Origin of the sequence: Arcobacter caeni, assembly GCF_003063245.1 — a bacterium.
In the GTDB taxonomy this organism is placed as follows: Bacteria; Campylobacterota; Campylobacteria; order Campylobacterales; family Arcobacteraceae; genus Aliarcobacter; species Aliarcobacter caeni.
Map to the genome: position 1 here is coordinate 57,672 of NZ_MUXE01000008.1, position 47,475 is coordinate 105,146.

Genomic DNA, 47,475 nt, shown 5'->3' on the forward strand with positions numbered 1-47,475 from the left:
TGCACATTTGGCAAATTTTTTTATCTGCTTCATCTTTTCGTGGATATGCATCCAAATCTTCACCTGGTAAAAATTGAGTTGGATTTACAAAAATAGAAACAATAACTACATCATTTTCATTTCGTGCTTGTTTGATAAGTGAAATATGACCATTATGTAATGCACCCATTGTTGGTACAAATCCAACTGTTCCAGTGATATTTTTTCGTACTTCTTGTAACTCTTTTATAGTTTTTAAAACTTGCAATTTTTTTCCTTCTTAATCGTTTATGAATTAAAGTTATTTTTCTTCGTAGTTTGGATTTAATTTCAATAAAACTAAATCTGCAATCATATTACCAATTAGTGTCAAAAAGGCACCAATTATTAAAATTCCCATAATTACTGGATAATCATGGCTTAAGGCACTTTGATAAAATAATAATCCCATTCCATCTATTGAAAAAATAGTTTCAAGAATCACAGAACCACCAATAATTCCAGGAAGTGAAAGACCAAGTAAAGTGATAACTGGCGGATATAAATTTGGCAAAATATAATATCTCAAGATTTGTTTAGAAGTTAATCCTCGAGCTTTTGCAAAAAAAATATAATCAGACTTTAAAATCTCAATAGTTAAAGACCTAATATATAAAATCAAACTTCCAATCCCACCAAAAACAATTATAAAAATAGGTAAAACTAAATGCCAAGCATAATCTAAATAATAATCTAAACTTCCATCATTTGACATGCTATGAAGTCCAGCAATTGGTAAAATCTCAAAATTTATAGCAAAAATAAGAACCAACAAAAGTGCCAAATAAAATGATGGCATTGCAAAACTAAGAAGTGATAATTGACCTGTGAATTTATCAAAAAATGAGTTTTTATTAAGTGCTGATTTAATTCCAAAATATAAAGAGATTATAAATATTAAAACCATAGAAAGAATATTCAATATTAAAGTAATAGGCATTCTACTTAAAATTTCATCTTTAACCATTTCTCCACTTGCAAAAGAAATCCCAAAATCTAGTTGAATAATAGAGTGAATCCAAGAGAAAAACTGAACATACAAAGGTTTGTCCAATCCATAAATAGCTTTTAGTTGAGCAATTGATTCAGGAGTGATATTTGGATTTAATTCACCTGAAGCAAAAAAAGAGTTAGGCGCTGCATTTATTGCTATAAAAGATATAAGGCTAATTATAAAAAGCATGGTGATAAGGTATAATAGTTTTTTAAAAAATAGTTTCATGTTGGGATTATACAAAAGATAGGTTTAAATGATAGGTATAGACATAACATCAATAGATAGAATAAAAAAAATGTATGAAAAATTTGGAATAAAGGCTTATGAAAAGTTTTTAAATCCAAAGGAAATAGAAGTTGTAAAAAAGCCAGAAACAGCTGCTGGATTTTGGGCTGCGAAAGAGGCTGCTTCAAAAGCTATTGGAACTGGAATTGGTGCATCTTGTGGTTTTCATGATATTAAAATATCAAAAGGGAAACTTGGAAATCCAAAAATTAGATATAAGAAAAAAGTTAGAAAAGCTTTTGGAATAAAAAAATCTCATCTTTCGATAACTCACGATGCTGGTTTTGCAATAGCTGTTGTTGTGAATATTTTTAAGAATTAAGAGAAAATTTATCACTTTATGAATACAATGATAATGATTATTATAGTTACTCATAAGGATTTTTAATGTTGGCAAGTTTTTTAATAACTTTTAGGGAAGGTTTGGAAGCTTTTTTGATTGTTGGAATTATTCTTTCATATCTTGGTAGGCTTCAAGCTTCAAAATACAATAAATACATTTATATAGGTGTTTGTATTGGAGTTGTAGTATCTTTATTCATTGCATATATTTTTCAAGTCGTAATCTATGGAATAGAAAATGAACTTTATCAACACTATTTGATGATATTTATTCTTTTATTTGCAACCGTCGTTTTATCGTACATGGTTGTGTGGATGGCGAACCAATCAAAACAAGTAAGTGAGAAGTTAAAAGAAGATTTAAATGCTCTTGTAACTACTGGAAATATTTTAGGAATGGTTTTTTTATCTTTTTTAGCTGTTTTAAGAGAAGGATTTGAAACGGTTCTATTCTTCTCTTCACTTTCTTTTAGTGAAACTTTTTCTTTAGAAGAAGGATTTATTGGTGCTATGATGGGCTTAGTTTTATCGATAATTTTAGTTTATCTTTTAATGAGAGGAGCTAAAAATATTCCATTAAAAGTATTTTTTAAATACACGGGACTTTTAATTCTTATTATTGCAGGAGGACTTTTTGGAAGTGCTATTTCAATGATGCAAGCAAGTAATATTTTACCAACTTTTGTTCCTATGGTTTATGATATTTCAAATATTTTGGATGATAAAAGTATTTTTGGAACATTTTTACGAGCATTGTTTGGATACAACTCTTCTCCTACTCTTCTTCATTTATTGTCATGGGCTTCATATATGAGTATTGCCATATTACTTTGGAAGAAAGCATATTCTAATGCAAAATAATTATGATGTTTTGATAATTGGTGGAGGTGTTGCTGGTTTAATGGCAGGAATTGAACTATCAAAAAATGGCAAAAAAGTAGTTATTTTAGAAAAAGAGAGCGTAGTTGGAGGACAGTGCCGAACTGAAATTTTAAAAACTAAAGATGAGACATACAGATTTGATTATGGAGGACATAGATTTATTACAAATAATGAAGTTTTATTGTCTTTTGTTGAAGAAATCTTAGGTGATGATTTGTTAATTGCAAATAGAAGTTCAGTGATTTTACATCAAAATAAGATATATGAATATCCATTAAATATTAAAAATCTTTTTAAAGTTGCACCATTTAAACTTCTTTTAGGAGCTTTTATAGATACTCTTAAAATTATATTTAAATTTGTAAAACCTGATAATAGTAGTTTTAAATCATGGATTATTTCAAGATTTGGTAAAACCTTATATGAAAATTTTTTTGGTCCATATACAAAAAAACTTTGGGGAGTTGAACCTGAAAATTTGAGTGCGGATTGGGCAGGACAAAGAATTTCTTTGCTTGATTTAAAAGATGTTGTAAAAAAACTTTTATTTAAAAATAAGAAAACAGCAAGAACCTATGCCAAAAGTTATAGGTATCCTAAATATGGTTTTGGAGGTCTTCCTATTAAAATGGCAAATAAATTTGAAAGCTTAGGTGGGGAAATTTTTACAAATGAAGGCGTAGAAAAATTTTTATATAATCAAGATAAAATTGAGGCTGTTTATACAAAAGATAAAATATTTTATGCAAATGATATTATTTCAACAATGCCATTAAATGAGATGTCAAATATGCTTGGATTTGAGAGTAATCTAAAATTTAGAAGTCTTAGATTTTTATGTATTGGTTTAAATATTGAAGATTTCTCTCCTTATACTTGGCAATATGTAAGTGATTATGATTTATTACCCACAAGAATTCAAGAGCCAAAAAGAAGATCGGTTTCTATGTCTCCAAATGGAAAAAGCTCAATTATGCTTGAAATCCCTTGCAATAAAAATGATGAAATTTGGAATATGAAAGAAGAAAAACTTTTAGAAATAGTTAAAAATGATTTGAAAAAATTAAATTTTGATATTGAGGATAAAATAGTTGATTATTTTTCTTTTATAACAGAACATGCCTATACTTTAATGGATATTGATTATACAAAAAAAAGAGATGATGCATTTGAGTATTTAAATAAATTCAAAAATCTTACGATGGCTGGAAGACAAGGAACATTTAGGTATATTTTCTTAGATACTGCAATGGAAACAGGTCTTATGGCAGCGCATAGAGTACTTGATGAAAAGAGTTATACAAAAGAAAAAATATATAATCATCGTAATGAAAAAACAGTTATAGAAACAAAAAGTGTAGTATAAAAAAGGAGAAAAAAGTGAAAAAATATATAATATTAGTTTTGATTAGTTTAATTGCATCAATTAATTTACAAGCTTATTCGTATGCAGCAGCTGGAAAAGAACCTACTATTGATTCAAGAGAGGGAATTTTAGGCGCAATAAATAGTGATAATTTTGTTTTGGCAAAAGAAATCTTGGAAAAAAACAAAGATAATTATCTTTATTTAACTAAAGAATTTAATGAAAAATTATTTAGCTCATTAGAATCTTCTATTTTAGAAAAAGATAAAGAAAAAATAAATAGATGGCTTAATGTATCAATTGCTACTGAAATTCAAAGAAGATTAGATGGTGGTTTACAAAATATTGATAATTTTAATATAGCAAAAGTAATGCTTGCAAAAGCAGATAAATTTTATAAATTATTGAGCGTTTCTTTAGATAAAGAAGTTGATAAAAAATTAAAAGATGCTCTTTTTCAATGTGCAGATTCTATTGGTAATCCTGGACTTTTTGGTGTTGGAGCAAAACCTGTAAATAAACAAAAATATATAGAAAATGAAAAAATAGCAGACGAAATTTTAAAATCACTTTGATGAATAAATATAAAATTATTGCATATATTTTTACTTTATTTTATGCAATTTTTATATTAAATTATGAACCTTCATTTTACAATGATGATTCTGTTTTCTTAACAAGAGGAATTGATAATTTTAGTGTTATTGATTTCTCACCTCATTTTCCTGGATATGCTGTTATTGTTATTTTAGGTAAATTTATAAATATTTTTATAAATGATTCAAAGTATTCATTCTTTTTATTATCTTCTTTATGTGCAGTTTTTTTACCCTTGCTTATGTTTTTTTATGTAAAAAATTTAACAGATGAAAAAAAAGCATTTGTAGTTTTTTTGATTTCTATTAGTTCAGTTTATTTAATGAACTTATCTTTGAGTATGTTAAGTGATAGTGTTGGATTATTTTTCTTTTTTTTATCCTTACATATGTATGCATTAAAGAAAAATAGACTTACTGGATTTATAGCTTCTCTTGCACTTTTTTCAAGACCATCATATTTGATTTTTTTTGTAATTGGATTTTTATACATTTATTTTACAAATAAAAATAGTCTAAAAGAGATTTTGATTTATTTTTTATTTGGAACATTTTTATTTTTATCTTATACCTTTTTTTATAATGGATATTTATATATTGAAGAGGCAATTAGATTTACCCAAGGACATTTTGAACTTTGGGGAGTAGGTCAAAATAGTGATATAAAATGGATTGATAATATTTTAAGGCTTGAAAATATTCCTTATTTATTACTTGTTTTTTCTATATTTTCTTTAAAAAAAGAACATATTTTTCTTTGGGTTTTATTTTTATCATACTTTATTTGGATGATATTTGCTCAAAATCCAGATAATATAAGACATATGATACCTTTGATTTTTTTAGCAAATATAATTATTGTTTTATCTATAAAAAATAAAATTTTGATTTTAGTGCCTTTTTTAATAATAAATTTTTATGCTCACTCTTTTTATAAAGAAAAAATCTCACCACTAGAAAATATTGCAAAATATATAAATAACAATAATAATGAAGAAATAATAATCACAAATAGAGGTGTTGAGTTTTTAAGAGAAAAACTTAAAAATAAGATTGTTGATGGATATTACAAAAATAGTGCAGATTTTATAGTTAATAATAAAAAAAGTTTGACTATTACAACAAATAAACCAAAACAAAAAAATTACATAGAGTTCAAAGGTAGATTTATTGGAGAACAAAATTTATATTTATTAGAAAGTCAAGATTAATAAAAAATTTAATATTTAATTAAGCTTTTTTATCTACAATTATGATAATCATTTTCAACAAAGGATAAATATGAAAAAAATTATTAAGATGTCACTTATTACATCATTGGTCGTGTCTTCGTTATATGCAGCGAATAATACAAAAACGCAAGTTTTAGATAAAAGATTTGATACAGCAGGTGCAATGTTTGCATACACTGAGTTTGAACTTTCAGGTGAACCAATGGTTGAGGGACTAGGTCTTGATTTAGATACTCTTGATCCTTATGCAATTAATCAACCTACAAAATTTGATTATACAGCAGGAATTGAGGGTTACGAATATTCAGAAGAAGCTATGTATGCACTAAATTATCAATCAAAAATGGGACCACATCTTGTTAATGGACTTCTAAATGAAAAAAGAGGTGGAACAATGGAATCTTTAGCAAAAAGATTTATTGAGCTTGCTAAAGTAACAGGAAATTCACCAGAAATCATACCTTTAAATATGCATCCAACAGCTCTTCCATATATTTCAGGAATGCCAGAATTTGGGCAAGAAATTGATATGACAGTTGTAAATAATGATGAAATAGTTGTTGTTAAAAAAGGAAAAGAAATAAAAGTTAACACAGCTGTTCCTGCTTATTTAAGAGATTATAAAACACTTTCTTGGTCTGAAGATGGTATGGAAAAAATATTTAATCCAGCAGCAATTGGAGCAGCATTATTAAAAGATATAATGTGGGCGCAAGATTTCTTAGGTGGAATGCATGTGATTGAATCAGATGAAGAAGTAAAAGCAACAAGTTCAACAATGGATAGTGATGGAATACACGCTTTAGGAGTTTCAGCAAAAGATGGAATTAATGGTGTTATTTTAACTGAACTTGCTTGGGAAAGTATTTTGAATATGCAAGAAAAATTCGGATTTGATGGTAAAAAATTAGGAGTTTCTTTTGATCCTAATTACAATGCTAGTAATCCAATATGGTTTGCACATAAAGTTAAAGTAAATGAAGGACAAAAAAATGAAACTAAAGCAATTAATTCTTTAGAAGTTACAGAAGGATATTCATCTTTAAGAGATACATGGCAAGTACTTTGGCCAATCTCTGAATTTTATGCTTATTCTGATCAAAGAGTATCTAATGAAAATCAAAATCCATCTTTTTTAAGTGCATTTGATGGTGAGCCTTTTAAAAGTGCACCAAAAGAAAATACTGATGAAGATAGAAAAAACAATATAAAAGCTGATGATGCCTTTTCTGTTGCTTCAAATATTTCAAATTTAATGTTTGAAAATATTTCAAAACTTCATTATGATGAAAAAGCAGGAACTTTAGTTGATAGATTTGATGGCAAAAAAGGAACAACAGTAACAGTTTTTGATGCTGCTTATTCTATTGAAGCTCTAAGAATATTCCAAAGAGCAATTGATGCACTTCCTGTTGGATATGGATCAGCTGATGGTGCAAAATCTTTAGAAACAGAACAAGGTAAAAGAGCTTTAGCTTTAATTAAAACACAAGCTGATTTCTTAATTAAAAATGTAAAAGATAAAAATGGTTTATATTTTACAAGTTATGATTTAAAAACAGGTGAAAAAACAGGATCAGATGTTGGAACACAATTCGCAGTAGTTAGAGGACTTACAGCTGCATTTTTAGCAACACAAGATAAAAAATATAGAGAAGAAGCAAGAAAACTATTTGTATCAATTGAGAAAAATATGTTTGATAAAAAAATCGGAACATATGTAGATGCAAGTAAAGAATATACTCCTTATTCAATTGGTGCAACAAGTGGTGGATTAAGAGATGTAATAACTCATCTAAAAAATGAGGGAAAAGAAAAAGAGCCTTTATTAGAACTTAAAAATCTAACAGAAAGATTTACAAATTGGTTCCAAATAGTTATAAATGGAAATGCATTAAATGAGGGAGCTCAACTTTCTGAGTGGCTTTTAGATTCAGGAGAATATGAAACTGCTGATATGAAAACTTCAAATAATGATGGTGATAATGTTCCTCCAATTAATAAAGCTGGTGGAAAATATGGTACTGCTATGACAATGGCAGCAAAAGTAAAATTATCTAATACAAAATAAAACTTCACAATTTTCTACAATTTATTTTAATATTAAGAATTCTTTTTAAGAATTCTTAATATAATCAACATTCATTATCATTATTATTAGGTTTGCCTCATGAAAACAATATATATAAGTTTATCAGTCGTTGTTATGTTTATAACAGGAATTATTCAATGGGATATTTTCCCACTTTCTTGGGAATATTATAATATTGTCCAAGCATTACATATCATAGGTTCAATTACTATTTTTGTAATACTAATAATTCCTTTTGTGAATATGCATATATATAAATATAGAAAAAATATTATTGGAAGAAAAAAAAATAGTATAAATGGTATGTTTCTAGGAATAAATCTACTTCTAATAACAATAAGTGGTGCTTATTTATTTCTTGTAGGAAATAGAGGAGGAGATATTTGGGGAGTTTACTCTTTTTATATTCATCTTTATGGCTCATTTTTATTATTATTTTTCTTGTGGTATCACAGTAGTAATTCTTCAGCAAATCAAAAAAGAAAGAAACTTGCAAAATTAAATAAAATAAAAAAAGAACATGTTTTTGCAGTTATTACTCTTTCTATGCTATTTTTTCCTACTTTTTCGTACTCAGGTACAAGTACTTCGGCTCTTTATCTTACAAAAGATGCAAAATATATTTATAGTGCAAATTTAGATGGTGGAAGTGTAAGTAAAATAGATGCAAATAGTGGAGAAAAGATTTTTGAAAAAGTTTTAGGAAAAGATATTAGAAGAATTGCATTTAATGAAGATGAGTCAATTTATGCAGTAACTGATTTTTCTAAAAATCAAGTAATCTTTTTAGATGCAAGTAATAATAAGATAATAAAAACAATAAAAACAAAAAATAAACCTCATGGAATTATTTATGATAAAAACAATAAGTATTTTTTTGTAACAATTTATGAAGATAATGAGATTTTAGTTATTGAAGATAAAAATTTTGAAACAATAAAAACAATAAAAACAGAAATAACTCCAAGAGGTATGGCATTAACAAGTGATGGACGACTTTTAGTAACGCATACAATGATTGGAATGATTTCTATTTATGATAGTAGAAGTTTAGCTAAACTAAAAACCATAACTTTGCACTCTACTAGTAATGAAGATGAATTTGTTTCTCAAGGAAAACCTAGACTTTTAGATGATATTGAGATAACTCCTGATGAAGATGAAGCTTGGATTCCCCATGTATTATGGAATTTTGACCATAAATTTCAGTTTCAATCTACTATATTTCCAACAATTTCAATTATTTCTTTAGAAAAAGATAATGAAAAAGAGTTAGAAGATCAAAGAAAAGAGCTTTTTAAATCAATAAATGTATTAAATAATAATAACAAAACAATGATTGTCTCGAATCCTTGGGATCTTAGCTTTTCAAATGATGGTTCAAAAGCCTTTGTAACACTTGCTGGAAGTGAAGATATTATGGTATTTAATATTGGTAGAAGTAGTACAAAAGCAAATAAAGAAAGACATAGAAAAAGAGCAAATAGAAGTGGAAGTGGAGCAAAAGCTACTGAAATCTTTAGAGATTATCCAAATCAAACAAATCCACAAGCAATTTTAGTTAATCCAAAGAATGACAATATTTATGTACAAAATGCAGCTAGACTTGATATGACACTTCTTGATAGTGGAGGAGAACATCCATTTTCAAGAGTAACAGTAAAAGAAGATAGTTTTTCAAAACTTGTTGAAAAGGATCCTTTATCAAAAGAGTTAAGACTTGGTAAAACTTTATTCAATAACGGAAATGCAAATAACTACGAAAAAACACCACTTGTAGGTGATTTTTGGATGAGCTGTAATTCTTGTCACTTTGAGGGATTTAATTTTACAAATGGATTTTTATTTACAGATACAAAACTTGATAAGAAAATGGATGCGAGTATTGGTCATGATAATATTGATAAAGGTTATATTTCAAAAACACCCTTAGCTGATTATGTAAGAATTGCCAGAGACACGCAAGGTGGTATGGGAGAAGATCCAAAATCAAATTTAGAAAAAATCGATCCTGATAAAATGCCAAAAGAGTTAGAAGAATTGATGCAACCACTTCATACTTATATTACAGATAAAGATAATTTAAAATATTTATCTACATGGATGAAATTAGATGATGATGCAAAAGAATATCATCCAAAGGATTGGACAAATTCAGCAAAATGTAAAAGTTGCCATGAAGATATTTTTAATCAATGGGCTGATTCTAATCATAAAAACTTAGTTGGAACAAACCCATATTATATGGTATTAGAAAGTTTAGCTGCAAAAGTTGAGGGTGAAGGATTTAGAATGTGGTGTATGGGATGTCATAATCCTAGTGCAATTACAACAGGAATAACAAAAACAACGCCTACTATGGATAAGCTTTTTGAACATGGTGCTAAAACACTTGTAGATGAATTAGACAAATTTGGAAATGAAAAGCTAGAAGAGGGAGTTTCTTGTATCACTTGTCATAGGATTAGTAAAATTGAAGATGTTGGAGGAAATGCTTCATATACTTTAAATATTACACAAAGAGATAAATATGCTTTTGAAGATAGTCCACATAAAGCAGGGCAATGGTTAAGTGAAAAGTTTATTAACTCTAAACCACAAGTTCATATAGATAGTTATATGAATCCTGTTTATAAAGAAAGTGTTTATTGTGCTTCTTGTCATGATGAATTTACTCCAGGAAGTGGAAGTAAAATAGTTTCAACTTTTAAAGAGTGGCAAGAATCAAGTTTTAATAATCCAAATGATCCAAGTAAAAATAAAAGTTGTATAGATTGCCATATGACATTTTTAGAAAATGACAAGTTATCGCCACTTTTGGGTCAATCAACAAGTGGAGGAAAAGTTAAAAAAGATGTAAAAGTACATTATTTTGCTGGTGCAAATCACTTTTTATCAGGGCTAAAAAGTAAAACACATGAGGATCAAACTTTACAGCTTCTTAAAACTTCAGCCAAATTAGATGTAGATTTTAAAGATAATCAATTAATAGTTGGAGTAACAAATGTAGGTGCTGGACATCATCTTCCAACAGGTGTTTCTGATTTTAGAGAGCTTTGGCTTGATATTACAATAAAAAATAGAAATGGTGAAACCGTTTTTGAATCAGGAAAACTAAATGAAGAGGGAGATTTAGGTAAAGATGCAAGACCTTATATGAAAGTTTTTGGAGATAAAGATGGAAAACCTGTTGGTCTTTTCTTTTGGAAGTATGAAAAACTTTTAAGTGATACTAGAATTGCATCTGGTGAAAGAAGAATTGAAAAATACGATATTGATGAAAGTTTTAAAGATAAACTTCTTTATCCTCTTACTGCAACTGTAAAATTAAATTTTAGAGTTTATCCACAATGGGTTACTAATGCAGTTCAAAAGGAATATCCAAATTTACCAAATCCTCCAATTATCGAACTTCAAAAATCAATTAAGACTTTTGAAGAATAAATATTTAACTAAGAAATTTTCTTAGTTAAATATCGCTCTAGTATAATTTTAGCAGCTAAGGAATCAATTCTTCCATCTCTTTTGTATTTGATTTCACCTTTCATTAAATCCTCAGCTTCAATTGAACTCATATTTTCTTCACAAAATTCATAAGGAATTTTTAGTTCTAACAAAGATACAAAGTGATTAATTCTATTTTGCATATCAATACTAGCACTTGGAAACCCAACAATTAATTTTTCTATTTCCCACTCTTTTAAAAAGATATTTACATCTCGTGCAGCTTGATTTCTATTTTTTCGTAAAATTGCAGCTTGAGGAGTTACTATGTCAGAAGTTAGACAAATAGCAACACCGATTCTTTTAAGTCCTACATCAATTGAGGCTAATTTCAAGAAATAATCTCATCAGCTACATCAAATCTATTTGCAGTCATTAAGTGGATTTTTGGGTGAAGTTTATTTAACTCTTTAAATAAATCAGAGCTCAATTTCATTCCCACTTTGTACTCTTCTTCTTCAGAAATATTATGAGCAGCTTCCAAAGCATCAATCCAAAATTGTGGAACATGAATTCCTGGAACTTGAGCTGATAAAAATAGTGCAGTTCGTAGTTTTGTAACTGGAAATAAACCAAAAATTAATTGAGCTTTTTGTTTATCTCCCTCAACACCTTCTTTTGAAGTATTAAAAGATTCTAAAAGTTTTTTCGCATTATCTATATCAAAAATTGGTTGAGAAATTATTCCTAAAGTTCCATTTTGAATTTTATTATGCATCTTTTTTTCTAAGCTTGAGAAATTTTTTGCATAAGAGTTAATAACTGAAAATGGGAATATTTGTTTAGGTTCAATTTTAAAAGGACGACCTGCAAAATCCATTCCATAATTAAATGATTTTATAATTTTTAAAAGCATAATTGAATTTGATTCAAAAACACCTTTTGCATGTGGTTGATCACTCATTTTTGCAGGATCTCCTGTTAGGGCTAAAATAGCTCTTACATCAAAATCATTTGCTGCCATTAAATCAGATTGTAGTGCAATTTTATTTCTATCTCTCATGCTCATTGTTGCAATTACTGGTTTTTTAAATTCCATTTGAAGTTTTAATGACGCAAAAAGTGCATTATATTTTAGTTTTGCAAGGGGATTATCTGTACAAGAAAAACCATCAACTCTATCTTGTAATTTAAATTTTTTAATTCTTTCTATAATATTATGCATAGAAGGTTCATGTTGAGGTGTTGTTTCAAGTGTTAAAAATTTGTCTTCTTGAAGTTTTTGTATAAGTGTTTCAAACATTATGGAAAATATTCCTTTTAGTATATTTAGTAAAATTTAGTTAATATTATATCTTTAAAAGACTAAAACTAGGGAAAATTAATGAAATTAGCTGTTTTTGATTTCGATTCAACACTTATGGATGGAGAAACAATAGACTTTCTTGCAGATGAATTAGGTATTGGTGAACAAGTTACAAAAATCACAGAGGAAGCTATGAGTGGAAGATTAGATTTTTTTGAATCTTTAACTACAAGAGTTGCTTTATTAAAGGGTTTAGAGTATAAAAGAGTTGTCGATATTTGCTCAAATCTTCCTTTAATGCCAGGTGCAATGGAATTAGTTCCAGCCTTACAAAAAATGGGTTATAAAGTAGTTTGTTTTTCAGGTGGTTTTAGAATTGGGACAACTCCTGCTCGTGAGAAATTAGGACTTGATGCGGATTTTTCAAATGTTTTACATGAAAAAGATGGTCTTTTAACAGGTCTTGTTGGTGGAGATATGATGTTTGGATATTCAAAAGGTGATATGCTTCAAAGAATCCAAGGTTTAATGGGAATTACAAGAGCTGATACTTTAGTTTGTGGTGATGGAGCAAATGATTTAAGTATGTTTGCTCATGCAGATACAAGAGTTGCTTTTTGTGCAAGAGAAGTTTTGAAAAAAGAAGCAAATATTGTTATTGACACAAAAGATTTAACAAAAATTTTAGATTATATAAAGGCTTAACAATGAGTTTAAAAGAAGATATTAATTTCTCTTTATGGTGTGATTTTATTGAAAGAGAATTTTTAGAAACAAGATTTAAAGAAATTATCAAAAAAAAATATATCCAAGGTGCAACTTCAAACCCTGCAATATTTGAGTCATCAATTACAAACTCTTTAGCATACAAACAACAACTTGATATGCTTCAAGCAAATAATGCAAAAACTATTTACGAAGAGTTAGCTCTAACAGATATTAAAAGAGCAGCTTTTTTATTAAGTGATTTACATAAAAATGATGCTGATGATGGATTTATTTCTATTGAAGTTGACCCACTTTTATGTGATAATGCAGCAGGTACTATTGAAGAGGGAGTTAGACTTTATTCAATGATAAATTCTGATAATGTAATGATAAAAGTTCCAGCAACGGAAGCTGGATACATTGCCATGAGAGAATTAACATCAAAAGGAATAAATGTAAATGCTACACTTATTTTTTCTGTTGAACAGGCTATAAAATGTACACAAGCTTTAGATGAGGGAATTAAAGATTCAAACAAAGATATAAAAGCTGTTGTTTCTGTATTCGTTTCAAGATTGGATAGATTAGCTGATAGTGATTTAAAAATAAAAGGTTTAGAAACTTCTAAATTAGGGATCATAAACGCAACAAAATGTTATCATGAAATCAATAAATTTGGAAACCCAAATATTAGAACTCTTTTTGCTTCAACAGGTGTAAAAGGTGATGAATTAAGTCCTAGTTATTATGTGGATAACTTAATTTTTCCAAATTCAATAAATACAGCACCACTTGCTACAATTGAAGATTGGGTTAAAGATGGTTCTAAAAATCCAGCATCAATTATGAGTGAAATTGCATGTGATAAATATTTTGAAACTTTAAAATCAAGAGGTATTAAAATTGATGATATTTGTTCAAAACTATTAATTGATGGAATTGAGGCTTTTAAAGTTTCATTTAAAGATTTACTTTCAAAACTAATTCACTAATCTTCTAAAAATTATAATGTAGTTAATAAATTATTACTACATTATAATTTTATCTCTTCTTTTTATTACAAATCAATAACTTTTCAGGCTTAACTCCTTAAGAATTATTTAGATAAAATCTAAATAATTAAATAAAATATATTAAAAGGCAGATTAAAAATGAATAACTGGAATCCAAGTTCTTGGAGAGATTTTCCAATAAAACAACAACCTACTTATAATGATTTAGAAAAACTAAAAAAAGTAGAAAGCGAACTAGCTTCTTATCCTCCTTTAATTTTTGCAGGGGAAGCCTTAAACTTAAAAAAACAATTAGCTGATGTAGTAAATGGAAAAGCATTTTTACTTCAAGGTGGAGATTGTGCTGAATCTTTTTCATCTTTTAATGCACCAAACATAAAAGATTTATTTAAAGTAATGATGCAAATGGCTGTTGTTTTAACTTTTTCAGGGGGGTGTCCAGTTGTAAAAGTAGGACGAGTTGCTGGACAATTTGCAAAACCTAGAAGTACTGATTTTGAAGAAATAGATGGAGTAACATTACCCTCATATAGAGGAGATATTATAAATGATATTGAATTTACAGAAAAAGCTAGAAATCCAAGAGCTAAAAAGTTACTAAAAGCATACAATCAAAGTGCTGCAACTATGAATCTTCTAAGAGCATTTTCAAGAGGTGGAATGGCTGATTTAAATCAAGTTCATTTATGGAATTTAGACTTTGTAAAAGATAATTATTTAGGTGCAAAATATGAAGAACTTGCAAATAAAATATCTGAAAGTTTGACATTTATGAAAGCTTGTGGAATTACAAGTGAAAATACTCCACAATTAAATCAAACAACTCTGTTTACTTCACATGAAGCGTTGTTATTAAACTATGAACAAGCATTAACAAGAAGAGATTCAATAACAGGAAATTGGTTTAACTGTGCTGCTCATATGTTATGGATTGGAGATAGAACAAGAGATTTAAGAGATGCTCATATTGAATATTTTAGAGGAATAAACAATCCAATAGGATGTAAAGTAGGACCTTCTATGAAAGAAGATGAATTAATTCAATTAATTGATGCACTAAATCCAAATAATGAAGCAGGAAGATTAAACTTGATAGTTAGAATGGGAGCAAATAAAGTAGGAGATTTCTTCCCAAAACTTTTACAAAAAGTAAAAGCTGAGGGTAAAAATGTATTATGGTCATGTGATCCAATGCATGGAAATACTATAAAAGCTGATAATGGATATAAAACAAGAGATTTTGAAGCAATTTTAAGTGAAGTAAAGCAATTTTTCCAAATTCACAATGCTGAGGGAACATATGCAGGTGGAATCCATCTTGAAATGACAGGACAAAATGTAACAGAATGTACAGGAAGTGCATCTTCTGCAATTACTCAAGAAGGACTTAGCAGCAGATACCATACTCAATGTGATCCAAGATTAAATGCTGATCAAGCTTTAGAATTATCATTTATGATAGCAAATACTTTAAAAGAAGCTAGAAAGAATTTAGTTTAAGTTAAATCTAATATTGTAAAGGGGGAAAGTTTTACTTTCTCCTTTTTTTTTGAACAAAAATAAGGAAACAAAAATGAAAAGAATTATTTTAAAAATAGTTTTCTTCTCAATCTTTTTAGCTATTAATATCTCTGCGAAAGATATTAATGACATTACAAATTCAAATTGGGAAACATTACACCTATATCATGGGGAAAACCAAAGAGGTGGACCATTTGCTTTTGATGATACTTATGTAGAGTTTGAATTTGGTGGAAGATATGAGTGGCTTGATTTGTATGGATATGTGGATTTTATTGATGCACTAAATAGTTCAACTAGTGATAAACATGGACAAAATAATTTTTTTGCAGATATAGAACCTAGAATTTCTATTGATTATTTGTTAGATAAAGATTTATCTTATGGAGGATTAAAAGAGTTGTTTTTTGCATTTGATATATATTATGCAGATGAAGCAAATGGAAATGGTTTAAAAGTAATCTGGATGGGATTAGGAAGTGATATTGATATTCCATGGCTTGGTAAAAGTGGTGTGAATTTTTATACTAGATATATTGAAGAAAATTATGGTGCAAGTAATGAAAATAGTTTTGATGGATATGTGGCTCATATAAATTGGTTTAAGCCTATTTATCATTTCACACAAAATAGATTTTTATCTTTTCAAGGTTATATAGATTATGAATTTGGTAGTGATTTAGACAATACAAATTTTGAAAAACAGTATAGAACAAGTGATTCATTGCAATCTTATTTAGGGTTTTGGATTCATGATAAAAAATGGTTAGTCGGATATGGATTAAAAGCCTACAAAAATATGACTCAATGGAAAGATGGTGAAGATTTAAATGGCAAAGAAACAGATACAACTGGCTTTGCAAACTATTTTAATGTAGCGTATAAGTTTTAACCAAAGAGTAGAAAAATTCTACTCTATAAAAAAGTATTTTTATAAATCTCTTCATCCCAAGCAACTATTAGTTTATCATCAAACTCAATAACTGGTCTTTTAAAAAGCATCGGTTCTTTACATAACCACTCATATTTTCCATTTGAATCAAGATTTAATTCTTTTAGATTTAGAGTTTTATATTTTGTACCTTTATTATTAAAAAGTAGATTTATATCAGCTTTTGAAGTCCAAGATTTTACTTTTTCAGCACTTGGAGTCTCTTTTTTGAAATCAAAAAATTCAACTTCGATATTATTATCTTTGAAAAACTTTAAAGCATTTCTCACACTTCCACAAGTTTTTATTCCATAAACTGTAATCATAATTTGTCTTTTATTCAATAATTTTTGGAACTATAAAATAACCATCTTCACTTTTTGGAGCGTGTTTTAAAATATGTTTTGAAAGCTCTAAATCTTGATTTGCAACATCTTCTCTAAGTGGTGTTCCACCTTCAATTGGGCTAAATGTTGCTTCGATGTTTGATACATCAATTTCACTTAAATTTTCAACAAAGTTTATAATATCAGCTAATTCTGTTTTTAGTATTTCTTTTCTTGTATCATCAATTTCTAAACTTGAAAGTTTTGCTAATTTTGCAATTAACTTATCATCAACAGTCATAAAGTATCCTTATTTTTAATATTTTTGATTTTAGCCAAAAAGAGTTTATTTGCTTCTTTTAGCGTAAAAATCTTTTTTAAATTCATCCCAATTATCATTTAAAATAGCAGTTCTGGCTTCTTTCATTAATGATAAATAGTAATGAATATTGTGAATTGAGCCAAGCCTGAAATATGTAATTTCTTTTGCTCTATAAAGATGATTTAAATATGCTTTTGAAAAGTTTTTACAAGTATAACAATCACACGCTTCATCAATTGGCGTCATATCTTCTTTGTAATCAGCTTTTTTGATATTTAATCTTCCAAAAGTTGTAAATAAAGTTCCATTTCGGGCATTTCTTGTAGGCATTACACAATCAAACATATCAACGCCTCTTTCAATATTTTCTATTAAATCCTCAGGAGTTCCAACTCCCATTAAATATCTAGGTTTATCTTGGGGCATAAATTGTGTAGTCCACTCAACCGTTTCATACATATCAGCATTTGGCTCACCAACACTTAATCCACCAATCGCAAAACCGTCAAAATCAGTTAATGCACAAAGTTGCTCAGCACTTTGTTTTCTGAAGTTTTTATCAGTTCCACCTTGAATAATTGCAAAGATATTTTGATGTACACCAATACCATTTGCTTTTTGTTCCATGTGATATTCGATTGCTTCTTTTGCCCATTTTGTAGTTCGTTCAATTGATTTTGCAATTCTTTCTTGAGTATTTGGTAAGGCTACTAAATCATCTAAAATCATCATAATATCAGAGTTTAAATCGTATTGAGTATCAAGTACACTTTTGGGTGTAAAGTAGTGACGACTGCCATCAATATGAGATTTAAACATAATTCCATTTTCATCTGGTTTTGAATTTGAACTTAAAGAAAATGCTTGAAATCCACCTGAGTCTGTTAAAAAAGAATTAGGAAATTTTGAAAAACCATGAAGTCCACCGAATTTTTTAACAATCTTACTTCCTGGTCTTAAGTATAAGTGATAAGTATTTCCAAGTATTATTTTTGCACCTAGTTCTAACATATCATTAGCATCAAGTGCTTTTACAGTTCCTTGTGTTCCAACAGGCATAAAAACGGGAGTTTGTATTGTGCTGTGAGCTGTTTTGATTGTACAAGCACGAGCTTTGTTTGATGTAGCGTCAATTGTAAATTCCATAAATAATAAAACCTTTTTTTTTGATAATCTTATTATAGCAAAAGTAAGATTATAGCTCTTACTTGATGTATCTTTAAAATCTACAATTAATTTTTTTAAGATATAATTGCGCCCATGAAAAAAATATTAATTATCCTTGATGGTATTGTTGCAAAAAAATTAATGCAAAGAATTATTGAAGCAAATACAGTTGACAATAGTTACGATGTAATATATATGAGCGACTTAATTTTACCAGTTCAAAAACCTTCAAATTTTACTTTTTATAAGTTCGACCCAACTTCAAACTCAAAACTTGCTATGGTTTTAGATAAAGATATACATACAGAAGTTTTAATTGCTCTAAATTCAAAAGATGAAATGTTAAATGTTATAAAAAATATTAGAGATCATACAAAAAACCTTCAAATGACAGTTTTAGATTATTGGGGAATGAAAGTAAATGATCCTTTAGTTCGTATTTACAGAGGAATTGAAGTTTTAGCAAATGGAATGGTTGAAAAACTTCCAAATGTTCCTGTTTTAGCCCAAAATATTGGATTAAGACAAGGTGAAATTATGGAAATAAGAATTCCATTTGGAAGTGCTTATGCTTATAGGTATATAGGTTCAATTGAGCAAAAAGAGTGGAAAATATTTGGGCTTTATAGAAATCAAAAAATGATTACAATAAAACCATCTTTAGTTTTAAAACCCAATGATGTGATTTTGGTTATTGGAAAACCTGATGTTTTAATGCATGTTTATAATGTAATTGGAAAAACACAAGGGCAATTTCCAATGCCGTTTGGAAAAAATATTTATTTATATTTAGACCTTTATTTGCAAAATGATGAAAGTGTAAAAAAAGTAATAGATGAAGCTAAATATCTAAATCAAAAACTAAAAAATAGTCTTTTAATTGTTAGAATTACAAGACCAACAACTGTTCCTATTATGGATTTTATAAAAGATGAGTTAAAACATTTTCCCTCAATTATTTTATTAATTGATTATGGAAATAAAGGTTTTGTCAAAATTATAAAAGAAGATTTTCGAAAAAATAATATTGGTATGATCATGTTGACTCCTGAAATGTTCAAAAATAAAGAAAATATTCAAAGCGTATTAGATTTAAAAATTCCAATTTTTAAATTTGGAAAAGAGAATCTAAAAGCGGTAAAAAGAACTGTAATAATTTTAAATGATACAAACTCTTATGAACAAATATCTCCAATAGTATTTGATATTTCAGGTCAATTAAAAATAAAAACTAAAATATTTGATTTAGATCCAGTTGGTGATAAAGAGGGAAAAACAAATCTTTTAGACCATTTTGAGAATCTAGCAAAAATCTTTAATGAAAAAATAGAAGTTGTAACAAGTGGACAAAATCCAATAAGAGAACTTAAAAAACAAAAAGATATGCTTCAGCTTTTACCACTAAAAGAAAAAATGTTCAAAAAGAGATTTTTCTTTAAGTTTTTCTATACAAACAGCGATTTTATAGCATTTGATTTAAATAAATTTAATCAATTATTAATACCAATAGTTGAAGAATAAAAGGAATAAATTATATGAATTTTGAAAAATATCCATTTGAAAAATTAAATGAATTATTAGAGGGAATTGTTCCCAATGAAAAATATGAATTATCAGCTTTGACAATTGGTGAACCAAAATTTGAAACACCTTTATTTATACAAGATAAATTAAAGCAAACAAGTTCAAGTTTACGAAAATATCCCTCAACTATTGGTGAGCCATTTTTAAGAGAATCAATGATAAATTTTGTAAAAACAAGATTTAATGTAAGTTTGTCATTGAATCAAATAGTTCCAACATTTGGAACAAGAGAAGTTTTGTTTAATTTCCCTCAATTTGCTTTATTTGATAAAAAAAATCCAGTTATGGCATTTACAAATCCATTTTACCAAATCTATGAAGGTGCTGCAATTGCTTCAAGAGCTGAGGTTATTCATATTGATTTAACAAAAGAGAATGGATTTAAAGCAACACTTAGCGATGAAGATTTAAAGAGATGTGATTTAGTAATTTTAAATTTTCCAAATAATCCAACATCAGCTTCAATGTGTGTTGAAGAGTTAGGTCAATGGGTTAAAAAAGCTTTAGAGTTTGATTTTATTTTAGTAAATGATGAGTGTTATTCTGAAATATATTTTGACGAAGCTACAAAACCAGCAACACTTCTTGAAGCTTCACTTTTAGTTGGAAATGATAGTTTTAAAAATGTACTTGTTATGAACTCTATTTCAAAAAGAAGTAGTGCTCCTGGATTAAGAAGTGGATTTATTGCAGGTGATGCAGAAATTTTAGAAAAATATTTACAGTATAGAACTTATGTAGGATGCGCAAGTCCGGTTCCTCTTCAAGAAGCAGCAGCAGTTGCATGGAATGACCAAGAACATGTAGTGGAATTTAGAAAGATATATAAGAAAAACTTTGAAATTGCAAATGAACTTTTAGGAACACCAATCCCCAAAGCTACTTTTTATATTTGGTTAGAAGTAGAAAACGAGTTAGAATTTACAAAAAATTTATATAAAGAAAAAAATATCAAAGTACTTCCAGGAAGCTTTTTAGGTAGAAATGGTTTAGGAAAAGGTTATGTTAGAATTGCACTTGTAGAAAATGAAGAAAAAACAAGAGAAGCTCTTAGCAGATTAAAGGATTTTATAGATGGATAAAGAAGCATTATTTCAAGCAAGAACAAACCCTGATTTTTTAAAATATTTAGAAGAAGCAAGAATTAATTCAATGAAAGCCCAAGATATAGGATTGATGTATGAAACATTAGATTCTATGCTAGTTTTAGATTTAGATGAAGAAAACATAAATAAATTATATGAACAAATTTTGAAAACATCATTTGAGAATGTAGAAAAAATATTAAAAAAAGATGAAAAGTTAAGTCTTGAAGATGATAATTTACATTATGTTAGAGCTTTATACGAACATGCGATTGAAAAATGGTCTTATGATAATTTTGATGGAGCAAAAGATTTAATTTTTGTTTTAGCAAATATAATAAAAGATGAAACTTTGGAAAAAGCTTTAAATATATTGCTTGTATTTTTGTCTTCAAAAACTCAATTAGATGATTTTTATGATTCAAAAGTTGATTTAGAAGCTCAGGTTGATGATGAAAAATATGGATATTTTATTATAAATTTTAGTTTTGATAATCAAACTTTTTTAGAAGAAAATAAAAGTATTTTAAAAAAAGAGTATAAAAACTTAAAACATTTATTAGGAAATTAATTGAAAGTACATTTTATAGGAATCGGCGGAATAGGTCTTTCTGCATTAGCAAGATTTTTGAATTTTGATGGTCATGAGATAAGTGGTTCGGATGTAAAAAGCTCTCCTATTACAAAAGAGTTGGAAAAAGAGGGAATAAAAATCTCTTGTCCTCAAGAAGCAAAAAATATCAAAGATGAGTTTGATATAGTTATTTATTCTGCTGCTGTTACAGATGAAAATCCTGAATTAATGGAGTCAAGACTTAAACAAATAAGAACTCTTTCGAGAAAAGAAGCGCTTCCTATAATCTTGGATGATAAAAAGAATTATTGTGTTGCTGGAGCTCATGGTAAATCTACAACTACAGCAATTTTAGCTTCAATTTTACAAAGCTCAGCCTTAATTGGTGCAATTTCAAAGGATTTTGGTTCAAACTTTAGATATGTTAATGATTTGGTTGCTTTTGAAGCTGATGAGTCGGATGCTAGTTTTTTATTATCAAATCCTTATTGTTCAATTGTTACAAATGCTGAACCCGAACATATGGAATATTATAACTATGATTATGAAAAATTCTTTCAAGCTTATGAAACATTTATAAATTTAGGTGAAAAAATAGTTATAAATGCAGAAGATGAATATTTACAAAAATTAAATATAAATGAAAAAGCTGTAAAACTTTATCCAAGTATTGATATAAAAAATATAACTTATATTTTAAAAGATAATCAGCCTTATACAAAATTTGAGTTATTAGATTTAGGATATTTTGAGGTTTGGGGATTTGGTTATCATATCGCAATTGATGCTTCATTAGCAATATTAGCTGCTTTAAATGAATTAGATATTGAATCAATTAGAAAAAATATTAGTTCATATAAGGGAATTAAAAAAAGATTTGATGTTGTTCAGTCAAATGAAGATTTTGTTGTAATTGATGATTATGCTCATCACCCAACAGAGATAAAAGCAACAATGAATGCAGTTTTAGAATATGATAAACTTAAGAAAATGTCAAAAAAAGTTGTGATTTGGCAACCTCATAAATATTCAAGAACAATAGATAATCTTGAGGGATTTAAAAAATGTTTTGATGGTTGTGACGAGTTAGTTATTCTTCCTATTTGGACAGTTGCTGGTGAGAAAAAAGTGGAAATTGACTTTGTAAAAGAGTTTGCAAAATACAACCCAATTTTTGCGCATAGTATTCAAACAACACAAGGAAAAATCCAATTAATTAGTGATAATAAAGTAATAAAAGTATATGAAAATGGATTAGTTGTAGGTGTTGGTGCTGGAGATATTACTTATCAATTAAGACATTAATTCTTAAATAAGTTTCAAATAATCTTTATTTTTCCATTTTCGATTTTTATTTTTCCCTCAAGTTCATATTCAAAAATTTTGTTAGGAAATTTTTGAATAGCGATTTCATAAGTGGGATTATTTTTACAAAAAAGTAAAACTTCATCTTCAATACTTTTGTTTTGTAAGCCACAAGTTTTATAAATGAATTCATCAACATCATAAATAACTTTTATTAACCCTTGTTTTACAAGATTTTGTGTTCCTAAACTCTCATTTATTCTATGGGGAATAGTGAAAACTTCTTTTCCCATTTTTAGAGCATAATTTACAGAAGTTAAAGAACCTGAATCCAAATCAGCTTCTGTAACAATCAAAAATTCGCTTAATGCAACAATAATTTCATTTCTATGAACAAAAGTATAATTTCTAGCTTTTTCATTTTCTTTGTACGCAGAAAGTACCAAGCCATTTTTTTCTATGTCAAGAATAAGATTTTTATTGACACTTGGATACCTAATATTTAAACCATTAGCAACAACAGCTATTGTATTATTTGATTTTGCACCTTGATGAGCTATTGCATCAACGCCCATTGCTGCACCACTTATTATGCAAATTCCTGCATCAGAAAATTTTGATGCTAATTTATATGTAAACTCTTTTGTATAACTATTTGGGCGCCTAGATCCAATAATTGATATTTTTCTTTTTTTTAATAAATCAATATTTCCTATACAAAAAAGTTCTTCTGGATATTTTTTCATTGATGATAATTCGTCAATTTTAAAATCTATTTCTAAAATCATAAATAACTCTCTAATAATAAATTATATTATTATAACTTATTTATTAAAGATATGGAAGTTGATTTATAAATATTGGTTCTACTTCTTTAAATAAAGACTTTGAATCTTTTAGTACTTCAAGAGTTATTGAATGAGGATGTCCAATAGCAATTGCATAACCTTGTTTTTTCGCGATTTCTATGGCTTTTTTTAATTGATTTTGAATAGATTTTGCATCTCTATCATTATCAATAAATGTATTTCTTACGATATATGGCATATCATATTTTTTAGCATATTTTTTAGCTACTGATTTTGCACTTGTTCTGCTATCAACAAATATAAAATTATATTTCTTTAAAGCTCTAAATAATTTATCAACTGCTTCATCATTTTCCGTAAAAACTGAACCTGTATGATTGTTTGTATAAACTGCGTTTGGATACCATTCTCTTAATTGTCTAACTCTTTTTTCAATTGTTTCATATGAATCATTAATATTTAGAGTATTAATCTCTTCACCTTTAAAAGCACTTGAAGCTTGCATAGGAAAATGTATCATATGAAAAGATAAATTATGTGCAATTTTTGCTGAATCTGGATGAGTTTTTGTGGGAGGTAAAAATGCCATATTTATTTTAAAACCTAGACTTAAAATCTTATCTTTTTGAGCTTGTGTTGATACATCATCAATTACAATAGCGATTTTTGGTTTAACTTTTTTATCATAAATAAAAGTGTCTTTTTTAGTAATTATGCTTTTTTCATCTATTATTTTTATAGAAGTTTTATCTTTTTCTTTTTGTTTATCTTTTTCTTTTAACTTCTCTTCTTTTATTTCTTCAACTTTTTTTTGAATAATCTTATTTTCTTTATTTATTGATTCTTCAACTTCTGCTTTTTCGTCAATAACTTTTTCTAGTTCTTTTGTATATTCTTCAAATTTGTGTTCTTCATTTAAATCAAATTTTTCTTCGAATAATTCGTGATTTATTTGCTCTTTTAAGTCTTTAATTTCAGCAATTCTTGGAGGAATAGAAACTTCATGCTTCTCTTCTTGAGTAATTGCTTCTACTGGAATATCTTTAATTGCCTCTTTATTTTTTAGTGTAAAGTAACTAGCAATTGTTACTAAAAATGCAATTAAAAATATTGCTAAAAAAATATTTATTAATTTTTTATTAGGCTTGAGATTAGTTAATTTTCGTGATTTTTTTTTATTCATACGGAAAGTTTCATTTTAAGGAAGAAAATCTTCCTTAAATTGATTAATTTTTGTCTTTGTTAACGATTTTGTTAGAAGAAATCCAAGGCATCATTTCTCTTAATTTTACACCAGTTTGCTCAATTAATGAAGCTTTAGCATTTGCTCTTTCAGCATTCATTCTTGGGTATCCTGATTGTCCTTCTAAGATGAAATCTTTTGCAAATCTACCATCTTGAATCTCTTTTAAGATTTCTTTCATAGCTAGCTTAGATTCAGCATTGATAACTCTTTTACCAGATACATAATCTCCATACTCAGCAGTATTAGAAATTGAATATCTCATATCAGCAATTCCACCTTGGAACATTAAATCAACGATTAATTTAAGTTCATGTAAACACTCAAAGTATGCTAATTCAGGTGCATATCCAGCATCTGTTAATGTTTCAAATCCAGCTTGAACTAAAGATACAGCTCCACCACATAATACAGCTTGCTCACCAAAAAGGTCAGTTTCTGTTTCATCTTTAAAAGTTGTTTCAATAATAGCAGTTCTTCCACCACCAATTGCACTTGCATAAGCTAATGCGATTTCTTTAGTTTTACCTGATGGATCTTGATGAATTGCAATAAGGTCAGGAATTCCAGCACCTTTAACAAATTCTGATCTAACTGTATGACCTGGTGCTTTTGGAGCAACCATCATTACATTGATGTTTTTTGCTGGAGTTATTCTTCCATAATGAATGTTAAATCCATGTCCAAATGCAACAGTTGCACCATCTTTTAAATTTCCTGCAATTTCATTTGCATAGATTTCACCTTGATTTTCATCAGGTAATAAAATCATGATAATATCACATTCTTTTGTAGCTTCTGCAACAGTTAAAACTTTGAAACCTTTAGCTTCAGCTTTTGCCCAAGATGAACCATCTTTTCTTAATCCAACGATTACTTCAACACCTGAATCTCTTAAGTTTTCAGCATGTGCGTGACCTTGAGAACCAAAACCAATCATTGCAACTTTTTTTGATTTAATTAAATCGATATTACAATCTTTATCATAGAATACATTTAAACCCATAAGTAATCCCTCTAAATATTAAATTTTTGAGATTATACAAAAAACTATCTAAATCTTAGATAACTTAACAAATTAAAGGGAAGAATACTTTAGTTTTGATACTATTAGAGGATTATTAAAAGGATTAAAATTGCTAAAAGAACTATTTATAAAAATTCAAACAAACTGTAAAGACTACTCAAAAGAGGAATTAATTGAGATAAAAAAGTTTTTAAAAGATGAAATAGTAATAAAAAATAATGATACTTTTGAATTAAACTCTAAATATAAAATAGCTCTTGTAAAAGTTGGAAAGAACTTAGTGATTCTTGAAGATTTAATAAGTGAACATAAAAACATAAAAATAGAATTTGATGATTTAAATGGCGCTTATGATGGAGATTTAGTTCTTGCAAAAAGAGTATTTAATCCAAGAAGTAGAACAAAAGCAAAAATTGAAAAAATCCTTGATGGTAAAAAAAATGATGTTTTAGTTTATATAAAAGATAAAGCATTTTATACAATAAAAGAAAATATAAAATTAGAAAATAAAAATGCTTTAAAATATCAAGATGGTGATGTTTTATTAGTTGATAATAAATCTTTGGAATTAATAAAAAACTTAGGAAATATAAAAGAGCCTAAAATAGATGAAATTATCTCTTTAACCCTTTATAATGAAACTTTTAGATTAGAAAAACATCTTGAAGTTGATGCAAATATGGATGATAAAAAACAAAGAGTTGATTTAAGAGATTTGGCTTTTTGTACGATTGATCCAAATAGTGCAAAAGATCATGATGATGCAATATATTTTGATGTGAAAGAAAATATTTTATATGTGGCAATTGCTGATGTTTCTTATTTTGTAAAAGAGGGAAGTGAGCTGGATTTATTAGCTTTTAAAAAATCAACTTCTGTTTATCTTCCTACAAAAGTTTTACCAATGCTTCCACCAATTTTAAGTGAAGAGATGTGTTCATTAAAAGAAGGACAAGATAGATACTCTTATGTTTTTAAATTATATTTGGATTTAGAAAACCAAAATGTTAAAAAAGCAGAGCTTTTTGAAGCAATAATTAATTCTCATAAGAATTTCTCTTATGGAAGAATTGATAGAGTTATTGAAGGACATTTAGACCAATATTCAAAAGTTGAAAAAGAGATATTTGATTATTTGATTCCTTTATATGAAATTTCAAAAAAATTTAGAAAAAGAAGATTATTAAAAGGTTATGATTTTAGAACTACTGAAAATAGATTAAAACTAAAAAATGATAATTTAGAATCAATAGATGTTGAAACATCAACAGCATCGCACCAATTAGTTGAAGAGTGTATGTTATTAGCAAATATAGAAGCAAGTAAAAAAGTAAATATTGTTGGAATTTATAGAATCCATGAAGAACCAGCTTTTAAAGCAATTTCTAAACTTGTAGATGATGTGAATATTTTAGGAGTTAATGTAAAACTTCAAAGTGATGTTCATGATACAATAGTTCATATTCAAGAAAAAGCAAAAATTTCAATGATGAGTGCTGAAATTGATGAGTTAATCATACAAGCTCAAACACAAGCAAAATACTCTTCAAAAAATTTAGGACATTTTGGTTTAGGTTTTTCTTCATATTCACATTTTACATCTCCAATTAGAAGATATTCAGATTTAGTTTTACATCGTATTTTAAAAACAAAACAAACACCTAAAAATATAGAAGAGATTTGCGAACATATTTCATTAAATGAAAGAAAAGTTGATCAACTTGTTTGGGATTTTGAAGATAGAAAATACGCAAGATGGGCAAATGAACATATCAATGAAGAGATAAAAGTAAAAGTTGTTGATACTGAAAAAGCAAGAGCTGTCTGTTATGAAAAAATGTTTGGAATGAAAGTAGTTTTAGAAAATTACAAAGGGCAGAAACTATTTTCTAAAATGAGAGTGAAAATAAAATCTGCCGATATTGTAACAAAGGTGATAATTGCGACTATAATGTAACGCACTTATCAATAGAAGCTAAATAAGGTTCAACTTTTTCACTAGTAACATATTGACCAACTAGTTTCTCTTTTTCATTTATAAAAATAGGAGAAACAAGATTTATTATTGAATGTTCAATAGGATTTTGAGAAACTACAGTAAAATAAGTATAAAAATCTTCTTTAGATTTAATTTTTAATTTTTCCAAAACATCTGAATCAATTTGGAAATCAAATGAAACTTTGTTTAAAACATTAATATTTACAACAGTAACTTTTGTATTTTTATCAAAAACTAAAAAAGAAAAAAACTCATCAATCTTTTCAACACTTAAACTTTGGAAATTTTCAAACCCTAATATTGGTAGTACGATCTTATACATAGCTAACTCCTTTTAAATAATTAAATTGTATTAAAAGTAAACTTAGGATATTATTTTATTATGTATAAAAATGAATTTGATAATTATTTAAAACAAAATAAAAAGTTTAAAGCCTATATGTTTTATGGGCAATCTGTCTTTTTAGTGGAGCAATACTCTTTGATTATTGCACAATCTTTAGGAAATGATGATGAAATAGAAAAATTATATTTTGAAGAATATGATTTCAAATATGCTAAAGATAAACTTCTACAATCCTCTTTATTTTCAAGTAACAATATAGTTTTAATAAAAATAGATAAAAAACTTCCTAAAAAAGAAGTAGATTCTTTAATAGAAGCTTGTAATTTAAACTCAGATAGCACACTTATAATTGCATGTTTAGGTGATAGTGATTTTAAAACAATGGAGACAAGTTTTTCTCTAAAAACAAATTCAGCTGCTGTAAGATTTTTTTTACCAACAGATACTGAAGCCATAAAATTCTTAGAATATGAAGCAAAAATGCTTAATATAAAAGTTGAGTTAAGTGCTTTGAATCATCTATATTTTATGCATAAAAATGATTTAGCATTATGTGTAAATGATATGAAAAAATTAGCAATATTTGATGAGCTTATTACTACACATCTTGTCGATACACACTGTTTTGGAATAGGAACAGTTAATTTTGAAGATTTTTTACATGATTTATTGAGTGGAAAAGATATAAGTTCAGATTTGAGTTTACTTTTAGAAGAGGGCATGAATGAAATCTTTTTATTAAATCAAGTTACTTCTTTTGTTCAACAACTTTTTATGATTAGCTCTTACGCAAGAACAATAGGACAACCAAATCCTAAAGAGATTTTAGGTTTTATTCCACCAAAAAATATTTGGGAAAAAAAATCAAAATTAGCTATAAATAAAAAACCAGAAGTTTTTCAAGAAATCTTAGAATATCTATTAAATATAGAATTAGACTTTAAAACTTCAAAAATTGATAATCAAAGTGTATATCTTCAAGCAACTCTAAGAAAGTTTACAGTTTTATTTAGATAAAATCTCGAACTTTACAAAAAAAGAAATCCTTGCTGATATTAGGAAATGTAAAGAATACCGGCACAAACTAGAAGGAGAATTAATGTCAAAAATCAAACATTATGAAACAATGTTTATCTTAAAACCTACATTAACTGATGAAGAAACTGTAGCGCAAATTGATACTATTAGAGGTATCATCGAAAAAAATGGTGGAGAAATCATATCTGCTGACAATGTTGGTCAAAGAGAATTAGCTTATGAAATCGAAAAATGTAAAAGAGGTTACTATTATGTAATCTATTTCCAAGGTAACCCAGCAGGAATTGCTGAAATCGAAAGAAATTACAGAATGAACGAAAACTTAATTAGATTTATCTTCATTAAATATGATAGCAAAAAAGAAGTTGCATCATGGACTAAAATGAGTGATGAGGCAGCTAAAAAAGCTAATAAATAATAAAAATTAGGAATCTTACATGTATAACAAAGTAATAATGGTAGGAAATTTAACAAGAGATATTGAATTAAGATATTTACCATCAGGTTCTGCAATTGCAAAATCTGCTGTTGCAACATCTTATAAATACAAATCTTCAACTGGTGAACAAAAAGATGAAGTTTGTTTTTTAGATTTTAATATTTTTGGAAGATCTGCTGAAGTTGCTAATCAATACTTGAAAAAAGGTTCTAAAGTTTTATTAGAGGGAAGACTTGTATTTGAACAATGGACAGCCCAAGATGGATCTACAAGAAGTAGACACTCATTAAGAGTGGAAACTATGAAAATGTTAGATGCAAAGGGTGATTCAATGAATGCTGGGGACAACCAAGGTTATAATCCGCAAGGATCTTATAATCAACCAGCAGCTCAATATGATGAACCATCTTCTCCAGCAAGCTATGGTGGTATGAATCAAGCAAAACCAAGAGTTGAGCAAAGAATACCTGAAATTGATATAGACGAAGACGAAATACCGTTTTAGAAAGGACATCAAATGGCAGAAAGAAGAAAGTACGGAAAAAAATATTGTAAATATACTGAGATGAAAGTTGATTTTATCGATTATAAAAATACAGAATTATTAAAATTATCAATGAGTGAAAGAGGTAAAATCATGCCTAGAAGACTTACTGGTAACTCTAAAAATTCACAAGAAATGGTAGAAAAAGCAATCAAAAGAGCAAGACATATGGCATTAGTTCCATACATTGTTGATACAAAAAATATCACTGATACTGCATATTCAAGATCATTTTACTAATATTTATTTTTAGTAAATAAAAAAGGGAAGAAGTTTTACTTCTTCCCTTTTTTTATGTTTAGGCTTTTAAAACATATGTTGTATTTAATTTTTTATCTTCTTTAGACTCGTTACTAAACCAAAGATTTTTATATAAACTTTGAGTTATAATATTAAAGTCATTGTTTTCTTGGATCTTATAAAATGAATATTTTTTGAAATATTTTTGAAATAATTCCTCTTCACTAATATTATTTTTTAAATAAACTTTTTCTTTAGTTTTAAATTTTGCTAAAAACCAAGAACTTAAAAAATCGGTATTAAAATTGTTTAATAAATTTTTAGAAAAAGATTCAAATGTAGTGTATATACTTTGTTCATACTCATCAATTATTATTTCCAATATTTCTTTTAAACTATGAAGAGGTATGGCATTAAATATTTTTCTTGCATTTGCTTCTCCAAAAGTATAAAGTCCACCTAAATAAATTCTTGCTGTTTTCTCTCTTTTTCCATGTACATCAGATTTTAATCCAACTAATCCAATATCACTATGTTCATGTTTTGCACAACCTTTTAAACAACCTGAAAACCCTACTAATATATTATTTCGTTCAATTTTTTCTAAAGGTAAACTTTGAATTTCATCTTTAATATTCCAATAAGCATAAGGGCAAAAATCGCTTCCCGCGCATGCAAGCATCGTTCTATTACCATTATAATGAATGATAGAAACTTTAGGCTCTTCTAAATTAAAAATATAAATTTGTTGATCTGTACCTAATCTAACTTCTAAATTATCTTTTATTGCCCAGTTTGCAATTTCTAATAATTCAGAAGCTTGAATTCTAGCAAAAAGTGAACGATAACAAAAAGAGTACTTATTATTTTTTAGTTTCTCAAACTCATTGAAAGATTTTTTCTCTAAAAAAATTTCTCCTTTTGGTTGCCACTTTTTATTATAAATTGTTATTAAATATTCTTTTAATTTTTCAATTCCTATTTCTTCAATTAAGTTATATAATCTATTTCTTTGTCTATCTAATCTAAGCCCATATTTATTAAACATTTGAATAAATGCTTTAAAAAATTCAAATATTTCTTCTTTGTATAAAAAGATATTTGCATCTTGTGCTATCTGAGTATTTTTACCTCCTAAATAAACATTAAAACCAAACACATCATCTTTTTTGGCTAAAGCAAAATAAATATCACTTGCAAAAAATGAATTAATATTTGAATAAGAACCTGAAATCCCAATAGATAGTCTTCGAGGGAGTAACCCTACATAATCTGGATTATTTAATATATATGTTTGCATTTGTTCAATATACGGAAATACTTCAATTATATTATATATTCCAATTCCATCAAAAATATCACTTGTGATATTTCTGACATTATCACCAAAACTTTGATATGAACTTATATTTTGTGAATTTATTTGATTGAAAACTTCTAATATATTACTTGAATTTAATCCATGTAGTTGTATTCCAGCCCGAGCTGTTAAAATTATTTGTAGATTATACTTTTGTGCTAAGTTTGAGATTAATAGAAGTGAATCATTTGAGATTTTACCTGCTGGGAAACGAAGTCTTAGCATAAACTCTTCATCATTTAATTCATTATTATAAATACCAAAATCTTGCAAAAATATTCTGTCACTTGATGCTAATTGATCAAAATTTAAATTTTTTATCTCTTTAAAATAGTCATAGGGTTTTTGTGCAAGTTTAAGTTTTTCTCTGAAGTTGAAGCATTCCATATCTTCTTTATTATTCATTTCTATTACAAGTAAATCTTTTTTAGACATATAAAACCTTAAATCTTAAAATTTTATAAGATTTTATCATTAATTAAAAAAGTTTTTATAGATTTAAGTCAATTATATGAAATATGGGAAAAATTTAAATCTTTTCCCATACAACACCGTTTGTTGTGTCCATTACAGATATTTCAAGTTTTGTAAGTTCATCTCTAATTGCATCTGCACTTAGAAAATCCTTTTGTTTTTTTGCTTCATTTCTTTCATTTATTAATTGTTCAATTTTATTTTTGGTTTTTTCATCAATTCCAAATTGGAAGTATTCAAAAGCATCATTAAATCCAATTCCTAATATATTATTGATAAATAAAATATTTGCAACTATCTCTTTTTTTAGATTTTTATCTTTTGGATTGGCATCTAATTTATCATTTGCATTTCCAATCATTTCATCAATAATTGAAAATGCTTTTGAAGTATTTATATCATCATTTAAAGCATTAAAAATCTCTTCAGAGAATTTTATATTCAAATCAGATGGTTCAATAGCATAAACTCTTTTTTTAAGTCTGTATAGCTTATCAAGTCTTTTTTTAGAGGCGATTAAATCTTCTTCATTAAAATTAAAATTAGCTCTGTAATGAGCTGACATTAAATAAAATCTTATAATTTCACCACTATATGATTTTAAAACATCTTTTAGAAAAAATGAGTTCCCTAAAGATTTACTCATTTTCTCCCCATCAATATTTACAAAACCATTATGCATCCAATATTTTGCAAGATTTTGTCCACTTGAACATCTTGTTTGCGCAGCTTCATTTTCATGATGAGGAAAAAGTAAATCAGCTCCACCACCGTGAATATCAATTTGAAACTCTGAATCTTTATAAGCTAAATGTTTCTCAATCATAGCTGAACATTCAATATGCCAACCTGGTCTCCCAAGTCCAAATGGCGCTTCAAAACTTACATCATTTGTTTTAGCAAATTTCCATAAAGCAAAATCAGATGGATTTCTTTTTTCAAGATTTGCTTCAACTCTAGCTTGTGAATTTTTATCATTTACTTTGTGTGATAATGTTCCATAAGAGTTGTCTTTAGAAGTATCAAAATATACACTATCACTTGTTTTGTAGGCAATATCTTTTGAAATTAGATTTGAAATCATATCTTTCATAATTTCAAGATTTTCAGTGGCTTTTGGTTCAATAGTATTATCTAAGATGTTTAAAGCTTTCATATCAGCTTTGTAAGTATTTATATAATTAGTTGTTATTTCTTCAAGAGATTTTGAAGTTTCATTCATTTTTTTAATGATTTTATCATCAATGTCAGTGAAATTTTTTGTCATTATTACTTCATAATCATTGGCTTTTAAAACTCTATGAAGCAAATCAAAAGCTATTGCACTTCTTGCATGACCTAAATGTGAATCATCATAAACAGTTGGTCCACAAACATAAATTTTAGCCACATTAGGAATAATAGAGTTAAACTCTACTTTTTCCTTTTTTACTGAGTCGTAAATATGTAGTAACATGTTATTTAAATAATGCTTCTAAAGATGCTGTGTCTGTCGTTTTGTCTTCAATAATATTTTTCTCATTAGTTGTTGTTGAACTTGATAATGAAGCAACTTCAACTAATTCAATATCGTATTTTGTAAGCATTGAAGCTAATCTAATATTTAAACCAGCTTTTCCAATTGCTTTTGATTTTTGATCACTAGGAATCGTAACAATTGCTTTTCCTTTTTCTCCATAGGTTGGAGCTTTTTCGATTTTTACACTATTTACAAGTGCAGGTGATAAAGCTCTAGCAATGAACATTTCAGGAATTGTTGAGTATTCAACACAATCAATATTTTCACCATGAAGTTGTTTTGAAACAGAGCCAATTCTTACACCTTTTACCCCAACAACAGAACCAATTGGATCAATCTGTGGATCAATAGATAATAAAGCAATTTTAGACCTAGTACCTGGAATTCTAGCACTTGCTTCAATAGTTACTTTTTTGTCTTTAAGTTCAGGAACCTCAAGTGCTAAAAGATTTTCTAAAAATTTTGGGGAAGTTCTTGAAATATCAATTAATAAACCATTTATTTTATCGATATTTACACCTTTAACAACGGCTTTTACAACATCACCAATTTTAAAAGATTCACCTTTTATTCTACTTTTTCTTTGTAAAATACCTTTTACTTCACCAATTTCGATATAAGTATTTTCTTGTTTATCAATTCTTGTAACTGATCCAGAAACAGTTTGTCCTATTTTATCTTTATATTTACTAACAATATTCTCTTCAATAAATCTTTGAAGTCTATATTCAAAATTACTATGTAAAATGGTAGCTGCATTTCTTCCCATATTTTCAAATTCTAAATCGTAGTTCATAAAGTCACCGATTTCTAAATCAGGATCAATTTGTTTTGCTTCTTCTAGTGTAATAAAATTTTCATAGTTTACTGCATGACCAAATTTAGTAACAGCATTAGCAAGAAATCTTTCATCCTCTTCACTTACTACTTCAATTTTTTGAAATAACTTAAGTTTTTTATTAGCTCTATCAATATTTGCATCAAAAATTAATGATTCATCTACCATCTTTTGGGCAGTTTTAATTAAAGCCTCTTTTAGTGCATTTTCAACATCATCAATTTTGAGACCTTTTTCATATGCAATTGAATCTAAAATATCTATTATTTTATCCATTAATAACCTTTTATTTGTTGACATTGAAATGATTGTTTTGATTTCCAATGTAGTATAGGTTATTAGTATAGCTAAAATACCCTTTTATAGAAATTAAAGTAATTTTGGGATAGAATATATAATTAATTAAAAAAGAAAAAGGCTTAATAAATGGAATTATTATTTGCAAGAAATGAGTTAAATGAAAAACCAAAAAAAGTGCAATTAGATAAAATCAAAGAAGATTTAAAGAAAGATGGTCAAAAGATTTTTTATTTTGATAGAGATAATTCTCATAAAGATATGATGGCGTTAGTTGATGCTTTAGAAAAAGAAGGTTCTAATGTTTACTTTAGAGAAGTTAAATATGGTTTAGCTGATGATGAGTATATGTATGAGGTTCATGCACTTTAATATTTAGGTATTTAAGTAAAAAAAATATGAGTCAAAATAAAAAACTATTTATACAAACAATAGGCTGTCAAATGAATGATACAGACAGCCAACATATTCAAGCAGAACTTGAAAAACACAAAGGTTACACTACAACTTCAAATATGGAAGAAGCTGATTTAATTATTATAAATACTTGTTCTGTTAGAGAAAAACCTGTTTCTAAACTTTTTTCTGAAATTGGTCAGTTTAATAAAAAGAAAAAAAAAGGTGCAAAAATTGGCGTATGTGGCTGTACAGCATCACATTTAGGTGAAGATATTATTAAAAGGGCACCTTATGTTGACTTTGTTTTAGGCGCTAGAAATATTTCAAAAATCAAAGATGTAGTTGATGTTAAAGGTTCTGTCGAGATTTCTATTGATAATGATGAATCTATGTATGAGTTTTCAACTGCAAAAACAAATCAATATAGAGCAAGTGTAAATATCTCTGTTGGTTGTGATAAAAAATGTACATATTGTATAGTTCCAAGCACAAGAGGTGAAGAGATTTCTATTCCACCTGAGATGATAGTAGAACAGGTACGAAAATCTGTTGCGTTAGGTGCTGTTGAAGTTACACTTTTAGGACAAAATGTTAACTCTTATGGAAGAAATTTTTCAGATGGAAGAGGTAAATATTCATTTACAAATCTTTTACAAGATGTTTCAAAAATAGAAGGTTTAGAACGAATTAGATTTACATCACCACATCCTTTACATATGGATGATGATTTTATTGAAGAGTTTGCAAGAAATCCAAAAATCTCAAAATGTATTCATATGCCTTTACAAAGTGGTTCAACAAAAATTTTAAGAGCTATGAAAAGAGGTTATACTAAAGAGTGGTTTTTAAATAGAGCTTCAAAATTAAGAGCACTTGTTCCAAATCTTAGAATTACAACTGATATTATTGTTGCATTTCCAGGTGAAACACAAGAGAATTTTGAAGATAGTTTGGATGTTGTAAATCAAGTTGAATTTGATCAAATTTTCAACTTTAAATATTCTCCAAGACCAGGAACGGAAGCTTTAAATATGGCACATTTAGAAATAGATGATGAAATTGGAAGCGCAAGACTAATTGAATTAATTGAACTTCATAAAAGACATTTAGAGAAAAAAATGGATACATATATTGGTCAAACAATGAATGTTCTTATTGAATCTTTAAAACCAAATGGTGAAGTTTGTGGTTTTACAGATAATCTTTTACAAGTATTTACAAAAGGAAGTGATGATCTTTTAGGTAAATTTATAGATATAAAAATCACAGATGCTTCAAGAACTTCATTAAAAGGTGAAGTCGTTCTTTAATGAAGAATTATTTTAAATTTAATATATTACCTTATGTATTATATTTGATAGTTAAGTTTATCTATCTAACAAATAAAAAAGTTTTTCACCATCCAAAATTAAGAGATGATGAAGCTTTCATTTTTGTTGCATGGCATGGTGATTTAGTTTGTCAGCCAATGAATTATTTTAAAAATAGACCAAATGGTGTTATCAAGACATTAATAAGTCAAAGTAAAGATGGTGAGATTATCTCTAAAATCTACTCTTTATTTGGAGGAGGCTCAATTAGAGGTTCTTCATCTAAAGGTGCTACTAAAGCATTAATTAGTACAATTAGAGAAATTAAATCAGGAGTTGATATTGCAATAACTCCTGATGGTCCAAGAGGTCCTAGACATACTGTTGCTGATGGTGTAATTGCAATTGCCCAAAAAAGTGGTGCTAGAATCATTGTCTTAAGTGCAAAACCTAAATCTTATTGGCAATTTAATTCTTGGGATAAATTTGTTTTACCAAAACTTTTTGGAAGAATTGATTTTTATATGTCTGAACCTTATGATATTAGTAACTTAGAATTTGAAGAAGCACGCGATTTTATTAAAAACAAAATGTTATTAAATACTATACTTTAAAAGAAATTAGATAGGAAATATATGTTTACTAAAGAGTCTTTATATATTAATGCTGTGAAATATGATACTCAATTAAAACTTGATTATAAGAAATTGAATAATGAAGAGATTATTGATACAAATAATTCTGTTTTTTTAGTTGATAATGATTTATTACCTTTTGACATAGCTCAGAAATTAAATTCTTCACAGCAAGAAATTGACAGTACATATATTTCTACATTATTAATAAACGATACTACAAAACTTGTTCCTAAAGCAATATCTGCAAAATTAAAAGATTGTGAAATAGCAAAATTCAATAATGAATTTGATATTGCAGTTTTAAAAACAACACTATTTGAGACAAAAAATTATTTTGTAAAAACAGGAATAGATTATATTTATTCAGCTTTTCATTTAATAAATCTTCATATAGAAAAAAATATATCAAGAAGTGAAATCATTGTATTTTTATTTAACAGTAAAGCTTTTATAGTTATTTTAGATGCTGCTGGAGTTATTGTACATAATACGATTTTAGATTTGGCTTGTTTTGATACTATTAAAAAAACACATTTTTATGAAGATGATATTGATGGACAAAAGCTTTTTGATGAAATTTATTATTTAGAATTAAATGAAATTATTCATAATACATTAAATACATTTTATGAAAAAAAGAATAATGTTTTCGTTGAAAAAGTTACATTACTTTATGTTTCAAAACAATTATCACAAGAACAAATTGAACAATTAGGTGAAGATTTACTTTTAAAAGTAGATTACCATCCAATAAATATTGATGAAGAGCTTTTTGAATTATCAAGAGATAAACATTTAAAGAAAAGTTTTATAAAACCTAGAAAAAAGAAAAAGAAAAGAAATTATACTAATTTATATATCTTTTTATTTATATTAGCAGTTGGGTTTTTAGCTTATCAGGTATATTTAAAAGTAGATTTTAATAATTTATTTAAAAATGAAACAGTTTCTGGGAAAACTGTGGATATTCAAAAAATTGAAGATATACTTGAATTACCTGATCATTTAGCTTTAAATGATCAAATAGAACAAAGAGTTAAATCAATATTCAACACAATTCCAAATGAAGTATATTTGAATGAATTAAAAATAGAGAAAAATATTTTAGAATTAAAAGGTAACTTTTTAAATGAAGTAGTTTTTGCAACAGCATTAAAACCTAATTTAAATAAATTATATAAAGATGTTGTTTATTCTACAACATCAAGTGATAAAAAAGTTAATATTGATGGCGTAGTTCTTGCACGAAATGAAATTGAATTAAATAAAACTTACAAAACTTATGATAAAGAATATTTAACAGATGAGTTTATGGCTTTGGACAGAGTGACTGAACAATTAAAGATTTTAATGCCAATTGATTCAATAATCAAGTTTAACACAACAGCTAGTAATAGTACAATTACAAGATTTGTATATTCTGTAAATATTTTAGTAAAAGATCCAAGAGAATTTTTTGATATGATTGATGTATTAAATAATGAATTATATTCAATTCATATTGCTTATCCTATTAGTATGTTAAAAACGCAATCAGGGATTGAAATTGAATTTGTTTTAGTATTTAATCAACATAATGATTCAAAAGAAGAAGTTAAAGACGAAGAAAAAGAAGAAACAAAATAAAAACTTGGAAATTACCAAGTTTTTATTTCATTATAAATTGAGTCTCTCTCAACTGGTATAAATCCAGAATTTTTAATCAAATCAACAAACTCTAACTGTGCTATTCCATTTGCACTTGTTGCTCCTGCTGCACTTTGAATAGATTCTTTTTCTATAGTTCCATCAACATCATTTGCTCCATATTCCTGCGCAATTAAAGCTAATTTTACTGTTGAAGTTGCCCAATATGCTTTTATGTTTGGAATATTATCAAGTAATATTCTAGCAATTGCATAAGTTTTTAAAATTTCTTGACCAGTTAATGGCTCTTTTACTTTTAGGTAATTATTTTCAGTTTGATAAACTAAAGGAATAAAGGCATTAAAGCCACCTGTAATGTCCTGTAAATCTCTTAATCTAATCATATGATCAATTCTGTGGTTTCTATCTTCAACATGACCAAATAGCATTGTAGCGTTACTTTTTTTGCCAGCTGTATGCCAAAGTCTATGAATTTCTAGCCATTGTTCTGATGTAACTTTTCCACCACAGATTTTTTTCCGTACTTTTTCATCAAAAATTTCAGCACCACCACCTGGCATTGAATCAACTCCATGTTTAATCATCATATCTATAATTTCTTGATAAGATAAATTATACTCAGTACTTAAGAAGTGAATTTCAGCAGCTGTTAATGCTTTTACATGAATTGCTGGAAAATTTTCTTTTATTTTTCTAAATACATCCATATACCATTGTAATCCAGTATGAGGATTATGTGCTGATACGATATGAACTTCTTTAATATCATTTTTAGATGAATTTTTTACTATTTCTAAAATCTCATCATGTGTCATTGTCCATTGATCTGGATTTTTTCTACTTGCACTATATGCACAAAATTGACAAACATCTTTACAAACATTTGTTGGGTTTATATGTCTATTAATATTAAAATAGGTTTTTTTACCATGTTTATCAGTTCTTATTTTATTTGCATATTCAGCAAGTGTGAATAAATCTAAATCATATAATTTAATTGCATCTTCGTAATTTAATCTTTCTTGTTTTTCTAATTTTTCAATAATATTCATATCTTTCCTATTTACAGTTAAAATCTTTTGTATATTGTTGGTTTCTTTCTTGATGAATAAAACCTATACAACTTTGATTTAAATCATTATCATAGAAAATAACTTTGTAAACACTACTTTTATATCTAGTTTCACTATCTTCTACTTCTAATTTATTTATAACTTTTAGTTGTTTTATATTTGTATATCCAATTGTGGCAAGAACTTCAGATATTCTTTTTTCTTTTAAATCTTTTATTATATAAAATATTATAAAAGCAATAGCAATAATAATACTTATAATAACAACAGTTTTTTTTGGTAATTTTCTAACTTGATGAGTATTCATCTTAATTTTCCTTTAGTGGTTTAAATGAACACTCTTCTCCATCATAATATTCAATTGTTCCATCTTCAATTCTATAATACCAACCATGAATCTGCAATTCACCACTTTTTACTTTTCTTTCAACTTCTGGAAATGTTAAAAGATTTTCCATTTGATGTACAATTGAAATTCTCTCTGTCGCTCTATAAAGTTTTTCTTTATCAGATTTGTCTTGAATTGCAAGAAGTGTATATTCTTTTGCTCTTTTTCCAAGTTCTAGCCATTTTTTAACATGAACTAATTCAGGAGCATTTCCAATATCTTGATATAAGCTTTTACAAGCACCACAATGAGAGTGACCACAAATAATAATATGTTTAACATGTAAAATAGAAACAGCATATTCTATTACTGCAGAACTACCATGGTAATCATCATCAGGGCTATAAGGAGGGACAAAATTTCCAACATTTCTTAAAATAAACATATCTCCAGGTTTTGTATCAAGCATTAAGTCAGGTGTAACTCTACTATCACTACACCCGACAAAAAGAATTTCAGGTTTTTGTCCTTTTTCAACTAAATCTTTTAAATTACCCTCATATTTAGGAAAACTAGCTTCTCTAAATTTTTTATTTCCTTTTATTAAATCATTTATTAACATTTGAATCCTTTAATAAGTTGCATACTTTTGTTAAATCATCTTCATTTATATCTATTTTTGCAATTAATCTAATAATTGCCTCTTTTACTGTGGGTTGCCTAATTGCACCAACTAAAAAACCATTTTGTTTTAAATTTTCTTGTATTTTTTTTGCTAGTTTATTATCACCTATTAATATAGGAATAATTAAACTTTGGGACTTTAAACCCAAGATATTATGAATAATAGTTAAATTAGTTTTTATTTTTTCTTTTAATAGTTCTTTATTTTTTATAATAAAATCCAAAGATTCATTTGCAAGTGCAGTATCAAAAAGTGATGGAGCGGTTGAATATATAATTGGTTTTGCTCTATTTGTTAGAAAATCTATAATTTGTTTAGAAGCTAAAATATAAGCTCCATAAGAACCATAAGCTTTTCCTAAAGTCCCCATTTTTACATGATATTTAGTTGGCTTAATTTTATAATAATCAAAAATACCTAAAAGATTATCTCCAATTACTCCAAAACTATGGGCTTCATCTACTATTAAAATAGCTTTTTGTTTGTTTGCTATTTCAAATATTTCTAATGGAGCCAAATCACCACCCATAGAATAAACACCCTCAATTGCTATTATATTTCTTCCTTTTCTTTGATTTGTTGAAATCTTTTTTTCTAAATCTTTAAAATCATTGTGTTTAAAAATAATAACTTGTTCAGGTTTTAAAAGTTTTGAAGCCAATATTCCACTTGCATGGTACTCTTCATCTATAAAAATAGTATCATTCTTTCTACATAGTGCTTCAATCATAGAAATATTTGCCAAAAATCCAGAACCTACTATAACACCTGCTTCAAAACCATTTATTTCACATAATCTATCTTCAAATTTTTTGTGAATTTTACTATATCCATTTACTAACATTGAAGCTTTTGGTGAGTGATATTTTTCTTTTATAATAGTTTCATAAGCATTTTGAAAAAGAGTTTGGTTTGTAGAAAGTCCTAAATAATCATTTGAAGCTAAATCAATTAAATTATCATTAAAAACTTCTCTTGTTCTAAAACGATTTGATTTTTTAATAGATTCTAGTTCTTTTGAGTACAAATATTTCTCCGTAAGTATTTGAGTATGATAACTAAAAAGTGCTAATAAAAAATTAAATTTTAGAATTTTTATATATGCTAGATTATTGCTACGATGAGTTGTTATAATTCCTACACTAATTTTATATACTAGTTTTTAAAAGAAAGAGATGTTTATGCGACCTTCATCTCTTTCTTTTATTCTTCTAAATAGTTATATTTTCAATAAAATCTATACTCTCATCAGTCACGATAATAGCATCAATACAATATGAAATATCAAGTTTTTTACTTTGAATATAATAATCTACACTTCTTTTTATTTTTGATAGTTTTGAATTTGTAATGTTATTTATAGCAGTTTCATAATCATTTGCAGATTTTACTTCACAAAAGTGATAGATAGAATTTTTGGTGGCAATAATATCTATTTCTCCTAGTTTTTTTGCATAGAAGTTTTGTTCAATTATTTTAAAATCTAATTCTTCTAAAAAAGAGATTGCTTTTTTTTCAGCAAAATCTCCTTTTTGTTTACTCATACTCTTTTACTTTTATTTCATCCTCCACCAACAAATTGAAGAAGTTCGATTTTATCGTCATTTTTTGGAATAAAATTGTTCCAATCATCTTTTTTTACGATGTTCATATTAACAGCTGCTGCCATTACTTTATTTTCTATTTGTAAATTTGTAATAATATTTTGAAGCGTTGAATCCTGCGAAAACTCTTTTATTTCACCATTTATTATAAGTGTCATTTCATACCTTTTGATATTTTTATAAAAAAAGATTATACAAAGAGTTAACTTATTTCCTAATATTCAGTGATTTAAATCTATCGCCCATTCCTGTTGGTTCTAATAATACTTTTACTTTTTGAGTTTGTTTTAAATATGTTGTTTCATCAACATTTGCTTTTAAAATTTCAAGTAAATCTAAAATTCCAAATTCAACTAAAGATTTTAATTGAGTATTGAATTTTATTTGTGTGATATTATTTTCTTTAAAACAATCACTTAGATAATTAAAATGAACATCATAAGTAATATCAGAGTTTTTAAAGAGTTTTTCTAAAGGTAAATTTTCTTCAAAAATAGGAAAAACACTGTGTTTTTTATAAACTCTTGTTGAAAAATCATTTCTTGGAAATTTATCTCCATAATCAAAAGTAAGAAATTCAAAACTTCTTACATTTTGACATAAAGTATTTACAAAATCTTTATATGAAAGGGCAACTTCACCTTTTGTAATATGATATTTTTTACAGTGATTTATAATATTTTCATCAATACAATCAACAAATTCTATTTTGTGATTTTGTACAAAAGCTTGTTGCAAAATATTTTCTTTATTTGTATAAACTAAATCACAAGAAAAAGCATCAAATATTTCGTTTGCAAGAACATAAGCATTTTCTAGTTTTACTTCATTTAAATCATCATAATGTTTTAATTTTATTAAATCTCCAAAAGAGTCAAAAAGATATTTTTTTTGCTGTTCTTGAAGATTTGAAAATCGCTCAACTATTGCAAAATTTAGAGTCTCTAAAAGTTCTGGTTTTAAAGTATAAATAAATTGAATAATATCAGCTAATAAATATCCATGATGAGCGCCAATTTCCAAAATAGTCGTATTATTTGGTAAAAATCCTTCTTCAATTGAAGAGATGATTTTTTTAGCGATTGAACCACCAAAAAAAGATGAAGTGGAAACTGAAGTGAAAAAATCACCATCTTTTCCTATTTGTTTGTAGTTTGAGTAATAAGCATTTTGACCATAAAGCCAATCGTTGAAGTATTCATTAAAAGTAATCATAAAAGAATTGTATCAAAAAGTAGATTTAGCAGATAAAAAGATTTCTCTTTTTATCTACAAACATCAATAACAGATTGTTGATTTGGATATAAATAAACTTCAACTCTTCTATTTAATCCCATATTTGCATCACTTGTATTTGCAGCTATTGGTTTATCAAATGAGCAACCTCTTGAGAAGATTTGATTTTGAACACCTGTGTTGTTTATAATATTCCCAACATTTGTAGCTCTTTTTTCTGATAAAGTAAGATTATAAGCGTGAGTTCCACGACTATCTGTATGACCCACAACTTGAACTAAAGTATTTGGATATTTTTGTAAAACAGTAGTGATTTTTGCTATTTTTGTTCCAGCAGCATAAGTTGGGTTTTCAGAGTTTGTTTCAAACATCATATCATCTCTAAACATGATTTTTACATAGTTGTCTGTATTTGAAACTATTAAATCTTGGTTTGGGTCAAGCGCTGCTGTTGGATTATTGTTTACATTTGTATTTAAACTTTGAGCAACTTCTTTTGCTTGATTATCCATACTATAACCAACAGCTCCACCAATTGCAGCACCTGCAACAGCTCCAATTACTTTGTTTCTTCCTTTATTTCCACCACCAATATTATTTCCAAGAACAATACCAGCAATTGCTCCAAGAGTTGTTCCTAAAATCGCATTTTGATTTTGGTCATAAGTTTGATTTCCCGTTGTTTGAGCGCAACCACTAATCATTGTTGCGATTGCTATTGAAGAAATAATTGTTTTAAAATTGAATAATTTCATATAAAAACCTTTGTATAATTTATTTTATTTATCGTGATTCTATCATCTTATTTGTGAAATAATTGTTATAGAGAAAAGTTACTTGACTTGTAATAATTGTATGTTATAATCAAATATAATTAAATAAGGAAAAACTATGGAAAAAAGAACAAAAATATTAGCAACTTTAGGCCCAGCAAGCCATAGCATTGAAATGATTGAAGGGCTAATAAAAGCTGGTACAAATATGTTTAGATTGAACTTTTCACACGGAAGTCATGAGTATCATTTAGAAACATTAAATAATATTAGAACGGCCATGAAAAACCTAAATAAAACAGTAGGAGTTTTACAAGATATTTCAGGACCAAAAGTAAGAATTGGTGATTTAAAAGAACCTTTTGAACTATATAGAGATGATGTTATTACTTTTTTAAAAGATGAAATAGTTGGATATAAAAAAGCAGATAAAGAGTATGTCGTTTCTATTAATTATCCTGATATTTTAGGAAAAGTTAAAATTGATGAATATATATATTTATATGATGGAACAATTAGAGCAAAAGTTATTGAAACAGGAAAAGAAGTAAAAGCAAGAATCGAAAATCACGGAATTCTTTCTTCAAGAAAAGGGGTGAATTTCCCAAATACTGTAATTGATATTGATGTAATTACAAAAAAAGATGAAATTGATATTGCTTGGGGAATTGAAAATGAAGTTGATTATTTTGCTATTTCATTTGTACAAAATGCAAAAGATATGAATAATGCTAGAAAACTTCTTGGTGGATATAAAGGTAAATTAATAGCAAAAATTGAAAAATTTGATGCAGTTGCAAATATTGATGAAATTATAGAAGCTAGTGATGGAATAATGGTAGCAAGGGGAGATTTAGGAATAGAAGTTCCTTATTATGATGTTCCTACTATTCAAAAAATGTTAATTAAAAAAGCAAATTTAAAAGGAATTCCAGTAATCACAGCAACTCAAATGCTTTTATCAATGACTCAAAATGAAAGAGCAACAAGGGCTGAAATCTCAGATGTTGCAAATGCTGTTTTAGATGGAACAGATGTTGTAATGCTTAGTGAAGAAAGTGCCATTGGAGAAGACCCAATAAATGTAGTTGATACAATGCATAATATTATTGCAAAAACTGAGGGTATTTATAACTATGATAAACAATACAAATTCCCATATTTAGATGAATTTGATGTTATTCAAGCAACCGTTACAAAACTAGCAGATGATTTAAAAGCAAATGGAATTTTAGCAATTACAAGTTCTGGAAAATCAGCTCTTAAAATGTCAAGATATAGACCAAGAACTCCTATTTTTACATTTACACATAAGAAAAAAGTTTTAAATTCTTTAACAGCTATTTGGGGAGTTGAACCAATAAGTACAATAAAAGAAGCACAAGCTTCAAAAATGTTTCAAAAAATGCTTAAATCTTTAGATGAAATTGGTAAACTAAAAAAAGATGGACTTTATGTAGCAACTGTTGGTTATCCAGTTGGAATGCCAGGAAGTACAAATACTATTAAAATTTTAACACCATCTGAAATTGAGTATTATTTGAATTTTAAAGAAAAAGACAAAAAAGCTAAATAATTTACTAGGATAGATAAAAAATTTATCTATCCTTTCCATATTAGAATTTTGCTACATTCAGAATTATTACTTTTACTCCAAAACAACACTAATATTATTAAAACTTTTTGTTTTACTGAATTTTTCAAGTAAAGTTGCTAGTTCAACCACCTCTTTATTTTTCATCCTAATACATCCACTTGATTCATTTGTACCAATTGTATCTTCACTTAAAGTACCATGAATTCGATAAACATCTTGCCCATTAACCCTATGACTTAAATTTATTTTTGCAGCGCCCATATAATTTTGTTTATCTCCAAAAGGAACAACAGATGGTAAATTAATCCCTTTTTCTCTAAAAGCTTTTAAGGTTTTATTTGTTGGATTCCACTGAGGATTTAGTGATATTGAGGTGATAGAACCCAATCCCAAAGGTTTTTTTATAGTAGTTTTTGCAGTTGAAACTTTGTATGTTTTTATATCAATAATTTCTCCATTGCTATTTTTGCCCTTTAAAAACATAATATTTTTAACTCAATCTACTTTTATAAGTAAATTTTCAAAATCATTTAAATTATGTAATTCCTCCTCAGCTAGAGTTTTGTTTTTTTCTTCCTTAAGTTTTAGAGTTTCATCATCAGCTTTTTTTCTTTGTTCATCTGAAAGAGCTTTAATTTTTAGAGTTTCAAATTGAATTTTCTGAAACTCTGCTAAAACTTTTTTATTTTCATCTTTAATTCTTAGAGTTTCAGCATCAGCTTTTTTCCTTTGCTCCTCTGCAAAAGTTTTATCTTTTTCAATTCTCTGAAATTCAGCCAAAGCTTTATCTGGAGAGGTAACATAAATTCATACTCAGAATTAAAAGATTCTGAGATAAAATAAATGAATAAAGGTTGCAAATGAGACAAAGTAAATATAGTCAAGAGTTTAAGGATTCAACAGTACAGTTGATTAT

The 47,475-nt window shown here is 27.2% G+C and carries 49 protein-coding genes (1 of these 49 cut by a window edge); 25 read left to right on the forward strand and 24 right to left on the reverse strand.

Annotation, left to right across the window (positions count from 1 at the left end; genetic code table 11):
* Positions 1 to 247, reverse strand: partial view of a pantoate--beta-alanine ligase gene (panC, locus tag B0174_RS06835; RefSeq protein WP_108558995.1) — the 5' portion only. The gene continues 572 nt to the left of window position 1, outside the view; only the first 247 of its 819 coding nucleotides appear in the window; the start codon lies at positions 245 to 247; its stop codon lies beyond the left edge, outside the window.
* Between the two features lie 33 nt (positions 248 to 280).
* Complete coding sequence (locus B0174_RS06840) at positions 281 to 1,240, reverse strand: ABC transporter permease (protein ID WP_108558997.1); 960 nt, start codon at positions 1,238 to 1,240, stop codon at positions 281 to 283.
* Between the two features lie 28 nt (positions 1,241 to 1,268).
* Here B0174_RS06840 and acpS point away from each other — a divergent pair, with 28 nt between their 5' ends.
* The 7 genes from acpS to B0174_RS12370 all read left to right on the forward strand — a co-directional run bounded on the left by acpS (position 1,269) and on the right by B0174_RS12370 (position 11,254).
* Positions 1,269 to 1,622 (forward strand): holo-ACP synthase, encoded by a 354-nt coding sequence (gene acpS, locus B0174_RS06845; RefSeq protein ID WP_108559000.1) that lies wholly within the window; start codon positions 1,269 to 1,271, stop codon positions 1,620 to 1,622.
* A 65-nt stretch (positions 1,623 to 1,687) separates the two neighbouring features.
* Entirely contained in the window at positions 1,688 to 2,503 is an 816-nt protein-coding gene (locus tag B0174_RS06850; RefSeq protein ID WP_108559002.1) for an FTR1 family iron permease, read from the forward strand.
* Positions 2,493 to 3,890 (forward strand): FAD-dependent oxidoreductase, encoded by a 1,398-nt coding sequence (locus tag B0174_RS06855; RefSeq protein WP_108559005.1) that lies wholly within the window; start codon positions 2,493 to 2,495, stop codon positions 3,888 to 3,890. Before B0174_RS06850 ends, B0174_RS06855 begins: the two co-directional genes overlap by 11 nt.
* A gap of 14 nt (positions 3,891 to 3,904) precedes the next feature.
* Positions 3,905 to 4,465: a hypothetical protein gene (locus B0174_RS06860; RefSeq protein ID WP_108559007.1), complete on the forward strand. Its 561-nt coding sequence runs from the start codon at positions 3,905 to 3,907 to the stop codon at positions 4,463 to 4,465.
* Positions 4,465 to 5,697 carry a hypothetical protein gene (locus B0174_RS06865; RefSeq protein ID WP_108559010.1) on the forward strand — a complete coding sequence of 411 codons (1,233 nt, stop codon included), beginning with the start codon at positions 4,465 to 4,467 and terminating at the stop codon, positions 5,695 to 5,697. Before B0174_RS06860 ends, B0174_RS06865 begins: the two co-directional genes overlap by 1 nt.
* A 70-nt stretch (positions 5,698 to 5,767) precedes the next feature.
* Entirely contained in the window at positions 5,768 to 7,789 is a 2,022-nt protein-coding gene (locus B0174_RS06870; protein ID WP_108559012.1) for a hypothetical protein, read from the forward strand.
* A gap of 99 nt (positions 7,790 to 7,888) precedes the next feature.
* Entirely contained in the window at positions 7,889 to 11,254 is a 3,366-nt protein-coding gene (locus B0174_RS12370) for a multiheme c-type cytochrome (RefSeq protein ID WP_108559014.1), read from the forward strand.
* 8 nt (positions 11,255 to 11,262) lie between these two features.
* On the opposite strand, the gene ruvX is transcribed toward B0174_RS12370, so the two are convergent.
* Together ruvX and B0174_RS06885 are read right to left on the reverse strand one after the other, a co-directional pair.
* The gene (ruvX, locus tag B0174_RS06880; RefSeq protein ID WP_108559016.1) at positions 11,263 to 11,649 is read right to left on the reverse strand and encodes a Holliday junction resolvase RuvX; all 387 of its coding nucleotides are present in this window, start codon (positions 11,647 to 11,649) and stop codon (positions 11,263 to 11,265) included.
* The gene (locus B0174_RS06885) at positions 11,646 to 12,557 is read right to left on the reverse strand and encodes a methylenetetrahydrofolate reductase (protein WP_108559018.1); all 912 of its coding nucleotides are present in this window, start codon (positions 12,555 to 12,557) and stop codon (positions 11,646 to 11,648) included. The genes ruvX and B0174_RS06885 overlap by 4 nt, the downstream gene beginning before the upstream one ends.
* 81 nt (positions 12,558 to 12,638) lie before the next feature.
* On the opposite strand from B0174_RS06885, the gene serB reads away from it, so the two are divergent.
* The 4 genes from serB to B0174_RS06905 all read left to right on the forward strand — a co-directional run bounded on the left by serB (position 12,639) and on the right by B0174_RS06905 (position 16,694).
* Positions 12,639 to 13,265, forward strand: a complete 627-nt coding sequence (gene serB, locus B0174_RS06890) for a phosphoserine phosphatase SerB (protein ID WP_108559020.1) — start codon at positions 12,639 to 12,641, stop codon at positions 13,263 to 13,265.
* 2 nt (positions 13,266 to 13,267) lie between these two features.
* Positions 13,268 to 14,260, forward strand: a complete 993-nt coding sequence (locus B0174_RS06895) for a transaldolase (protein WP_108559022.1) — start codon at positions 13,268 to 13,270, stop codon at positions 14,258 to 14,260.
* Between the two features lie 159 nt (positions 14,261 to 14,419).
* Positions 14,420 to 15,781: a class II 3-deoxy-7-phosphoheptulonate synthase gene (locus B0174_RS06900; RefSeq protein ID WP_108559024.1), complete on the forward strand. Its 1,362-nt coding sequence runs from the start codon at positions 14,420 to 14,422 to the stop codon at positions 15,779 to 15,781.
* A 73-nt stretch (positions 15,782 to 15,854) separates the two neighbouring features.
* Positions 15,855 to 16,694, forward strand: a complete 840-nt coding sequence (locus tag B0174_RS06905) for a nucleoside-specific channel-forming Tsx family protein (protein ID WP_108559026.1) — start codon at positions 15,855 to 15,857, stop codon at positions 16,692 to 16,694.
* Positions 16,695 to 16,717: 23 nt separating this feature from the next.
* Here B0174_RS06905 and B0174_RS06910 read toward each other — a convergent pair whose 3' ends face one another.
* From B0174_RS06910 to tgt, 3 genes are read right to left on the reverse strand one after another with little or no spacing between them, the layout of a single operon-like run.
* Positions 16,718 to 17,059 (reverse strand): arsenate reductase family protein, encoded by a 342-nt coding sequence (locus B0174_RS06910; RefSeq protein WP_108559109.1) that lies wholly within the window; start codon positions 17,057 to 17,059, stop codon positions 16,718 to 16,720.
* A 10-nt stretch (positions 17,060 to 17,069) separates the two neighbouring features.
* Entirely contained in the window at positions 17,070 to 17,360 is a 291-nt protein-coding gene (gene gatC, locus B0174_RS06915; RefSeq protein ID WP_108559028.1) for an Asp-tRNA(Asn)/Glu-tRNA(Gln) amidotransferase subunit GatC, read from the reverse strand.
* Positions 17,361 to 17,405: 45 nt separating this feature from the next.
* Entirely contained in the window at positions 17,406 to 18,527 is a 1,122-nt protein-coding gene (gene tgt, locus B0174_RS06920; RefSeq protein ID WP_108559030.1) for a tRNA guanosine(34) transglycosylase Tgt, read from the reverse strand.
* Between the two features lie 114 nt (positions 18,528 to 18,641).
* Here tgt and B0174_RS06925 point away from each other — a divergent pair, with 114 nt between their 5' ends.
* From B0174_RS06925 to murC, 4 genes are read left to right on the forward strand one after another with little or no spacing between them, the layout of a single operon-like run.
* Complete coding sequence (locus B0174_RS06925; RefSeq protein ID WP_108559032.1) at positions 18,642 to 20,069, forward strand: COG3400 family protein; 1,428 nt, start codon at positions 18,642 to 18,644, stop codon at positions 20,067 to 20,069.
* A 14-nt stretch (positions 20,070 to 20,083) separates the two neighbouring features.
* Positions 20,084 to 21,214 (forward strand): succinyldiaminopimelate transaminase, encoded by a 1,131-nt coding sequence (locus B0174_RS06930; RefSeq protein ID WP_108559035.1) that lies wholly within the window; start codon positions 20,084 to 20,086, stop codon positions 21,212 to 21,214.
* Positions 21,207 to 21,788 carry a hypothetical protein gene (locus tag B0174_RS06935; RefSeq protein WP_108559038.1) on the forward strand — a complete coding sequence of 194 codons (582 nt, stop codon included), beginning with the start codon at positions 21,207 to 21,209 and terminating at the stop codon, positions 21,786 to 21,788. Before B0174_RS06930 ends, B0174_RS06935 begins: the two co-directional genes overlap by 8 nt.
* Positions 21,789 to 23,096, forward strand: a complete 1,308-nt coding sequence (gene murC, locus B0174_RS06940; protein WP_108559041.1) for a UDP-N-acetylmuramate--L-alanine ligase — start codon at positions 21,789 to 21,791, stop codon at positions 23,094 to 23,096.
* Between the two features lie 14 nt (positions 23,097 to 23,110).
* Here the strand turns inward: murC and B0174_RS06945 are convergent, their stop codons facing one another.
* From B0174_RS06945 to ilvC, 3 genes are read right to left on the reverse strand one after another with little or no spacing between them, the layout of a single operon-like run.
* Positions 23,111 to 23,884 (reverse strand): DNA-processing protein DprA, encoded by a 774-nt coding sequence (locus tag B0174_RS06945; RefSeq protein WP_108559043.1) that lies wholly within the window; start codon positions 23,882 to 23,884, stop codon positions 23,111 to 23,113.
* Between the two features lie 43 nt (positions 23,885 to 23,927).
* Positions 23,928 to 25,088, reverse strand: a complete 1,161-nt coding sequence (locus tag B0174_RS06950; RefSeq protein WP_108559045.1) for a divergent polysaccharide deacetylase family protein — start codon at positions 25,086 to 25,088, stop codon at positions 23,928 to 23,930.
* Positions 25,089 to 25,131: 43 nt separating this feature from the next.
* On the reverse strand, positions 25,132 to 26,154 hold the full coding sequence (gene ilvC, locus B0174_RS06955; protein ID WP_108559047.1) for a ketol-acid reductoisomerase: 1,023 nt from the start codon (positions 26,152 to 26,154) through the stop codon (positions 25,132 to 25,134).
* Between the two features lie 130 nt (positions 26,155 to 26,284).
* Here ilvC and B0174_RS06960 point away from each other — a divergent pair, with 130 nt between their 5' ends.
* The gene (locus tag B0174_RS06960; RefSeq protein WP_108559049.1) at positions 26,285 to 28,132 is read left to right on the forward strand and encodes an RNB domain-containing ribonuclease; all 1,848 of its coding nucleotides are present in this window, start codon (positions 26,285 to 26,287) and stop codon (positions 28,130 to 28,132) included.
* On the opposite strand, the gene fliW is transcribed toward B0174_RS06960, so the two are convergent.
* Positions 28,122 to 28,496 (reverse strand): flagellar assembly protein FliW, encoded by a 375-nt coding sequence (gene fliW, locus B0174_RS06965; RefSeq protein ID WP_108559052.1) that lies wholly within the window; start codon positions 28,494 to 28,496, stop codon positions 28,122 to 28,124. The two genes, B0174_RS06960 and fliW, sit on opposite strands and share 11 nt — an antisense overlap.
* Before the next feature lie 60 nt (positions 28,497 to 28,556).
* Between fliW and holA the strand changes: the two genes are divergently transcribed.
* The 4 genes from holA (at position 28,557) to rpsR (ending at position 30,781) form a co-directional block, all read left to right on the forward strand.
* Positions 28,557 to 29,537 carry a DNA polymerase III subunit delta gene (gene holA, locus B0174_RS06970; protein ID WP_108559055.1) on the forward strand — a complete coding sequence of 327 codons (981 nt, stop codon included), beginning with the start codon at positions 28,557 to 28,559 and terminating at the stop codon, positions 29,535 to 29,537.
* 82 nt (positions 29,538 to 29,619) lie between these two features.
* Complete coding sequence (rpsF, locus tag B0174_RS06975) at positions 29,620 to 29,976, forward strand: 30S ribosomal protein S6 (RefSeq protein ID WP_108559057.1); 357 nt, start codon at positions 29,620 to 29,622, stop codon at positions 29,974 to 29,976.
* 19 nt (positions 29,977 to 29,995) lie between these two features.
* Complete coding sequence (locus tag B0174_RS06980) at positions 29,996 to 30,502, forward strand: single-stranded DNA-binding protein (RefSeq protein ID WP_108559059.1); 507 nt, start codon at positions 29,996 to 29,998, stop codon at positions 30,500 to 30,502.
* Positions 30,503 to 30,514: 12 nt separating this feature from the next.
* Complete coding sequence (rpsR, locus tag B0174_RS06985) at positions 30,515 to 30,781, forward strand: 30S ribosomal protein S18 (RefSeq protein ID WP_108559061.1); 267 nt, start codon at positions 30,515 to 30,517, stop codon at positions 30,779 to 30,781.
* A gap of 58 nt (positions 30,782 to 30,839) precedes the next feature.
* Here the strand turns inward: rpsR and B0174_RS06990 are convergent, their stop codons facing one another.
* The 3 genes from B0174_RS06990 to nusA form a co-directional block, all read right to left on the reverse strand.
* Complete coding sequence (locus B0174_RS06990) at positions 30,840 to 32,576, reverse strand: nitrite/sulfite reductase (RefSeq protein ID WP_108559064.1); 1,737 nt, start codon at positions 32,574 to 32,576, stop codon at positions 30,840 to 30,842.
* 94 nt (positions 32,577 to 32,670) lie between these two features.
* Positions 32,671 to 34,071 (reverse strand): cysteine--tRNA ligase, encoded by a 1,401-nt coding sequence (gene cysS / locus B0174_RS06995; protein WP_108559067.1) that lies wholly within the window; start codon positions 34,069 to 34,071, stop codon positions 32,671 to 32,673.
* Position 34,072: 1 nt separating this feature from the next.
* Positions 34,073 to 35,248, reverse strand: a complete 1,176-nt coding sequence (gene nusA / locus B0174_RS07000; RefSeq protein WP_108559069.1) for a transcription termination factor NusA — start codon at positions 35,246 to 35,248, stop codon at positions 34,073 to 34,075.
* Positions 35,249 to 35,398: 150 nt separating this feature from the next.
* Here nusA and B0174_RS07005 point away from each other — a divergent pair, with 150 nt between their 5' ends.
* The 4 genes from B0174_RS07005 to B0174_RS07020 are packed head-to-tail and all read left to right on the forward strand — an operon-like array spanning position 35,399 to position 39,242.
* Complete coding sequence (locus B0174_RS07005; protein WP_108559071.1) at positions 35,399 to 35,641, forward strand: HP0268 family nuclease; 243 nt, start codon at positions 35,399 to 35,401, stop codon at positions 35,639 to 35,641.
* Positions 35,642 to 35,667: 26 nt separating this feature from the next.
* Positions 35,668 to 36,978 (forward strand): tRNA (N6-isopentenyl adenosine(37)-C2)-methylthiotransferase MiaB, encoded by a 1,311-nt coding sequence (gene miaB / locus B0174_RS07010; protein ID WP_108559073.1) that lies wholly within the window; start codon positions 35,668 to 35,670, stop codon positions 36,976 to 36,978.
* Positions 36,978 to 37,592, forward strand: coding sequence for a lysophospholipid acyltransferase family protein (locus B0174_RS07015; RefSeq protein ID WP_108559075.1), 615 nt, complete (start codon positions 36,978 to 36,980; stop codon positions 37,590 to 37,592). The genes miaB and B0174_RS07015 overlap by 1 nt, the downstream gene beginning before the upstream one ends.
* Positions 37,593 to 37,613: 21 nt before the next feature.
* Positions 37,614 to 39,242, forward strand: a complete 1,629-nt coding sequence (locus B0174_RS07020; RefSeq protein ID WP_108559078.1) for a hypothetical protein — start codon at positions 37,614 to 37,616, stop codon at positions 39,240 to 39,242.
* Between the two features lie 11 nt (positions 39,243 to 39,253).
* Here the strand turns inward: B0174_RS07020 and mqnE are convergent, their stop codons facing one another.
* From mqnE to B0174_RS07060, 8 genes are all read right to left on the reverse strand, one after another.
* Entirely contained in the window at positions 39,254 to 40,315 is a 1,062-nt protein-coding gene (gene mqnE, locus B0174_RS07025) for an aminofutalosine synthase MqnE (protein WP_108559080.1), read from the reverse strand.
* A 7-nt stretch (positions 40,316 to 40,322) separates the two neighbouring features.
* Entirely contained in the window at positions 40,323 to 40,643 is a 321-nt protein-coding gene (locus B0174_RS07030; RefSeq protein WP_108559082.1) for a hypothetical protein, read from the reverse strand.
* Position 40,644: 1 nt separating this feature from the next.
* Complete coding sequence (locus B0174_RS07035) at positions 40,645 to 41,286, reverse strand: carbonic anhydrase (RefSeq protein WP_108559084.1); 642 nt, start codon at positions 41,284 to 41,286, stop codon at positions 40,645 to 40,647.
* A complete protein-coding gene (locus tag B0174_RS07040; RefSeq protein WP_108559086.1) occupies positions 41,273 to 42,376 on the reverse strand; it encodes an aminotransferase class I/II-fold pyridoxal phosphate-dependent enzyme in 1,104 nt (367 codons plus the stop codon). Before B0174_RS07040 ends, B0174_RS07035 begins: the two co-directional genes overlap by 14 nt.
* 184 nt (positions 42,377 to 42,560) lie before the next feature.
* Positions 42,561 to 42,893 carry a YraN family protein gene (locus B0174_RS07045; protein ID WP_108559088.1) on the reverse strand — a complete coding sequence of 111 codons (333 nt, stop codon included), beginning with the start codon at positions 42,891 to 42,893 and terminating at the stop codon, positions 42,561 to 42,563.
* A 17-nt stretch (positions 42,894 to 42,910) separates the two neighbouring features.
* On the reverse strand, positions 42,911 to 43,111 hold the full coding sequence (thiS, locus tag B0174_RS07050; RefSeq protein ID WP_108559090.1) for a sulfur carrier protein ThiS: 201 nt from the start codon (positions 43,109 to 43,111) through the stop codon (positions 42,911 to 42,913).
* A gap of 49 nt (positions 43,112 to 43,160) precedes the next feature.
* A complete protein-coding gene (locus B0174_RS07055) occupies positions 43,161 to 44,168 on the reverse strand; it encodes an SAM-dependent methyltransferase (RefSeq protein ID WP_108559092.1) in 1,008 nt (335 codons plus the stop codon).
* Between the two features lie 50 nt (positions 44,169 to 44,218).
* A complete protein-coding gene (locus B0174_RS07060; protein ID WP_108559094.1) occupies positions 44,219 to 44,944 on the reverse strand; it encodes an OmpA family protein in 726 nt (241 codons plus the stop codon).
* A gap of 136 nt (positions 44,945 to 45,080) precedes the next feature.
* Here B0174_RS07060 and pyk point away from each other — a divergent pair, with 136 nt between their 5' ends.
* Positions 45,081 to 46,538 (forward strand): pyruvate kinase, encoded by a 1,458-nt coding sequence (gene pyk, locus B0174_RS07065; RefSeq protein ID WP_108559096.1) that lies wholly within the window; start codon positions 45,081 to 45,083, stop codon positions 46,536 to 46,538.
* Between the two features lie 72 nt (positions 46,539 to 46,610).
* On the opposite strand, the gene B0174_RS07070 is transcribed toward pyk, so the two are convergent.
* Complete coding sequence (locus B0174_RS07070; RefSeq protein ID WP_108559099.1) at positions 46,611 to 47,042, reverse strand: L,D-transpeptidase; 432 nt, start codon at positions 47,040 to 47,042, stop codon at positions 46,611 to 46,613.
* A 12-nt stretch (positions 47,043 to 47,054) separates the two neighbouring features.
* Positions 47,055 to 47,339: a hypothetical protein gene (locus B0174_RS07075; protein WP_108559101.1), complete on the reverse strand. Its 285-nt coding sequence runs from the start codon at positions 47,337 to 47,339 to the stop codon at positions 47,055 to 47,057.
* Positions 47,340 to 47,475 lie beyond the last annotated feature (136 nt).

Coding starts and splice junctions, on each gene's coding strand:
- B0174_RS06840 (WP_108558997.1), bottom strand. CDS start 1,240: ATGAAACTATTTTTTAAAAAACTATTATACCTTATCACCATGCTTTTT.
- B0174_RS07035 (WP_108559084.1), bottom strand. CDS start 41,286: ATGTTAATAAATGATTTAATAAAAGGAAATAAAAAATTTAGAGAAGCT.
- B0174_RS06850 (WP_108559002.1), top strand. CDS start 1,688: ATGTTGGCAAGTTTTTTAATAACTTTTAGGGAAGGTTTGGAAGCTTTT.
- B0174_RS06990 (WP_108559064.1), bottom strand. CDS start 32,576: ATGTCTAAAAAAGATTTACTTGTAATAGAAATGAATAATAAAGAAGAT.
- B0174_RS06910 (WP_108559109.1), bottom strand. CDS start 17,059: ATGATTACAGTTTATGGAATAAAAACTTGTGGAAGTGTGAGAAATGCT.
- B0174_RS06865 (WP_108559010.1), top strand. CDS start 4,465: ATGAATAAATATAAAATTATTGCATATATTTTTACTTTATTTTATGCA.
- acpS (WP_108559000.1), top strand. CDS start 1,269: ATGATAGGTATAGACATAACATCAATAGATAGAATAAAAAAAATGTAT.
- B0174_RS07070 (WP_108559099.1), bottom strand. CDS start 47,042: ATGTTTTTAAAGGGCAAAAATAGCAATGGAGAAATTATTGATATAAAA.
- B0174_RS06905 (WP_108559026.1), top strand. CDS start 15,855: ATGAAAAGAATTATTTTAAAAATAGTTTTCTTCTCAATCTTTTTAGCT.
- B0174_RS07060 (WP_108559094.1), bottom strand. CDS start 44,944: ATGAAATTATTCAATTTTAAAACAATTATTTCTTCAATAGCAATCGCA.
- B0174_RS12370 (WP_108559014.1), top strand. CDS start 7,889: ATGAAAACAATATATATAAGTTTATCAGTCGTTGTTATGTTTATAACA.
- B0174_RS07030 (WP_108559082.1), bottom strand. CDS start 40,643: ATGAATACTCATCAAGTTAGAAAATTACCAAAAAAAACTGTTGTTATT.
- fliW (WP_108559052.1), bottom strand. CDS start 28,496: ATGTATAAGATCGTACTACCAATATTAGGGTTTGAAAATTTCCAAAGT.
- B0174_RS07020 (WP_108559078.1), top strand. CDS start 37,614: ATGTTTACTAAAGAGTCTTTATATATTAATGCTGTGAAATATGATACT.
- nusA (WP_108559069.1), bottom strand. CDS start 35,248: ATGGATAAAATAATAGATATTTTAGATTCAATTGCATATGAAAAAGGT.
- tgt (WP_108559030.1), bottom strand. CDS start 18,527: ATGGAATTTACAATTGACGCTACATCAAACAAAGCTCGTGCTTGTACA.
- pyk (WP_108559096.1), top strand. CDS start 45,081: ATGGAAAAAAGAACAAAAATATTAGCAACTTTAGGCCCAGCAAGCCAT.
- B0174_RS06925 (WP_108559032.1), top strand. CDS start 18,642: ATGAAAAAAATATTAATTATCCTTGATGGTATTGTTGCAAAAAAATTA.
- B0174_RS07045 (WP_108559088.1), bottom strand. CDS start 42,893: ATGAGTAAACAAAAAGGAGATTTTGCTGAAAAAAAAGCAATCTCTTTT.
- holA (WP_108559055.1), top strand. CDS start 28,557: ATGTATAAAAATGAATTTGATAATTATTTAAAACAAAATAAAAAGTTT.
- B0174_RS06895 (WP_108559022.1), top strand. CDS start 13,268: ATGAGTTTAAAAGAAGATATTAATTTCTCTTTATGGTGTGATTTTATT.
- mqnE (WP_108559080.1), bottom strand. CDS start 40,315: ATGAATATTATTGAAAAATTAGAAAAACAAGAAAGATTAAATTACGAA.
- gatC (WP_108559028.1), bottom strand. CDS start 17,360: ATGACTGTTGATGATAAGTTAATTGCAAAATTAGCAAAACTTTCAAGT.
- B0174_RS06980 (WP_108559059.1), top strand. CDS start 29,996: ATGTATAACAAAGTAATAATGGTAGGAAATTTAACAAGAGATATTGAA.
- rpsR (WP_108559061.1), top strand. CDS start 30,515: ATGGCAGAAAGAAGAAAGTACGGAAAAAAATATTGTAAATATACTGAG.
- rpsF (WP_108559057.1), top strand. CDS start 29,620: ATGTCAAAAATCAAACATTATGAAACAATGTTTATCTTAAAACCTACA.
- B0174_RS06930 (WP_108559035.1), top strand. CDS start 20,084: ATGAATTTTGAAAAATATCCATTTGAAAAATTAAATGAATTATTAGAG.
- ilvC (WP_108559047.1), bottom strand. CDS start 26,154: ATGGGTTTAAATGTATTCTATGATAAAGATTGTAATATCGATTTAATT.
- B0174_RS06885 (WP_108559018.1), bottom strand. CDS start 12,557: ATGTTTGAAACACTTATACAAAAACTTCAAGAAGACAAATTTTTAACA.
- B0174_RS06870 (WP_108559012.1), top strand. CDS start 5,768: ATGAAAAAAATTATTAAGATGTCACTTATTACATCATTGGTCGTGTCT.
- B0174_RS06945 (WP_108559043.1), bottom strand. CDS start 23,884: ATGATTTTAGAAATAGATTTTAAAATTGACGAATTATCATCAATGAAA.
- cysS (WP_108559067.1), bottom strand. CDS start 34,071: ATGTTACTACATATTTACGACTCAGTAAAAAAGGAAAAAGTAGAGTTT.
- B0174_RS07055 (WP_108559092.1), bottom strand. CDS start 44,168: ATGATTACTTTTAATGAATACTTCAACGATTGGCTTTATGGTCAAAAT.
- thiS (WP_108559090.1), bottom strand. CDS start 43,111: ATGACACTTATAATAAATGGTGAAATAAAAGAGTTTTCGCAGGATTCA.
- B0174_RS06855 (WP_108559005.1), top strand. CDS start 2,493: ATGCAAAATAATTATGATGTTTTGATAATTGGTGGAGGTGTTGCTGGT.
- serB (WP_108559020.1), top strand. CDS start 12,639: ATGAAATTAGCTGTTTTTGATTTCGATTCAACACTTATGGATGGAGAA.
- miaB (WP_108559073.1), top strand. CDS start 35,668: ATGAGTCAAAATAAAAAACTATTTATACAAACAATAGGCTGTCAAATG.
- B0174_RS07005 (WP_108559071.1), top strand. CDS start 35,399: ATGGAATTATTATTTGCAAGAAATGAGTTAAATGAAAAACCAAAAAAA.
- B0174_RS06900 (WP_108559024.1), top strand. CDS start 14,420: ATGAATAACTGGAATCCAAGTTCTTGGAGAGATTTTCCAATAAAACAA.
- B0174_RS07015 (WP_108559075.1), top strand. CDS start 36,978: ATGAAGAATTATTTTAAATTTAATATATTACCTTATGTATTATATTTG.
- B0174_RS06935 (WP_108559038.1), top strand. CDS start 21,207: ATGGATAAAGAAGCATTATTTCAAGCAAGAACAAACCCTGATTTTTTA.
- B0174_RS06950 (WP_108559045.1), bottom strand. CDS start 25,088: ATGAATAAAAAAAAATCACGAAAATTAACTAATCTCAAGCCTAATAAA.